Below are 55,871 nucleotides of genomic sequence, written 5' to 3' on the forward strand. Positions count from 1 at the left end.
GAGCCTCCGGCCCCTCCAGGAAGCTCACCATGAAGCGCGCACTGCTTGCAGGTTTGTCTGCAATGACAGGGCTGGTAGCAAATGCCATCGCAGCGACCGCAACCTGCCCACCGATCCAGAGCATCCATCAAACCGCGATGGCCGGTGGCGGTTATAGCTATGCAGCCTCACCGCCGGGCGGGCTTACCTGGACCGGCAAAAACCCGTCAGCGACCGCCTCCTACCTCAGTGACTCGACGTTCCACGATGCCCGATACGATGCACAACACAAAGCCGTCACCTGCACCTACAAGGGGCCAATGGGTAACGACGCACAGCTTTCGGTCACGCTCAAATCCGTCACTGAATGGAACCTCACGCCTACAGGTGAATGGAAAGGCACCTATTGCGAAGACGCTGACGCCACCAAATGCTCATTCACCCATCGGTGACCCACAGGTGATCATCATCGCCCAGGCGACTTGCTCCTGGCGATGGATGGCGCTTATAGTTCGGCGGTCGTCCACATGGCGACACGGGTTTGGCGACTCGGGTGAATGGTGCAAAAGCTTCTGCTTTTTTGCAGGTTCTTTTGCGTCCGCAATAGCTGCTTTCATGGTGGCTGTGCGCGGGAGACCTTCGGGTCTGCCGGTTCCATTCCCGGTTCGCCAACCTGCGTACAGCTGCCACCCATTCGTTTGGCGACGAATAAGTGTGTAGCCCACCTCTACTTGAATGGGTTTTAAAACATGAACCGATACATGCCGCTCACCGGCCACGACAGCACCACCCCTTCCCTGCTTATCGACACCCAAGTCCCGCTCGACGTACTCCACGACGCCGCCGTCTACCGCATCCGCGCGGTGACTCAAGTCATGGAAAACCTCGCGTTTCGTGAGGGCCTGAACACCGACAACCTTGTCCTCCAGGACTTCGCCTTGCTTTGCGCCATTCCATTGCGCGATGGCTGTGATCTGCTGGATGTGATCAGCCGGCGCTTGCAGGCTTAAATACCCGATGCAAAGAAGGGCAGCGCCCAGTTGCCCTTTCCTACACGCGAAACAACCTTAACTCGGAACCCAACCATCGCTGCAGCTCACCCAAGGCTACCCCTATCGGGCATCCCTACTCAGGAGCTGTAACCACCATGATCGGATTGATCTCCATCTTCAGCGTATTCAGCACGCCGCAACCCCCTGCGCCGGCCGCCGACATTGGCCAATGCCCCGCCACTGCCGATATCAACTCCACACCCTACACAGACCCCGACCTCCCTGCGCCGTATGGCGAAGGTTATCAATACACCGCGTCTGCCAACGGCAACACATGGACCGGCCAAACCGCCGGTACCAGCGACGACTACCTGGCCCCGGAGTACGAACTCAAACCCGAGGAAATCAACGAGCGCGACGGTAAAACTCACTGCGACTATGGCGGCAAGCGGGTGATAAAAAACGGCGAAGTGGCGGATCCGTACCTGCGACTTACCAAGCTTGAATGACTCACACTTGTCAGCGTCTGCCGGGACTTGCGTAGTCCCTTTCTGAAACGTCAAAAACGCCCCTGCACGCGTCTTACCTCACCTGTAGCAGCTTCTTATAGTCGTGCGCCTCAGTCACTTGGAGGTGCACGCTATGCAGGGACCTTACGCATTTATTAATGAACGGCCGCAGCCTTATCCGCTACTTAAACTCGACCTTTCGCTCAACCCTCACATTCAAACCAAGTTCGACACCCTCAACCAACACATCCGCAACGTCGTGGTATTGCCAGGGCAGTTGGTGATCATTCCCGATGCGCGTACCGCGTCTTGCACGACGGAAGAAGCCCAACTGATGCGCTCGGCGCAGAACATTAAACAGGCATTGTTCGCCCACTCCGCGACGGATCAATTCCTGATCAAAAACTACGATCAGTTGCAGGCCATCATGGCCCATGCGTCCCTGGGCATTGGCAGTGCCAGTAGCGCCTGGAGCAAGCACTTGGCGCAAATCGAGACAACCCTCAAGGAAATCGACGATTTGCATAAGCAGTACTTAACCAAGGGCACCCCAGCTGCGAGAGATGAGTTTCTGATCAAACGTCGGGCGCTGTTTGCGAAGCTCGATGGGCAACTATCCGGGATGGCCCGGTTTGGAACAGGTTTGAAAAACGAAGGTTCGATTAAAAAGATGTTGGGCATTTCCAGCAAAAGTTACTGGCAGCATGGGGAGATTCGTGGGTATGAAGAAAGAGTCAAGCGTATAGCTAAAGCCTCGCAGATCTTGAAGAAGGGCGCCTATATTGGTATTGCGCTAGATGGAGGGGCGGCAGCGCTGGAAATTGCGGAGGCATGCTCGACAGGACGTGAGCAAGAATGCACCCAAGCAAAATATGTCGAAGGAGGGAAGTTAGTGCTTGGCGTTGGCGGCGCATCAGCAGGCGGGATAATTGGGGCCCAGGTCGGTACTGGCGCTTGTATGCTCGTTTTTGGCATACCTACAGCGGGCGCCGCAATTGGGCTCGCAGGCGGCAAGCTAGGAAGCGCAATGGGCGAAGGCGCGGGTAAACTCCTCTATAGGACGGTAAAGGATTAAATGGCCTTGGAATATATCGGCATGTGCGCGGGCGCCATTATGTTACTCAGCTTTCCGCTCATCACCTATGTCATGTTTGAAAAATTGGATGCCGCAGAACGCTATATGCAATGCAGCACTTACATCACCGGAAACAGGAATACTTTTCGCAATACCCCGTTCGATGGGAGGCCGCAGCGCGTATTGGCCATGGCGACGGTCATTGTTATCCCAGGAATATTTCAATGGCGGCGCTTGGCACTCGTCGAAGACGTTGAGAAAATCCCACGCGCACTCAAATATTGGATGGTCATACCATCACTCATCCTTTTAACTTCCGCTACAACCATGATGATCAGCTCGTATTTTTTGTATTTTTACTGACCACCTAATACAAGGGCGCACAGAGGCGCCCTCATACTGACGCTCAACCTTACGCCGCGCTAAACATCTTATGCGGATCAATCACAAACTTCTTCGGCACACCCGCATCGAACTCGCCGTACCCACGCGGCGCGTCATCCAGGCTGATGACCTGCACGCCAACGATTTCGGCAATGTTGATACGGTCCCACATGATCGCCTGCATCAACTGGCGGTTGTACTTCATCACCGGGGTTTGGCCGGTGTGGAAGCTGTGGGATTTAGCCCAGCCCAACCCGAAGCGAATGCTCAGGCTGCCCATCTTCGCGGCGGCGTCGACAGCGCCTGGGTCTTCGGTGACGTACAGGCCAGGAATGCCGATTTTGCCCGCCACGCGGACCACGCCCATCAGCGAGTTGAGCACGGTGGCCGGTGCTTCTGCCTTGGCGCCTTCATGGCCGTGGCCACGGGCTTCGAAGCCTACGGCATCGACGGCGCAGTCAACTTCCGGCTCGCCCAGCAGTGCGGCGATCTGTTCGTGCAGAGGCGTGTCTTTGGACAGGTCGGCAATTTCAAAGCCCTGCGCTTTGGCGTGTGCCAGGCGGATCGGGTTGACGTCGCCGATGATCACCACAGCGGCGCCCAGCAACCGTGCCGAAGCGGCTGCGGCCAGGCCAACCGGGCCGGCGCCGGCGATATACACCGTGCTGCCCGGGCCGACGCCGGCGGTGACGGCGCCGTGGTAGCCGGTGGGCAGGATGTCGGAGAGGCAGGTCAGGTCGCGGATTTTCTCCATGGCCTTGTCGCGGTCCGGCAGTTTCAGCAGGTTGAAGTCGGCGTACGGCACCAGCACGTATTCGGCCTGGCCGCCGGTCCAGTCGCCCATATCGACGTAGCCATAGGCGCCACCGGCGCGGGCCGGGTTGACGGTCAGGCACACGCCGGTGTGTTGTTCCTTGCAGGAGCGGCAGCGGCCGCACGCGACGTTGAACGGCACCGAGACCAGGTCGCCGATTTTCAGGTTTTCGACGTCGCTGCCCTTTTCGATCACTTCGCCGGTGATTTCATGCCCCAGGACCAGGCCAGTCTGGGCGGTGGTACGGCCGCGCACCATGTGTTGGTCGGAGCCGCAGATGTTGGTGGAGACCACGCGCAGGATGACGCCGTGCTCAATCTTCCTGCCACGGGGGTCCTGCATTTTGGGATAGTCGATTTTCTGTACTTCGACCTTGCCGTTGCCGAGATACACGACACCACGATTACCAGACATGCTTTCACCTCGCTGTTGTTTTTATGGAACCGCGTTGCCCAGGCAGGCAGCGCGTTTAAGTGCTCGGGTTACAGATGCTGTTTCTTGTGTTGTTTGTGAGGGCCTCATCGGGGGCAAGCCCCCTCCCACAGTTGACTGCATTCACACATCAAAGGTGGGAGGGGGCTTGCCCCCGATGGCTTCAGTCAGAGCACCACCGTTCTATTGGCATTCAAGAACACCCGGCGCTCAATGTGATACCCCACCGCCCGGGCCAATGTCAGCCCTTCGATATCCCGCCCCTTGGCAATCAAATCCTCGGGATAGTGACTGTGGTCCACCACCTCCACGCCTTGGGCAATGATCGGGCCCTCGTCCAGGTCATTGTTGATGTAATGCGCGGTAGCGCCGACCAGCTTCACGCCCTTGTTGTAGGCCTGGTGATACGGCTTGGCGCCCTTGAACCCCGGCAGCAACGAGTGATGAATGTTGATGGCCTTGCCATCCAGCTTGCGGCACAGCTCCGGCGACAGCACTTGCATGTAGCGCGCAAGAATCACCAGTTCGGCGCCGGTCTCTTCAATCACTTGCCACACCTGACGCTCCTGGGACGGTTTGTCGTTGGGGTCGAGGGGGAAATGGTAGTAGGGAATCTGGTGCCAGTCGGCCAATGGCTTGAGATCAGGGTGGTTGGACACCACCGCGACCACGTCCATCGACAATTGGCCGATGCGCTGGCGGTACAGCAGGTCGTTGAGGCAGTGATCGGCCTTGGAGACCATGATCACCACTTTTGGCCGGTAGTTAGGCGCCGTCAGCTCGAAGATCATGCCAAAGGCTTCACCGCGCGTGGCCAGGCCGTCGCGGAAAGCTTGCTCGTCAAAACCGTCGGGCTGGCGGAATTCCACACGAATAAAAAACCGGCCCGAGAGGCGGTCATCGAACGAATGGTGCTCGGTGACGTAGCAGCCCTGTTCGAACAGGTAGCGGGTGACCGCGTCCACCGTGCCGAGCACGCTGGGGCAGTCGGCGGTCAAAATCCATGTATCAGGTGCGCGGCTCATCGTGTGTAACTCCTCAGGCTTGAACACTCAGGCCGAATTCGGCGGACGCATCCTGCAGCCACAGCCACCAGTAGTCCGAGAAGCTGCGACGAATCACCAGTTCCCAGGTGTCTTCGGCCGTGTGGCGGATCACCAGTTGCGACTTGGCGAACACTGTGCCCACCGCCTTGCCCACCGGGAAGTTGTTGGGGTGCACGTCGTAACTGGTGGACTTCATCAGCACGTCGCGCACATTCGGGCCGCTGAGTTCGAGGATTTGCTGGCCGCCGCTGACGTTGACGACCTGGATGTGCAGGTCGCCCAAGGCGGCGCGCAGGTTTTGCTCGGCGGCGAATTCTTCACCGCTTGGCACCACCAGCAGCCACTCATCCGGGCCGAGCCATTGCAGGCTGGTTTCGCCGTTGATGATGACTTGCAGGGCGCCAGGCAGTTCGATGCCGAGGGCTTTGTGCACGCCGGCGGCGAAGGCCGCATCGTGGCCATCGCCACGAAGGGTCAGGTGGCCGAGCAGTTTCTTTTCACGCACGGTCACGCCGGCATTCTTGCGGCCCTTGCCGACCAGGCTGGCGAGGTCGGCATGGTGCAGCGACGACTCGGCCTTGGCACCGGTGGTGGGGCGTTGTTGGTAAACATTGGCTGCTGTCATAAAGCACCTATCTGAATTCTGTTGTGCGGCTAATGGCCTCATCGGGGGCAAGCCCCCTCCCACAGGGAATGCATTTCAACATGTGGGAGCTGGCTTGCCTGCGATGCAGGCGCCTCGGTCTATCAGATGTTCTGCCGCTCACCTTTCGGGTCAAAGAACACCGAGGACACAATCTCCGCCTCGATCACGCTGCCATCGGCCTGCGGTGAGAACACCCGCTCGCCGATGCGCTTCAAACCGCCCTTCACCACCGCCATCGCAAACGAGTAACCCAGCGAGTTATGCGCATAGCTTGAGGTGACGTGACCGACCATCTTCATCGGGATCGTCTGCTTCGGATCGAACACCAGCTGCGCGCCTTCCGGCAGCCACACGGTCGGATCAATCGGCTTCAAGCCCACCAGTTGCTTGCGCTCTTCACGCACGCAGTCTTCACGGTTCATCCCGCGCCAGCCGATCCACGAGAACGGTTTGGTACGGCCTACGCACCAGCCCATGTTCAGGTCGTCCGGGGTCATCGAGCCGTCGGTGTCCTGGCCGACGATGATGAAGCCCTTCTCGGCCCGCAGCACGTGCATGGTCTCGGTGCCGTACGGCGTCAGGTTGTACTTCTTGCCGGCCTCGACGATCTGTTCGAGCACGCCCATGGCGTAGTCGGCCTGCACGTTGACCTCAAACGACAGCTCACCGGTAAACGAGATACGGAACACCCGCGCCGGCACGCCGCCCACCAAGCCTTCTTTCCAGGTCATGAACGGGAAGCCGTCCTTGTCCAGGTCGATATCGGTCACTTCGGCCAGCAGCTTGCGGCTGTTGGGGCCGGACAGGGTCATGGTCGCCCAATGGTCGGTGACCGAGGTGAAGTACACCTTGAGGTCCGGCCACTCGGTCTGTTGGTAGATTTCCAGCCACTGCAATACGCGAGCGGCGCCGCCGGTGGTGGTGGTCATCAGGAAGTGGTTGTCGGCGAGGCAGGCGGTGACGCCGTCGTCGAAGACCATGCCGTCTTCCTTGCACATCAGGCCGTAGCGGGCCTTGCCCACGTCGAGCTTGGTCCAGGCGTTGCTGTAGATACGGTTGAGGAATTCGCGGGCATCCGGGCCTTGAATGTCGATCTTGCCGAGGGTGGACGCATCCAGCAGGCCGACGCTGTCGCGTACGGCCAGGCATTCGCGTTTGACCGCGGCGTGCAAGTCCTCACCGTTGCGCGGGAAGTACCACGGGCGTTTCCACTGGCCGACGTCTTCAAACTCGGCACCGTTTTTCACGTGCCAGGCGTGCAGCGCGGTGTAGCGCACCGGCTCGAAGATATGCCCACAGTGGCGGCCCGCTACCGCGCCGAAGGTCACCGGCGTGTAGTTGGGGCGGAACATGGTGGTGCCCATCTGCGGGATGGTCACGTTCAGCGAGCGGGCCGCAATGGCCAGGCCGTTAACGTTGCCGAGCTTGCCCTGATCGGTGCCGAAGCCCAGCGCGGTGTAGCGTTTGACGTGCTCCACCGACTCGAAACCTTCGCGGGTGGCGAGTTCGATGGCGGCGGCGGTGACGTCGTTTTGCAGGTCGACAAATTGCTTCGGCGCCCGTGCAGTGGCTTTTTCGTGGGGTACCTGGAACAGCGCCAGGGTCGGCTCTTCCAGACGGCTCAAAGCTTTGGGCAGTGTGCCTTCCACCGGTGCAAAACCGGCTTCGCTGGCCGCGCGCACGCCACCTTCAAAACCGTCTGCCAGGGAGTCGCCCAGGCCGTAGACGCCGTTGATACCACCGACGCACACGCGTTTCTGCGGTGCTTCGCCCGGTACGAAACCGAGGATGTCTTCACGCCAGGTCGGCTTGCCGCCCAGGTGCGAGGCCAGGTGAACCACCGGGCTGTAGCCACCGGAGCTGGCCACCAGGTCGCACTCCAGCCATTCTCCGGGGCTGGTGACTTTGTGGGCCTTGACGTCGATGGCGGCCACGCGGGCGCCGGTGACGTGCTTGCTGCCACGAGCTTCGATCACGGCACTGCCGGTGAGGATGCGAATGCCTTTGGCACGGGCTTCTTCAACCAGCGCGCCCCGTGGGTTGTGGCGAGCATCGGCTACGGCGACAACGGTGAGGCCGGCGTCGAACCAGTCCAGCGCAACGCGGTAGGCATGATCGTTGTTGGTCGACAGCACCAGCTTCTTGCCCGGTGCCACACCGTAGCGACGCACGTAAGTCGAGACCGCACCGGCCAGCATGTTGCCCGGCACGTCGTTGTTGCCGTACACCAGCGGACGCTCGCACGCACCAGTGGCCAACACGACACGCTTGGCGCGCACACGGTGGATACGCTGACGCACCTGGCCGATCGGCGCACGGTCACCGAGGTGATCGGTAAGGCGCTCGTGAATGGTCAGGAAGTTATGGTCGTGGTAGCCGTTGACGGTGGCGCGAGGCAGCAGCACTACATCGTGCAGGGCTTTGAGTTCCGCGATCGAGCTGGCAACCCATTCGGCGGCCGGCTTGCCATCGAGGCTTTCACGGGAATCCAGCAAGGAGCCGCCGAATTCTTCCTGCTCGTCCGCGATGATCACCCGCGCGCCGCTGCGAGCAGCGGCCAGGGCCGCCGACAGACCGGCAGGGCCAGCGCCCACAATCAGCACATCGCAGTGACGGTTCATGTAGTCGTAGGTGTCCGGGTCGTTCTCGGTCGGCGAGCGGCCTAAACCTGCAGCCTTACGGATGTACTTCTCGTACGTCATCCAGAACGATTGCGGGTACATGAAGGTTTTGTAGTAGAAACCCGGCGGCATCAGCTTGCCGCCGACCTTGCCGAGAATGCCCATCATGTCGTTGTTCACGCTCGGCCAGCCGTTGGTGCTGGTGGCGACCAAACCCTGGTACAGCGCCTGTTGCGTGGCGCGCACGTTAGGAATTTGCGTGGCTTCAGTGGCGCCAATCTGCAGCACCGCGTTCGGCTCTTCGGCACCGGCGGCGAAGATGCCGCGCGGGCGGGAATACTTGAAGCTGCGGCCGATGATGTCGACGCCGTTGGCCAGCAGTGCAGCGGCCAGGGTGTCGCCTTCAAAGCCTTTGTAGCTCTGGCCGTTGAAGCTGAAGCTGAGGACTTTGTTGCGGTCGATCCGGCCACCGTTGGACAGGCGATTGATCTGGCTCATACCTTCTCTCCAGAGGCCTTGGCGGTGAATTGTGGCTTCTCACCGATCTTGTAAGTTTCAAGAATTTCGTAGGTCACGGTGTCGCGGGTCGCGTTGAAATACTGGCGGCAACCGGCGGCGTGAATCCACAGCTCGTGGTGCAGGCCGCGCGGGTTATCGCGGAAGAACATGTAGTCGCCCCACTGCTCATCGGTGCAGGCGTTCGGGTCCAGCGGGCGCGGGATGTGCGCTTGGCCGGACGCGTGGAATTCCTCTTCGGAGCGCAGTTCGCCACAGTGAGGACAGAAGATATGCAACATAGGAAATTTCTCCTGTTAGTGGGCGACGGCCGCAGCGCCGTGTTCGTCGATCAGCGCACCGTTGTGGAAACGGTCGATGGAGAAAGGAGCGGCCAACGGGTGCATTTCACCCTTGGCGAGGCTGGCGGCAAATACGTTGCCTGAGCCTGGAGTCGCTTTAAAACCACCGGTGCCCCAACCGCAGTTGAAGAACATGTTCGGGACCGGGGTCTTGGAGATGATCGGGCAGGCATCCGGCGTGGTGTCGACGATGCCGCCCCACTGGCGGTTCATGCGCACGCGGGACAGCACCGGGAACATCTCGACGATGGCCTGGATGGTGTGTTCAATCACCGGGTAGGAGCCGCGCTGGCCGTAGCCGTTGTAGCCGTCAATGCCGGCGCCGATCACCAGGTCGCCCTTGTCGGATTGGCTGATGTAGCCGTGCACGGCGTTGGACATGATCACGCTGTCGATGATCGGCTTGATCGGCTCCGACACCAGCGCTTGCAGCGGGTGGGATTCGATCGGCAGGCGAAAGCCCGCCAGCGACGCCATGTGCCCGGAGTTACCCGCCGTGACCACACCGACGCGCTTGGCGCCGATAAAGCCCTTGTTGGTTTCGACGCCGATGCACACGCCGTTTTCCTTGCGGAAACCGATGACTTCGGTCTGCTGGATCAGGTCCACGCCCAGTGCGTCGGCGGCACGGGCAAAGCCCCAGGCCACGGCGTCGTGACGGGCCACGCCGCCGCGACGTTGCACGGTGGCGCCCATGACCGGGTAGCGGGTGTTCTTCGAGCAGTCGAGGTACGGGATCTCGTCGGCCACTTGCTTGGCATTGAGCAGTTCGCCGTCCACACCGTTGAGGCGGTTGGCGCTGACGCGACGCTCGGAATCACGGATGTCTTGCAGGGTGTGGCACAGGTTGTAGACGCCACGCTGGGAGAACATCACGTTGTAGTTCAGGTCCTGGGACAAGCCTTCCCACAGTTTCATCGCGTGTTCGTACAGGTGCGCCGACTCGTCCCACAGGTAGTTGGAACGCACGATGGTGGTGTTGCGCGCGGTGTTACCGCCGCCCAGCCAGCCTTTCTCGACCACAGCCACGTTGGTGATGCCGTGTTCTTTGGCCAGGTAGTAGGCGGTCGCCAGACCATGCCCGCCGCCGCCGACGATGACCACGTCGTAGACCTTTTTCGGCGTGGGCGTGCGCCACATCTTCTGCCAGTTTTCGTGGTGGCTGAGTGAGTGCTTGAAGAGGCCGAAGCCCGAGTAGCGTTGCATAGTCATTACTCCAAAACCGCGCTCAGCGATAAACCGGGAAATCAGCGCACAGGGCAGACACGTGCTTGGCCACGTTGGCCTCGACGTCGGCGTCGCCGAGGTTGTCGAGGATGTCGCAGATCCAGCCGGCAAGCTCAATGCATTGCGGCACTTTGAAACCGCGCGTGGTCACCGCCGGGGTGCCGATGCGCAGGCCCGAGGTCACGAACGGCGACTGCGGGTCATTCGGCACGGCGTTCTTGTTGACCGTGATGTGGGCGCGGCCAAGGGCGGCGTCCGCCTCTTTGCCGGTGAGGCCCTGACGGATCAGGCTGACCAGGAACAGGTGGTTGTCGGTGCCGCCGGACACCACGTCGTAGCCGCGCTTGATAAACACACTGGCCATGGCCTGGGCGTTTTCGATCACTTGTTGCTGGTAGACCTTGAAGCCAGGCTCCGCCGCTTCCTTGAAGCACACCGCCTTGCCGGCGATCACATGCATCAGCGGGCCGCCCTGGGCGCCGGGGAAGACGGCGGCGTTGAGTTTTTTCTCAATCTCTTCATTGGCCTTAGCCAGGATCAAACCGCCACGCGGACCGCGCAGGGTCTTGTGGGTAGTGGTGGTGACCACGTCGGCATACGGCAGCGGGTTCGGGTACAAACCGGCAGCCACCAAGCCGGCGACGTGGGCCATGTCGACAAACAGCAGCGCGCCAACCTTGTCGGCAATCGCGCGGAAACGTGGGAAATCCAAAGTCTTGGAATAGGCAGAGAAACCCGCCACGACCATTTTCGGCTTGTGCTCCACCGCCAGGCGCTCGACTTCGTCGTAGTCGATCAGGCCGGTGTCAGTGTTGATGCCGTATTGCACCGCGTTGTACAGCTTGCCCGAGGACGACACTTTGGCGCCGTGGGTCAAGTGACCGCCATGGGCCAGGCTCATGCCGAGGATGGTGTCGCCGGCGTTCAGCAGCGCCAGGTAAACCGCGCTGTTGGCGGACGAGCCGGAGTGCGGCTGCACGTTGGCGTAATCGGCGCCGAACAGCTGCTTGGCGCGCTCGATGGCCAGGGCTTCAACCTTGTCCACGTGCTCGCAGCCACCGTAGTAGCGCTTGCCGGGGTAGCCTTCGGCGTATTTGTTGGTGAGGCCGCTGCCCTGAGCTTCCATCACGCGTTTGCTGGTGTAGTTCTCTGACGCGATCAGCTCGATATGATCTTCCTGACGCTGCTCCTCGGCATTCATCGCCGCCAGCAAGGCGTCGTCATATCCCTGGATCTGGTCTTTTTTGCTGAACATCGCGTCTCTCCCAGCCTTTCGTATTGTTGAGGCCCGTGCAGGGCCCTTTGATGCGATGGTAGGGCTGGCGCAGACAGGTCAAATGCCTACGGACGCCACGCAAAGGTGCGTTTACGACATAGCGGCAACAACGCAGAACAAATGTGGGAGGGGGCTTGCCCCCGATAGCGGTGGATCAGCTTGCACATGTGTCGGCAGACACACTGCCATCGGGGGCAAGCCCCCTCCCACACGGGTTAGGCGATGATCTTGCGCACGAGTAGCAACATCAGGAAATGCAGTGGATACAGGGCATACGCCCAACGGCGCATGGCCGGAGGCGAGACGTTTTTGGCCTGTCGCAACAAGACCAAACCGGCCAATGGCGCGATCAGGCAAGCGGCCAATCCCAAAAGCGCCACGGGCGTGCCGCTGTTGAGCAAAATCTGCCATTGATTGGCGGCCACACAGACCAACCCTGGCAACACGCTGAAATACCAAGGTCGACGAAACACCATCAGCATCGCCAGCGGCAGCAAGACACCGAAAAAACCGAACATCAACTGCGTGGTAAACACCGCGCCCAAAGCGAGGGCGATCAGTGCCAATCCTCGATCAACGAGCGCCTTCTGCTGCCATCCTCGGGCAACCAGCAGGCCCAGCGCCAGGGTCGGCAGCACGTTCAAGGTATCGGCATCGTCGATAAACAGTCGGTACGGCACTTCGCTGATCACACTGAACAGCAGCAGCCAGCCCAGGTAACGCCATTGGCCCGTTACCGGCGCATCCTTGACCCGGTGCAGGTTTGCCGCAATCGCCAGGCAAAACCACGGGAATGCCAGGCGCCCCGGAACGTACAGGCCATCCAGGCTCCAACCCACATAGCGCAGGTGATCCAGGACCATGCTCAGCAGCGCCAACCACTTGAGCAGGTCCAAGGCGCCATCGCGCGCCTGCTTGGCAGGAATCGTTTCAGTACCGTGCATAATTCCCCAGTGACTTTGCATTTACAGTGCGTGCGCCCGCCCAACATTCTTGGTTACAGTGCGCACCAACATCGACCACAGGAATGGGCCATGACCGACAAGAGCCAACAATTCGCCAGCGACAACTATTCCGGCATCTGCCCGGAAGCCTGGGCCGCCATGGAACTCGCCAACCAGGGCCATCAGCGCGCCTATGGCGATGATGAATGGACCCACCGCGCCGCCGACGGTTTCCGCAATCTGTTCGAAACCGACTGCGAAGTCTTCTTCGCCTTCAACGGCACCGCCGCCAACTCGCTGGCGCTGTCCTCGCTGTGCCAGAGCTACCATAGCGTGATTTGCTCGGAAACCGCCCACGTCGAAACCGACGAATGCGGCGCGCCGGAGTTTTTCTCCAACGGCTCCAAACTGCTCACCGCCCGCACTGAAAACGGCAAGCTGACCCCGGAATCGATCCGCGAGATCGCGCTCAAGCGCCAGGACATTCATTACCCCAAACCACGCGTGGTCACCCTGACCCAAGCCACCGAAGTCGGCAGCGTGTACACCCCGCAAGAAATCCGCGCGATCAGTGCCACCTGCAAAGAACTGGGCCTGAACCTGCACATGGACGGCGCACGCTTCTCCAACGCCTGCGCGTTCCTCGGCTGTTCCCCGGCCGACTTGACCTGGAAAGCCGGCGTGGACGTATTGTGCTTCGGCGGCACGAAAAACGGCATGGCGGTGGGTGAAGCCATCCTGTTCTTCAACCACAAGCTGGCTGAAGACTTCGACTACCGCTGCAAACAGGCCGGTCAGTTGGCGTCGAAAATGCGCTTCCTCTCGGCGCCGTGGGTGGGCCTGCTGGAAAACGACGCCTGGCTCAAACACGCACGCCACGCCAACCACTGCGCGCAATTGCTGAGCAGCCTGGTGGCAGACATTCCTGGTGTGGAATTGATGTTCCCGGTGCAAGCCAACGGCGTGTTCCTGCAACTCTCGGAAGCGGCCATCGAGGCCTTGACGGCCAAGGGCTGGCGCTTTTACACCTTCATCGGCAAAGGCGGCGCGCGGTTCATGTGTGCGTGGGATACCGAAGAAGAGCGCGTGCGCGAATTGGCGGCAGATATCCGCGAAGTGATGGGCGCCTGAATTCACCATTGAACAAAATGTGAGAGGGGGCTTGCCCCCTCCCACATTTGACCCTGCCCGCTTGAGGGTTTGGCCTATCAGAACTCGATACGCACATCACCCTTCGGCACGCTGCAGCACGACAGGATGTAGCCTTCGGCCTCGTCTTCTTCGGTAATCCCGCCGTTGTGGTCCATCTCGACCTCCCCGCCCAGCTTCATCACCTTGCAGGTGCCGCAGATGCCCATCCCGCAGGCTTTGGGAATCAGCAGGCCAAGCTTGGCCGCAGCGGCGTGGACAGTTTCGCCCGGTGCCACGCGAATGCTCTTGCCCGACGCAATGAATTCCACCTGATGCAGGTCGGCCAAGTCGATTTCCGGTGCGTCGGCGGCCTGTTCGGCTTGCTCCACCGCGTCGGCACGCGCTTCCGGCGGTGTCGCGCCAAAGGACTCTTCGTGGTAGCGCGTCATGTCAAAGCCCGCCACTTCCAGCAGGCGCTTCACCGCGTTCATGTACGGCGTAGGGCCACAGCAGAACACTTCGCGCTCGAGGAAGTCCGGCACCATCAGTTCGAGCATCTTGTGGTTCAGGTAGCCGCGATAACCGGCCCAGGGCTCGCCCAGGCCGTGTTTTTCACAGATCAGGTGCAGGCTGAAGTTGTCGATCCGCGACGCCATGTGTTCCAGCTCGCGGTGGTAAATGATGTCTTTGGGTGAGCGCGCGCTGTGGATAAAGGTCATGTCGACATTGGCGTTGGTGTCGTAATACCACCGCGCCATGGACATCACCGGCGTGATGCCAACGCCGCCGCTCAGATACAGCACTTTCGGGTTGCTGAAATCGATGGCATTGAACAGCCCCACCGGCCCGTGCACCGCCAGCTCCTGGCCTTCGTGCAGCGTGTCGTGCAGCCAGTTGGAAACCTTGCCGCCCGGCACGCGTTTGATCGTCACCGAAAAGCTGTACGGCACCGACGGTGAACTGGAGATGGTGTAGGAGCGCATGATCGGCTGGCCGTCGATTTCCAGCTCCAGGGTGACGAACTGCCCCGGCTTGAAAAAGAACAGGATCGGCTGGTCGGCCATGAAGCAGAAGGTGCGCACGTCCCAGGTTTCCTGGATGACTTTGACGCAACGGACAATGTGCCGACCATTGGCCCAGGTCTGGGTGGTGACCGGATTCAGGAAGCTGTTGGACATGCTGTTCTCCGCAGCCGTATATCGGCCTGATGGTGGCGATTCTGCGTAACGCGAGAAACGTCCATTTACCTATCTGCGACATTCACATACTTATCGCGACCAGCCCCCATACCACGGGGGTTGCGCGTCGGGATCAGAGTGGGCCATGTCGCTAATGGACAAGGTTCTGGCCTTTGCCGGGCCCACACTCGCTCCCAACAACGACGCTTTCTTTACGCCTTGCTGCAAAACCTGATCAGCCACTATTCGCCGGCCACACAGAATGGCCCTGAGGACACACACGATGGACGTCACCGCAACCTTAAGCTTGGGCGATCCGCTGGAACCCGCACGCAAGGCCACCGCGCAAATGCTGCAAGAGCGCGAGCGCACTTTTTCGCTGCCGCAGCCGTTTTACTCTGACGAGCGGCTGTTTGATATCGACATGCAGGAGATCTTCCAGAAAGAGTGGTTGATCGCCGGCATGACCTGCGAGATTCCCACCAAGGGCAACTACCTGACCCTGCAAGTGGGCAAGAACCCGATCATCGTGATCCGTGGCGCCGAGGGCGTGGTGCACGCCTTTCACAACGTGTGCCGTCACCGTGGCTCGCGCCTGTGCACCAGCGACAAGGGCAAGGTCGCCAAACTCGTCTGCCACTACCACCAGTGGACCTACGAGCTCGACGGCCGCCTGCTGTTCGCCGGCACCGAGATGGGCGCCGACTTCGACATGAAGCAGTACGGCTTGAAACCCGTGAACGTGAAGACCGCCGGCGGCTACATCTTCATCAGCCTGGCCGAGAACCCGCCGGCCATCGACGACTTCCTGTCGACGCTGAACCACTACATGGAACCCTACGACATGGAAAACACCAAGGTGGCGATCCAGACCACCTTGTTCGAAAAAGCCAACTGGAAGCTGGTGCTGGAAAACAACCGCGAGTGCTACCACTGCAACGCCTCGCACCCGGAATTGTTGAAAACCCTGCTGGAATGGGACGACGTCACTGACCCGCGCGCCGACCAGGCCTTCAAGGACCACGTCGCCGCTTCCGCCGCCGCCTGGGATGCCGAGAAGATCCCTTACGCCCACGCCAGCTTCGGCCTGCGTAACCGCATCGTGCGCATGCCGCTGCTCAAGGGCACCGTGTCGATGACCCTGGACGGCAAGCAAGGCTGCAACAAGCTGATGGGCCGCATCAAGAACCCGGACCTGGGCTCGATGCGCATCCTGCACCTGCCGCACTCGTGGAACCACTGCATGGGCGATCACATCATCGTGTTCACCGTGTGGCCGATCAGCGCCCAGGAAACCATGGTCACCACCAAGTGGATCGTGCACAAGGACGCCGTCGAAGGCGTGGACTACGACGTGGAGCGCATGCGCAAAGTGTGGGACGCCACCAACGACCAGGACCGTCGCCTGGCCGAAGAAAACCAGCGCGGGATCAACTCCACCGCCTATCAGCCAGGGCCTTACTCCAAGACGTATGAGTTTGGTGTGGTGAATTTTGTGGATTGGTACAGCGAGCGCTTGCTGAGCAACCTGGGCGCTGCGCCGGCGCCATACCTCAAGGGCGTGGCCGCACACGAGTAACTGACACGCGACCGATCAAAATGTGGGAGCGGGCTTGCCCGCGAATGCAGTGGATCAGCCAGCCCATCGGGTGACTGACACACCGCCTTCGCGAGCAAGCCCGCTCCCACATCAGGTTTCCACACTGCTCAAGAATTGATCAACTCCCTTGCAACCCTTTCCCGCCTTGCCCTCCAGCCTTCGCCCAACAACTTATCCACAAAGCCACCCACAGCAATTGTGGGCAAGTGCGCGATCTTCTGAAAATAAATGAAGAAAATCCGTGACTTATTCCAGCCGTGCGCTTTCGCAATCGTTTGATCACTTATTGATCAACTCTCTGAAAGCCCCTAAATACGTGGCCTGTGGCAGTACGCGAACACCTTATCCACAGAAGCACCAACAGACTTTGGGGGCAACTTTACCGATGCTGTGGAAAACCGCGTCAACCCTTCATAAATCGCGGGTTTCAAGGTTTTAATTGAGCAAACAGCGCGAATTGATCAAATTTTGATCGCATCAATGAAAGCCTTTATCTACGTGGCCTGCAGCCAGTAGCGAACATCTTATCCACAGAAGCGCCAACAGACTTTGGGGGCAAGTCGGTACCGGCGAAAGAAGTTATTCATAGAAAAACCCCAGGAAAAACCGCTGGTTAGCCTGGTTGTTTTTCGTACAGGGGGCTACAGGGCTTGATTTACCGGGGCTGTGGACAGCCGCGAACAGGTTATCCACAGACGGGTCAACAGGGATTGTGGGTAAGCCCACAGATCAAATGTGGGAGCCGGGCTTGCCCGCGATGCAGGCAACTCGGTTTATCAGCTAGACCGAAGTGAGGCTATAGCAGGCAAGCCAGCTCCCACAGGGCATCAGCGCACCACGCCTTCTTCAATCAGCAGCTTGAGAATGGCCTCAGCGCCCGCCTCGGGACTAAGTCCCTTGAGCACCTGCCCCCCGCCGCCGCTGGCCTTGGCCGTAGCAGCCTTCATGCGGTCGGCGCCGCTCTTGGCCTTGATCACTTTGAGGCGCTTGGGCCGCGGCTTGGCCGGCTGCAGCACCGCACCTGTGAATAACTCGTCTTGCTCAATCTCGACTTCATGGGCGGCCAATTCTCCGCGCTGCCCAGGGCCGTAGGCACTTTGCCGTGGCTTGGGCGCGGCGTTATCCACCGTGGCCAGAAACGGCAGGCGCACCTTCAAGCGCCGCCGCTGCCCGCGCGGCAAGGCTTGCAGCACGTGGGCGATGCCGCCGTCGATGGACTCCACCTGCGCCAGGCCGACAATCAGCGGCCAGCCCAGTTGCTCGGCCAGCAGAAACGGCAACATGCCCGAGCCCTCGCCGGTTTCCGCCTGGCTGCCGGTGAGCACCACCTGGGCACCGGCGCCGCGCAGGTAATCGCTGAGGGCAGGCAAGGCGTCAGCGCCGTCCGGCTGCTCAAGCACATGCAATTGCGGCAAACCCATGCCCAGGTAACTGCGCAACGTCGGCTCGTGAATGTTGCCGGCGTGCAGCACCTGCAACTTTTCCCCAGCCATTTGCAGGCCCAACTCGACGGCGCGGGCATCCTGCTCCGCGCGGCGTGGCCGGCCGGAAGTGGGGTGGGCGCCGATGGATACCAAGCTGATTACAGGTGTTGTCATGGTCATGTCCTTAAGCCGCATCGCGCTTGGCGCCATTGCGGTAGGCCTCGACCGCAGCGATCAAGGCTTGCAGAATCGCGGCGCTCTCGCCGATCACCGACAGGTCGGCACGCTTGATCATGTCGCAGCCAGGATCGAGGTTGATCGCCACCACCTTGTCGCAGGCGCCAATGCCTTGCAGGTGCTGGATCGCCCCGGAAATGCCCACGGCCACGTAAACCCGCGCCGTGACCCAGGTGCCACTGGCGCCGACCTGGCGATCACGCGCCATAAAGCCATCGTCCACCGCCACCCGCGAGGCGCCTTCGGTGGCGCCCAGGGCTGCGGCGGTTCGGTGGAACAGTGCCCAGTCCTTCACGCCATTGCCGCCGGAGAAAATAAACTCCGCTTCGGCCATGGGAATCGCGCCGGGGTCCACCGCCACCGCACCGAGGTCTTCGATACGCGGCAAGCTGCGCGCCAAGGGTGTGGATAACTCCACGGGCAATGCCTCGTGACGTGTTTCGCTGACCGGTTCGGCGCACTCCACGGCCGCCAGGATCAGGCGCGGCAATGGCCGGGCCAAGTCTTCCTGGCCCGCACCCGCGCGGCCGATGCATTCTTCGCCCTTGATCTGCCAGACCCGCGTGGCCGGGCGCTCCTTGAGGCTGGCGGCAAAACGCCGACCCAATTCACCACCACCGCTGCGGCTGTCCGGCAGCAGCCAGTGGCGCGGGTTGAACTGGTTATCCACAGCCCGCAGGCCCTGGACGCGTTGCTCCGGTGAATAACCGTCGAATTCGTGACCTTCCAACACCAGCAAGCGATCAACGCCGGCCGTGGCAAAGGCACTTTCCTTGTGGTCGCCAAACACCACCGCCAGCACAGCGCCATCGCTGCCGGCGAGTTGCTGCGCCAGGCCGAGCACGTCGCGGTCGTGGCTGCTCAGGCGGCCGCCGACCATGTCCGGCACCACGCTGATATAAAACGCCGGCGCCGGTACCTGATGCAGCGGCAACTGCACTTGCACCGCCGCCGTGCGCTTGGCCGCGCCGCCCTGCTGGGCACCGCTGCGGTCAATGCGTTTGATGCCGTTGGGGCCGATAAAACCGACCCCATGCATGTTCTTGCGGATGACGCCGTTGGGTCCCATCCAGCTGTGTTGCAGCGGCTGCATCGCCGCATGCAGCGGGTGCAGGCGGTTGCGGGCGATCCATTCGGCCCGTGGGTCGCGGCGGATAATGTCGCTCATCAGTGCACCTCCGCAGGTTCACGCTTAATCGGGGCTTTTGTCGAGGCGGCGTCTTCGAGCAAAGCGTCAGCCACCAGTTCGGCGATGTCTTTGATCAACGGGCGCGGTTCAACCACACCTTCGAGCATCGCCGTGCACTGCGGGCAACCCACAGCCACCAGCTCGGCGCCGGTTTCGCGGATGTCTTCCATGCGCATATCGGGAATGCGTTGCTTGCCGGGAATGTCGGTGATCGGCGCACCGCCACCGCCACCGCAGCAGCGTGAACGGAAGCCCGAGCGTTGCATCTCCTTGACCTCGATGCCCAGCGCGCGCAGCACTTGGCGCGGCGCCTCGTATTCGCCGTTGTAGCGGCCCAGGTAACAAGGGTCGTGATAGGTCACGCTGTCGCCTTTGTGCTGGCCCAGGTTCAACGCGCCGTCGCCGATCAGTTCGGCCATGAAGGTGCTGTGGTGCTGCACCCGGTAGTTACCGTTGAAGGCGCCGTACTCGTTTTTGAGTACGTGGAAGCTGTGCGGGTCGCAGGTGACGATGCGCTTGAAGCAGTATTTTTCCAGGGTCTGGATATTGCGCGTGGCCAGCAGCTGGAAGGTGGCTTCATCGCCCAGACGCCTCGCGACGTCGCCGCTGTCGCGCTCTTCCAGGCCGAGCACCGCGAAGTCGACCTTGGCCGCTTTCAGCACTTTGACGAAGGCGCGCAGGGTGCGTTGGTTGCGCATGTCGAAAGCGCCGTCACCGACCCAGAACAACACGTCGGCGCTGCCTTTTTCACTGAACAGCGGCAGGTTCAAATCCGCCGCCCAGTTCAGGCGGCCGCCCGGTGCAAAACCGCCGGGGTTGTCGGTGGCGATCAGGTTTTCCAGGACTTCGGCGCCCTTGTTCGGCGTGGCGCCTTTTTCCAGGGTGAGGTGGCGGCGCATGTCGACGATGGCGTCCACGTGCTCGATCATCATCGGGCACTCTTCCACGCAGGCGCGGCAGGTGGTGCACGACCACAGGGTTTCGGCATCCACCAGGCCGTTGACGATCGGCTGGTGCGGGTTACCGGCATGTTCGCCCACCGGTTTGCCGGGATACGGGCTGCCGGCGAACTTGGCATCGGTGCCACCGGCCAGGCCGACCACCATGTCCTGAATCAACTTCTTCGGGTTCAGCGGCTGGCCGGCGGCGAACGCCGGGCATGCGGCTTCGCACTTGCCGCATTGCACGCAGGCATCGAAGCCGAGCAGTTGGTTCCAGGTGAAATCCTTGGGTTTTTCCACGCCCAGCGGCGCGGTTTTATCGCTCAAGTCCAGCGGCTTCAAACCGGTGGAACGGCCGCCACCAAAACGTTCGGCGCGGCGGTGCCAGGCCAGGTGCAGCGCACCGGCGAAGGCGTGTTTCATCGGGCCGCCCCAGGTCATGCCGAAGAACATTTCCGACACGCCCCACAGCACGCCCAGGCTCAGCAATGCCGCCAGCAGCCAGCCGCCGAAGTCGGCCGGCAGAATCCCGGCCACCGGCAACGTCACCAGGAAGAAGCTCACCGAGAACGCCATCAGGCTTTTCGGCAGGCGCATCCACGGGCCTTTGGACAGGCGCGACGGCGGGTTGCGACGGCGCAGGTAGACGAACGTGGCGCCGACAAACATCAGCACCGACGCCAGCAGCAAGGCGTAGCCGAGGATGCGGTTATGCAGGCCGAAACCGTGCACCAGAATCGCCAGCAACGCCGACAGCACAAAGCCCAGGGCGGTGGCGACGTGGGTGTTGGCGATGTATTTGTCGCGGGCGACCACATGGTGCAGGTCGACCATGTAGCGCTTGGGCATGGCCAGCAGACCGCCGAGCAGGTCGACCTTGGAGGCGCGGCCGCGGCGCCACATGTTCACCCGGCGCAGGGCGCCCAGCAAAGCCAGGCCCAGCGCCGCGAACAAAAGAACAGGCAGCAAGGTGTTCAACATGGTGAAGCTCCCACAAACCGCACATATCTACTGTGAAACTGGCCTGAATGTGGGAGGGGGCTCGCCCCCGAAAGCGGTGGGTCAGCTACAGCTGTATCACCTGACCCGCCGCCATCGGGGGCAAGCCCCCTCCCACCTTTTTGACCGAGTTCACCTCGTCAGAAATCCTTGCACAGGCGCAGGGCGTCATAGATCGCGGCGTGGGTATTACGCTGCGCCACACAGTCACCGATGCGGAACAGCAAGTACCCCTCGCCCGGCTCGCTCAGGCACGGCTGCGGCTGGATCGCGAACAGCGCTTCGATGTCCATCTGGCCTTTGTTGCGCGAACCCTGCTTGAGCGCGTAGTAGATCTCTTCATCCGGACGCACGCCGTTCTCGACCACCACTTGATCGACCACGCGTTCTTCCTTGGCGCCGGTGTATTCGTTCTCCAGCACCGCCACCAGCTTGTCGCCTTCGCGGTAGACCTTTTCCAGCATCATGTCGCCGGTCATGATCACTTCTTTCGGGTACATGCTGCGGTAGTAGGTCGGGAACGACGTACCGCCCACGGCCACACCCGGCTTGATGTCGTCGGTGACGATCTCGACCTGGCTGCCTTTGTCGGCCAGGAAGTCCGCCACCGACATGCCGGTGAATTCGCAAATGGTGTCGTACACCAGCACGTTCTTGCCCGGCGCGACCTTGCCATCGAGCACGTCCCAGCTGCTGACCACCAGGCCTTCTGCTGCGCCCCAATGTTCGTTCTGCTCCAGGAACGGGTGCCCACCGACGGCCAGCACCACCACGTCCGGGCGCAGGTCGAGGATCGCATCGGCGTTTGCCGCCACGCCCAGGCGCAGGTCGACGTTCAAGCGCGCCAGCTCCAGCTGGAACCAACGCGTAATACCGGCAATCTGGTCGCGCTGCGGTGCTTTGGAAGCGGTGGTGATTTGCCCGCCGATAAAGTCTTTCTTCTCGAACAACGTCACGTCATGGCCACGCTCGGCGGCGACGCGCGCCGCTTCCATCCCGGCAGGGCCGGCACCGACCACCACGACTTTGCGTTTGGGCCCGGTGGACTTCTCGATGATGTGCGGCACGCCCATGTATTCACGCGAGGTCGCGGCGTTCTGGATGCACAGCACATCCAGCCCTTGGTACTGGCGGTCGATGCAGTAGTTGGCGCCGACGCACTGTTTGATCTGGTCGATCTGGCCCATCTTGATCTTGGCGATCAGGTGCGGGTCAGCGATGTGGGCGCGGGTCATGCCGACCATGTCCACGTAGCCGCCTTCCAGAATGCGCGTTGCCTGGTTCGGGTCCTTGATGTTCTGCGCGTGCAGCACCGGGGCCTTGACCACTTCCTTGATCCCGGCCGCCAAGTGCAAAAAGGGCTCCGGTGGATAACTCATGTTCGGGATCACGTTGGCCAGGGTGTTGTGGGTGTCACAGCCCGAGCCGACCACGCCGATAAAGTCCAACATGCCGGTGTCGTCGTAGTACTTGGCGATCTGTTTCATGTCCTCGTGGGACAGGCCGTCTGGGTGAAATTCATCGCCGCACAGGCGAATGCCCACGCAGAAATCCGGGCCGACCTCAGCCCGCACAGCCTTCAATACCTCAAGGCCAAAACGCATGCGGTTTTCGAAGCTGCCGCCCCATTCGTCTGTGCGTTTGTTGACCCGTGGGCTCCAGAACTGGTCGATCATGTGCTGGTGCACCGCCGACAGCTCCACGCCATCCAGGCCTCCGGCCTTAGCGCGCGCCGCAGCGCTGGCGTAGTTGCCGATCACCCGCCAGATTTCTTCCGGCTCGATGGTTTTGCAGGTGGCGCGGTGCACCGGCTCGCGGATGCCCGACGGCGACAGCAATGTGGGCCAATGCTCGCCATCCCAGCGCGAGCGACGGCCCATGTGGGTAATCTGGATCATGATTTTGGCGCCATGCTTGTGCATGGCATCGGCCAGGTTCTGGAAGTGCGGGATGATCCGGTCATCGGCCAGGTTCACCGATTTCCACCAGCCTTGCGGGCTGTCGATGGCCACACTGGAAGAACCGCCGCAGATCGCCAGGCCGATCCCGCCCTTGGCTTTCTCTTCGTAATACTTCACATAGCGGTCGGTGGTCATGCCGCCGTCGGTGGCATACACCTCGGCGTGGGCGGTACTGAGCACGCGGTTGCGGATGGTCAGTTTGCCGATCTGGATCGGCGCGAACATTGCTTCGAAAGCCATGGCACGGTTCCTCGACTTACAACGGCTTGACGGTGAACAGGCCGTCGTCGTGGCCCTCTTCGGAGCCTCCGTACACTTGCTCGGCCACGGTGCGGATCTGACTGCCACGCGCCTGCAGAATCTGGTCCATGGCGCCGGCAAACCAGCCGGTGAACATGTAGTCGACTTTGCGCCCGACCTTGCCGTACACGTAGACAAATGCCGAGTGCTCGAGCTTGACGCTGGCGGTGCCTTTGTCGAGGTCGATGTCCTGGATCTTGAACAGGCCCCAGCCGCGTTGCGACAGGCGCTTCATGTAGTGCTCGAACACCGCGACGCCTTCCAGGCCGTGGCATTCAGCTTCTTTTTCACACCAGTGCCAGGCGGATTTGTAGCCGGCCTTGTAGAGGATTTCGGCGTAGGCATCTGCGCCCAGCACTTCCTCGATACCCATGTGGTTATTGACGAAGAAATGGCGCGGCACGTACAGCATCGGCAGGGCGTCGGAGGTCCAGACACCGGTTTCGCTGTCGACTTCGATTGGCAATTGCGGGGCGATCTTGGCCATGGAAACTTAACTCCAGAAAATTCGTTTTGATGCCCCCGGCACAGATGGCCGGAGGAAAAGAGAGGTTGGCTTATTCGCCCCAGACGTCCTTGAGGACGTTGACCCAGTTTTCGCCCATGATCTTGCGTACCACACGCTCGCTGTGGCCGCGCTTGAGCAGGGTCTCGGTGAGGTTGGGGAACTCGCCCACGGTGCGGATGCCCAGCGGGTTGATGATCTTGCCGAAGCTGGTCAGGCGGCGGGCGTAGCCCTTGTCGTGGGTCAGCATTTCGAAGAAATCCTGGCCATGGCCCTGGGTGAAGTCGGTACCGATGCCGATGGCGTCTTCGCCGACGATGTTCATGGTGTATTCGATGGCTTCGGCGTAGTCATCGATGGTCGAATCGATGCCCTTGGCCAGGAATGGCGCGAACATGGTCACACCGACAAAACCGCCGTGGTCGGCGATGAACTTCAGCTCTTCATCGGACTTGTTGCGCGGGTGCTCTTTCAGGCCGGACGGCAGGCAGTGGGAGTAGCACACCGGCTTTTTCGATTCGAGGATGACTTCTTCGCTGGTCTTGGAGCCGACGTGGGACAGGTCGCACATGATGCCGACGCGGTTCATCTCGCCGACGACTTCACGGCCAAAACCCGACAGACCGCCATCGCGCTCGTAGCAGCCGGTGCCGACCAGGTTTTGGGTGTTGTAGCACATCTGCACCACGCCCACCCCGAGCTGCTTGAAGATCTCGACGTAGCCCAGCTGGTCTTCAAACGCATGGGCGTTCTGGAAGCCGAAGATGATGCCGGTTTTGCCCTGTTCCTTGGCTTTGCGGATGTCGGCGGTGGTTTTCACCGGGATCACCAGGTCGCTGTTCTCACGGATCAGGGTCTGGCTGGCCACGATGTTATTGATCGTGGCCTGGAAGCCTTCCCACACCGACACGGTGCAGTTGGCGGCGGTCAGCCCACCTTTGCGCATGTCCTCGAACAGGTCGCGGTTCCACTTGGCAATGATCAGCCCGTCGATAACGATGCTGTCGGCGTGCAATTGCGCTGGGCTCATCAGGCGTCCCCTTATTGGCGATTCATGCGCCGAATCGTCTGCCGGCGCTTTGGGGCCAGCATATGCCCAGGGGCTGAACGAACCGGGTGCAAAAACGACAGGGGAATTGCCGAAAGCGTCAATCCGCGACAAAGGCCTACATGACACGTCTGACTGACGACTGTTCTTTGTCTTACGCTTGAGCCAGAATTCCGCATCACCTGATATGAGACGGCGCAATGAAATCGATTTTCCTGGCTTTGGCACTCATCGCAACCGGCGTCCACGCAGCCGAAGACACCGACAACACGCCCTGCGATGGCATCGAAAACGACAAACAAACCCTGGAATGCGCCACTTACAACAAAACCACCGCTGAACAATTGCTCAAAGACAACTATCAAGGCCTGCTGGAACGCATGGGTTCGACCTATGGCAGCAACAAGTCGCAACTGGCCGACATTACCGCTCGTCTGAAGGATGCTCAGCAAAAGTGGGAAAAACTGCGTGACGCCGATTGCGCGGTGGACACCTTCCCGGCGGTGAACGGCAGCAAGGAATACGCGATTCAACTCAATGACTGCCTGGCGCGGATGAGTGATGAGCGGTCGGAGTTTTTGGAGTCGATCGGGCAGGAATAAGCGACAATCTCTGCCACTTTCCTCTGTATCAAGGCCATTCATGACTATTTGCGGCATCGAAATCAAAGGCAGCGAAGCCATCATCGCTGTCGCCTCCCTGGACAACCAGGCGCTGACCCACATCGCCCTGGCCACCAAGAAAATCGCCCTGGAAGACGACGATGAGGCAGCCAACGTCAAAGCATTCGCCGCGCAGGTGAAGGCGTTTATGCAGGCAAACGCCATCACCCGCATCGCGATCAAGAAGCGCAGCAAGAAAGGCGAATTCGCCGGTGGCCCGACCACGTTCAAGATTGAAGGCGTGTTTCAGCTGCTGGAGGGGGTTGAGGTGACGTTGCTGTCGCCGCAGACCATCAATGCGCAGAACAAGAAGCACGGCTTTGAGTTGCCGGCTTCGCTGAACAAGTATCAGCACGAGGCCTTCAAGGCGGCGTGTTCGGCGCTGGTAAAGAAATAAACCACGACGCCTATCAAATGTGGGAGGGGCTTGCCCCCGATGTCGGTGTTTCAGTCACTTATAGGCTGCTGACCCACCGCTATCGGGGGCAAGCCCCCTCCCACATGGGTTTTGTGGTGCGCTTCAGCGCTTGTGCAGCAGCCAATCCCCGAAGGATTTGTCTTCCAGGGCATAGCCGCCCCGGCTCGACTTCCACACCAGCTCCTTGTCGCGCAAAGCATCGATGCACGCCTGTATGGTCTGGGTGCCCGGCACCACATCGCTGCCCATGTCCTCCAGGGCTTTGCTCACCGCCGTGAGGGTGCTGTCGGTGAACGGCGCAAAGGGTTCGTTGTTCTGCGAACGCTCCACCATCACTTCCAACACGGCGCGCTGGGGGATGGTGAGGTTGTTCCAGGCGCTTTCGAACTCCGTCCACACGCCCGCGCGCAGGAATTCAGCACGACTGTGCAGCAACTGGCCCAAGTTGCTCGCTTCGCCCAGCTCCAGCGCCACTTCGCCAATAATGGTGCGCAGCATCTCGGGGCGACGGCCTACCAGCTCGAAGGCTTCGTCGATATCCGCCGCGTCGAATTGATTGGTGCTGGCCAAATGCGCGTTGAGGTGCGCAGTGTAGGCTTGGGTGAACGCTTTGCCGAGCAAGGGAAACGGCGTGATGCTGGAGCCGAAGAACGGCTGGCTTTTGCCCAACACCAAATGCGCCAGCTTGTCGCGGTTGGACCCGGTGAACACCAGGCGCAAGCCGCTGCCCTCTTCGTCACGGCCTTGGTTGAGCTGATCCCGGGCAGCTTTCAACGCGAACATCGCGTTAATACCGGACTCGGTGGTTAAAGCATGCTGCGCTTCGTCAATCACCAGCACCACGGGTTTTTCCGCGGCGCTGTGGAGCAGCTCCAAGGCTTGGGTCAGTGTTGCACCGACGGGCAATTGTGGCTTGGTGAAGTCCCAGGACAGGGTGCGCAGAAAGCTTAGTTTCTCGATGCCAATGTTCTTGGCGAGTTTGCGAATGCCCTTTTCATAAGGCACCAGCGCAGCGGCAATGGCGCTGGCGATCAACTCCGCCGGATCTTTCTCTTTGTCGGCCCAGAGATCGACATACACCGTCAGCCAACCCCGCAGTTGGCACTCGGGGATCAGGTCTTCACGCAAAAAAGTGCTTTTGCCGGTGCGGCGCGGCGCCGCGAGAAACAGGCCAGAGGTAAAATCCTGAATACCGGCCCCCACCAAACCGTCGGCAATGCTGCCTGCCAGGGCGGGGCGGCGGAATACGAAGCCGCTGTTCTTCGACATGCTTTTATACTCAATTATGGAAAGGACTATAAATTATAGTAGCGAGTATAATTAACTATAATTACCCGTCAAACCACCTCCCGTCGCCGATCCTCCCTTGGGCACTTGGCAAACCGCGCCCGATAGCTGCGCGTGAAATACGACGGCGACTCAAACCCGCACGCAATACTCACCTCCAACACACTCATGTCGCTCTGACGCAATAGCTGCCGGGCTTTTTCCAGGCGCAGGCCGAGGTAGAAATTGCTTGGCGTGTCGTTCAGATGCAGACGAAACAACCGCTCCAACTGGCGCCGGGTGACTTTGATCGCCTCGGCCAATGCCAGGGTGGTCAGCGGCGGCTCGGTGTGTTGTTCCATTTCACCGATCACTTGCACCAGCTTCTTGTTGTTGATGCCGTAGCGCGTGGCGATCTGCATGCGCTGGTGGTCTTTGCGTGGGCGGATGCGGCCGAGCACGAATTGTTCGGAAACCTGAATCGCCAGGTCCGGGCCGTGGGCCTGGGCGATCAGGTCGAGCATCAGGTCGATGGACGCCGTGCCGCCCGCGCAGGTGATGCGACGGCGGTCGATCTCGAACAGCTCCTGGGTCACGGTGAGCTGTGGATAAGACTCCTTGAACGCATCGATGGCTTCCCAGTGCAGCGTGAGGCGGTGGCCATCGAGCAAGCCGGCCTCAGCGAGCACACAGGCGCCCGTGTCGATGGCGCCAAGGGTGACGCCGTCGTGGTCGAGGCGGCGCAGCCAGTGCTCCAGCGCGGGCGTGGTGAACTTCAAGGGTTCGAAGCCGGCGACCACCATCAGCGTCGCGCCTTTTTTCAGCGGCTCCAATGCGGCGTCGGCGTTGACCGACATGCCATTGCTCGCCAACACCGCGCCGCCGTCGGCGCTCAGCACGTGCCAGCGGTACAGCTCGCCGCGAAAGCGGTTGGCCACGCGCAGCGGTTCCAGTGCAGAGATAAAGCCGATGGCCGAGAAACCCGGCATCAGCAGAAAGTAGAAATCCTGGGACATGGTGGCGCTCTCGTAGGACGGGCAGCGTGGTCACTGTGATACGCCAGTTCAACCGGCCATTCAAGAGCACAGGTCGCTGCAGTGCAAGAGCTGGTCGCCGCCGTGCGCTTTGCCGCCCCTCAAGCTGCGTAACTTGATCCCACGGCGCACAAAGACGCCGGAACCCACAATAACGACCTGCCGAGGGATCCACCATGAACCGACTGATCAACCGCTACGTGCTTGCACTCAGCGCCAGCGCCATTTTGAGCACCCACGTGATGGCAGCCGATGCGGCGTCTTGCCAAAACGTGCGCATGGGCGTGGTGAACTGGACCGACGTGATCGCCACCAGCGCCATGACCCAAGTGTTGCTCGACGGCCTCGGCTACAAGACCAAACAGACCAGCGCGTCCCAGCAAATCATCTTCGCCGGCATTCGCGACCAACGCCTGGACCTGTTCCTGGGTTACTGGAACCCGCTGATGACCCAGACCATCACGCCATTCGTCGACGCCAAGCAAGTCAAAGTCCTCGAGAAACCCAGCCTGGAAGACGCGCGCGCCACCCTCGCCGTGCCGACTTACCTGGCGGACAAGGGCCTGAAAACCTTCGCCGACATCGCCAGGTTCGAGAAAGAACTGGGCGGCAAGATCTACGGCATCGAGCCAGGTTCAGGCGCCAACACCCAGATCAAGGCGATGATTGCCAAGAACCAGTTCGGCCTGGGCAAATTCCAGCTGGTGGAATCCAGCGAAGCCGGCATGCTCGCCGCCGTCGACCGCGCGGTACGCCGCAAGGAAGCCGTGGTGTTCTTTGGCTGGGCGCCACACCCGATGAACGTCAACGTCGCGATGACTTACCTCACCGGCAGCGACGACGCCCTGGGCCCGAACGAAGGCATGGCCACGGTGTGGAGCGTCACGTCGCCGACCTACGCCGAACAGTGCCCGAACGTGCACAAGCTGCTGACCAACCTGACCTTCACCGCCGCCGACGAGAGTCGGATGATGCAGCCGTTGCTGGATCACAAGGACGCCATTGAGTCCGCCAAGCAGTGGCTCAAGGACCACCCGCAAGACCAGCAGCGCTGGCTTGAAGGCGTGACCACCTTCGACGGCAAGCCCGCCGCGGCCAACCTGCAACTGACCAGCCAATAACCCTATTCGAATCACCGTGTCGCAGCCGCTGTGGGCTGCGAACGGCATCACTACGCCCGCCTGTAAGGAACCGACTCATGAACCACGACGTCATCATCACCTGCGCACTCACCGGTGCTGGCGACACGACCGGCAGAAGCCCACACGTGCCGGTCACTCCCAAACAAATCGCCGCCGCCGCCGTGGAAGCCGCCAAGGCGGGCGCCACCGTGGTGCACTGCCACGTGCGTGACCCGCAAACCGGCAAGTTCAGCCGCGACGTCGCGCTGTACCGCGAAGTGATGGAGCGCATCCGCGAGGCCGACATCGACATCATCGTCAACCTCACCGCCGGCATGGGCGGCGACCTGGAAATCGGCGGTGGCGAGAACCCGATGGAGTTCGGCCCCAACACCGACCTGGTCGGCCCGCTGACGCGCCTGGCGCACGTTGAAGAGCTGCTGCCGGAAATCTGCACCCTGGACTGCGGCACGCTGAACTTTGGCGATGGCGACACCATTTACGTGTCCACCCCGGCCCAGCTGCGTGCTGGCGCCAAGCGCATCCAGGAACTGGGCGTTAAGGCTGAGCTGGAAATCTTCGACACCGGCCACCTGTGGTTCGCCAAGCAGATGATCAAGGAAGGCCTGCTCGAGAACCCGCTGTTCCAACTCTGCCTGGGCATCCCCTGGGGCGCGCCGGCCGACACCACCACCATGAAAGCCATGGTCGACAACCTACCCGCCGACGCGGTGTGGGCCGGCTTCGGTATCGGCCGCATGCAAATGCCGATGGCGGCCCAAGCGGTGCTGCTGGGCGGCAACGTGCGGGTCGGCCTGGAAGACAACCTGTGGCTGGACAAGGGCGTGCTCGCCACCAACGGCCAACTGGTGGAACGCGCCAGTGAAATCCTCAGCCGCCTGGGCGCACGGGTCATGACCCCGGCGCAAGGCCGAATCAAGATGGGCCTGACCAAGCGCGGCTAATTTTTCCAAACACTACTGCACCCTGTGGGAGTCGGGCTTGCCCGCGATAGCGGTACACCAGCACCGAATACTCCAACTGACACACCGCAATCGCAGGCAAGCCAGCTCCCACATTGATCACCGAATTATTCAGGGAACGTCGACATGCGCTTTATCACTGAAATCAAAACCTTCGCCGCCCTCGGCAGCGGCGTTATCGGCAGCGGCTGGGTATCCCGCGCCCTCGCCCACGGCCTGGATGTAATCGCCTGGGACCCGGCGCCCGGTGCCGAAGCGGCCCTGCGCAAACGCGTCGCCAATGCCTGGGGCGCCTTGGAAAAACAAGGCCTGGCACCGGGTGCATCCCAAGACCGCCTGCGCTTTGTCGACACTATTGAAGCGTGCGTGAAAGACGCCGACTTCATCCAGGAAAGCGCCCCGGAACGCCTGGAACTGAAACTGGAACTGCACAGCAAAATCAGCGCAGCGGCCAAGCCGAATGCACTGATTGGTTCGAGTACTTCGGGTCTGTTGCCGAGTGAGTTCTACGAAGGTTCCACCCACCCGGAACGCTGCGTGGTCGGCCACCCGTTCAACCCGGTTTACCTGCTGCCGCTGGTGGAAGTGGTGGGCGGCCAAAACACCGCGCCCGAAGCGATTCAGGCGGCGATCACGGTGTATGAATCCCTTGGCATGCGCCCGCTGCATGTGCGTAAGGAAGTGCCGGGGTTTATCGCTGACCGCTTGCTCGAAGCGCTGTGGCGTGAGGCGCTGCACCTGGTGAATGACGGCGTGGCGACCACCGGCGAAATCGACGATGCGATCCGCTTTGGCGCCGGCTTGCGCTGGTCGTTCATGGGCACCTTCCTCACCTACACGCTGGCGGGCGGCGATGCCGGGATGCGCCACTTCATGGCGCAGTTCGGCCCGGCGCTGCAATTGCCGTGGACGTATTTGCCGGCACCGGAGTTGACCGACAAGTTGATCGACGATGTGGTCGATGGCACCAGCGATCAGTTGGGCACACACAGCATTTCGGCGCTGGAGCGCTATCGTGATGATTGCCTGTTGGCGGTGCTGGAGGCGGTGAAGACCACCAAAGCCAAGCACGGTATGAGCTTCGCCGAGTAACTGCTGTTGATTTCCTGTGGGGGCTGGCTTGCCTGCGACAGCGGTGTACGACTCACCGCCGCCATCGCAGGCAAGCCAGCTCCCACATTTAACCGAGTACATAGCCGGAATTTATGTGATGCCAGCACTCACCACCTACACCACAAAGATCCAGCCCGACTGGGTGGATTACAACGGCCACCTGCGCGATGCGTTCTACCTGTTGATTTTCAGCTACGCCACCGACGCGCTGATGGACACCCTGGGTCTGGACAGTGAAAACCGTGAGGCCAGCGGCCATTCACTGTTCACGTTGGAACTGCACCTGAATTACCTGCATGAGGTGAAACTTGATGCCGAGGTCGAGGTGCGCACTCAGCTGATCGCCCATGATGCCAAGCGCCTGCACCTCTATCACAGCCTGCACCTGGTCGCAGAGGAGAAGGAACTGGCCGGCAACGAACAGATGCTGCTGCACGTCGACCTCGCCGGTCCGCATTCGGCGCCGTTCACCGAGGCCACCCTGGAAAAACTCAGCGCGATCAGCGCGCAGCAGGCCGAGTTGCCACGCCCCGCCCTCCTCGGCCGCGTGATTGGATTGCCGCCCAAAAAACAATAAGGAGCCCCCATGCAAACCGCCGCCGCTGTTGCCGATTTTCGTACTTACCCAACCATCAGCGACCTCGCCGAGGTGCAGGTGCTGACCGATCAGCTACGCGTGCGATGGGCCGATGGCCGGGTGAGCCCGTTTCATCATCAGTGGCTGCGCGACAACTGCCCGTGCACGCAATGCGTGTACAGCGTGACCCGCGAGCAGGTGTTCGAGATTGTCGATGTGGACGAACACCTGACTGCCGTCAGCGCGCAGATCGATCAGGGATGCCTGAGTGTGCAATGGAGCGGCGGCCATCGCAGCCACTACGATCCGGGCTGGTTGCGGGCCCATGCCTATGACGACGAATCACGCGCCGAACGCCGTGCAGCCAAACCAGCATCGCAGCGATGGGACAGCACCTTCGCGTTGCCCGTTTTCGACTATGTGGGCGTGATGGAGGACCCGAACATCTTGCTGCAATGGTTGCTGGCCTTGCGTGACTCGGGCCTCACGCAAATCCGTGGCGTGCCCACCGAACCTGGCTCGCTGGCGCTGATCGCCAAGCGCATTTCGTTTATCCGCGAGAGCAACTTCGGCGTGCTCTTCAACGTGCGGTCCAAGGCCGATGCCGACAGCAATGCCTACACCGCTTTCAACCTGCCGTTGCACAGCGATTTGCCAACGCGCGAGCTGCAACCGGGGCTGCAATTTCTGCATTGCCTGGTGAACGAGGCCACCGGCGGCGAGAGCATTTTTGTCGACGGGTTCGCCATCGCCCATGCACTGCGCAGCGAGGACCCTGAAGCGTTTCGTGCGTTGTGTGAAATCCCCGTGGAGTTTCGCAATAAAGACCGTCACAGCGACTATCGCCGCCTGGCGCCGATCATTGCGCTGGATGCCTTGGGTGACGTGGCGGAAATCCGCATGGCCAACTTTTTGCGCGGGCCGTTCGAGGCGCCGGTGGAGCAGATGCCGTTGTTGTATCGCGCGTATCGGCGCTTTATTGCGATGACCCGCGAGGACCGTTTCAGGCTGGTCAAACGGCTGAATCCGGGGGAGTTGTGGTGCTTTGATAACCGCCGCACGTTGCATGCGCGCAATGCGTTTGACCCGGCCTCCGGGGCGCGGCATTTCCAGGGGTGTTACATCGACCGGGATGAGTTGCTCTCGCGGATTCTGGTGTTGCAGCGGTAGACGGCGGCGCGGCCATCGCGGGCAAGCCCGCTCCCACATTTTGATCTGTGAATACAGTCAAAGGTGGGAGCTGGCTTGCCTGCGATGAGGCCAGTGCAGTCACCACAAAACCCAAGCAAAAAAAGCCCCGATCAAGCCGTGACAAGACCGGGGCAGAGTGCTTGGTGTGAGCGTGACATCCCGAGGGTGACCAAACCTTCAAGCTGCGTGCCTGGCATTCAGTGTGCCTATTACTTCTGTCGGTAAATGACCCGAAAACGACCTGCTCATAGCCATATGAGCCATTCGTCAATTCTGCCCTTGCCGACCGGCCGGGGGCCTACCAGAATCCCAGTCAGTCCCCGCTCCCTACACCAGGATGAACGTCATGATGCACGCGGATTTGATTGACCAGGATGACCTGCTGGGCCAACTGCGCTCGCTGGGTTTTGAAGTCTCCAGCGGTGCCACCGCCGAGCAGGCTTGCGAGTGCGCGGTACGTGGTTTGAGCGCTGCGCGGGCCAAGGCGCTCAAGGGCATGGTGGAACAGATGTACACCGGCAGTGCGACGATCTTGCCGGCTGTACGCCAGGCGATCGACAAGCAGTTGTTGCCTGCTTTGGTGCAGTTCAAGCAGAACTCCGGCGCCTGACAATCCCCTGTGGCGAGCGGGCTTGTCCCGCGTTGGGCTGCGCAGCAGCCCCATTCCAGGCAATGCGGTGTATCAGACGAACCTCAACACGCGGTTTTGGGGCCGCTGCGCAGCCCAACGCGGGGCAAGCCCGCTCGCCACCAGGTTGGGTTAGAGCCTGACACTCGCAAACGTAGACTCGTTCCTGGCCTGGCTCAACGCCGACATCGGCCCGGACAACGGTGACAACACCAGCGCCTGTGGAATCGGCATCATCGCCACTTGTTGGGTAGTGTTGGACCCTACGCGCTCATCGCGCGGCGGAATGCCGAAGTATTCGCGGTAGCACTTGGAGAAGTGCGGCGTGGACACAAACCCGCACACCGAGGCCACTTCGATGATCGACATCGGCGTTTGCTTGAGCAGCTGCCGCGCACGAATCAGGCGCAGCTTAAGGTAGTAGCGCGACGGCGAGCAGTGCAGGTATTTCTGGAACAACCGCTCCAGCTGACGACGCGACACGGCGACGTACACCGCCAGCTCGTCCAGGTCGATCGGCTCTTCGAGGTTGGCTTCCATCAGCGCGACGATTTCCTGCAGCTTCGGCTGGTTGGTGCCGAGCATGTGCTTGAGCGGCACGCGCTGGTGATCCTGTTCGTTGCGGATGCGTTCGTACACAAACATTTCGGAGATGGCGGCGGACAATTCACGGCCGTGGTCGCGGCTGATCAGGTGCAGCATCATGTCCAACGGCGCGGTGCCGCCAGAGCTGGTGAAGCGGTTGCGGTCGAGGGTGAACAGGCGCGTGCTCATGGCCACGCGCGGGAAGGCTTCCTGCATCGACGCCAGGCATTCCCAGTGCACGCTGCAATCAAAACCGTCGAGCAAACCGGCGCAGGCCAGGGCCCAACTGCCGGTGCACACCGCGCCAAGACGACGCGACTGACGCGCCTGGCTTTGCAGCCACGAGACGTGCTCACGGGTAACGGTACGCTGGATTCCCACGCCGCCGCACACGATCACAGTGTCCAGGGCCGGGGCTTTGTGCATGGAGGCATCGGGGGTGATTTGCAGACCGTCGCTGGCCCACACCTGGTTGCCGTCGACACTCAGGGTTGTCCAGCGATACAGCTCGCGGCCGGACAGCTGGTTGGCCATGCGCAGCGGTTCCACTGCCGAGGCCAGGGAAATCAGCGTGAAATTGTCCAGCAGCAAAAAGCCGATGGATTGAGGCGCACGGTTCTGGGGTTGAGCCCCGGAGTTGAACGACGTCATCGCGGTATCTCCTCACACAAAGCGGGTGATGGCCTCAGGCGAGGCTCTTGTTATTGCGCTCACCCTGGAAAGGAGAGGCTTTGAATTGATAGAGCAAATGCCATGCCTAAAATTGAATGGCCATTCAATAACTCCTGAAAACGACCTGATGACGCGTCTATATAAGCCCGCGTAAGGAGTGCGGGATAGGCCCCGAAAAGGCCGCTGGAGTGAGCCTGCTCACGGGGTGTGAGCAGATCGGTAGCACTTGTGGGAAGGCGCTTTGAGCGCGTGGGAAAAGTCTGTCACCGCACGCACAGGTGACGGGTGGTCGGGCGAGGAATCGTCTGAGGGCTACTTGTCTGTTTGCGACGCGCTAAAAGGTGGCGCTTTTGGGTCCGGGTGTTCACTTTATGAGCAGTGTTGGACGGACTACCGCTATCGGGGGCAAGCCCCCTCCCACCTTTTGAATTGTGAATACCTTCAAGTGTGGGAGGGGGCTTGCCCCCGATTAGCCGCAACTCGGTCTCAGCACTCGACAGCACTCACCGCCAACCCGCCCCGCGAGGTTTCCTTGTACTTGTCGTGCATGTCCGCGCCGGTATCGCGCATGGTGCGGATCACCCGGTCCAGGGAGATAAAGTGCTGACCATCGCCACGCAGCGCCATCTGCGCCGCGTTGATGGCTTTTACTGCGGCAATCGCGTTGCGCTCGATGCACGGCACTTGCACCAGCCCGCCCACCGGGTCGCAGGTCAGGCCGAGGTTGTGTTCCAGGCCGATTTCGGCGGCGTTGCACAATTGTTCCGGCGTGGCGCCAAGGATTTCCGCCAGCCCCGCCGCGGCCATGGCGCACGCCGAACCCACCTCACCCTGGCAGCCGACTTCGGCGCCGGAGATGGAGGCGTTCTTTTTGCACAAAATTCCCACGGCCGCCGCGCTGAGCAAATAGTCGACCACGTTGGCTTCGGTCACCTCGTCGCTGAATTTCATGAAGTAGTGCAGCACCGCCGGGATGATCCCCGCCGCGCCATTGGTCGGTGCAGTAACCATGCGCCCACCCGCTGCGTTTTCCTCATTCACCGCCAGGGCGAACAGGTTGACCCACTCCATCGCGCTCAAGGTCGAGCCAATCACATTGGGCTTGTTCAACTCCTGCAAGCTGCGGTGCAACTTGGCGGCGCGGCGCCGCACGTTCAAACCACCGGGCAGGATGCCTTCGTGCTTGAGGCCCTGCTCCACGCAATCCTGCATGGCGCGCCAGAGTTTCATCAGGCCGCTGCGGATTTCTTCTTCGCCGCGCCAGGTCTTTTCGTTGGCCAGCATCAACTCGGCCACGCGCAGGTTATGGGTTTTGCACAGCTGCAACAGCTCTACAGCACTGGAAAAATCATACGGCAGCTCGGTGCGGTCCATATCCGCCACGCCGCTTTGCGCCTGGGCCTGGTCCACCACAAAACCGCCGCCGACCGAATAGTAGGTATCGCGGTGCAGCTCGCCGTCATCGCCGAACACCACAAGGGTCATGGCGTTAGGGTGAAACGGCAGGTTTTCGTCGAGCAGGCGCATGTCGCGCGCCCAGACGAAGGGCACCGGCAGGCGGCCGTCGAGCAAGAGCGTGTCGGTCTCGCGCAGGGTATGAATACGCAGGCCGATGTGCGCCGGGTCGATTGCGTCCGGCCACTCGCCCATCAGGCCCATGATGGTGGCGGTGTCGCTGCCGTGGCCGATGCCGGTGGCCGACAAGGAGCCGTACAGCTGAACTTCAACGCGCCTGACCTGTTCCAACAGTTCACGTTCACGTAATGCCTGGACGAACAACGCCGCGGCGCGCATGGGGCCGACGGTGTGAGAACTAGAAGGCCCGATGCCGATCTTGAACAGGTCGAAAACACTGATAGCCATTGCGGTAGAACTCCTCGATAAGCACGGCCAGGCTTGAACGAGGTGCTACGCTCAGATCGCCCAGATGGCGGCATCATCAAGCTTTTGCTTGCCCTCACGGCGTCTCACACCGACGTAACCATGCTCACCAACGCCGCCCTCGTGCGATCGGGCGTTTTGGCCGTTTTTAGCGGTGCAGATCGGTAAAAACTGCGGTTTTGCCATTGGAAAAACCTGTAAGCGACGTCACCGACACTGGATACGACCATCCCTGTACTGGATACGACGCCCCCTGTAGGCGTCAGATTTTCACTGGTACATGATCAGTCTCGACTCGTTTGCAAGGCACCGTGCCGTCGCCTCGATGCACGCCCCAACCGCAACACATATAAAGCGCGGCGAATGCCGCCAGAAAAGACACAGGAGTCTACCCCGATGAAAGGTTCACCCTCGTTGTTGTTGGCCGCCATGCTGAGTCTGCCAGTTGTGGCACACGCTGCAGAACCGGAACAGTGCAAGACCGTCAACTTCTCCGATGTCGGCTGGACCGACATCACCGTCACGACCGCGACCACCAGCGAAGTCCTCAAGGGCCTGGGCTACAAGCCGCGCACCACGATGATTTCGGTACCGGTGACTTACAAGTCACTGGCCGACGGCAAGAACATGGACATCTTCCTCGGCAACTGGATGCCGACCATGGAAAACGACATCAAGCAGTACCGTGATGCCGGCACCGTGGAAACCGTGCGCGCCAACCTGGAAAACGCCAAGTACACCCTGGCGGTTCCGGAGGCGCTGTACAACAAGGGCCTGAAAGACTTCGCCGACATCGTCAAATTCAAGGATGAACTGGGCGGCAAGATCTACGGGATCGAGCCGGGTAACGACGGCAACCGCACCATCCAGACCCTCATCGATAAAGACGCCTTCGGCTTGAAAACCGCCGGCTTCAAAGTGGTCGAGTCCAGCGAAGCCGGGATGCTCTCGCAAGTGGAACGCGCCTCCAAGCGTGACCAGGCCATCGTGTTCCTGGGCTGGGAACCGCACCCGATGAACACCCGCTTCAAGATGAAGTACCTGACCGGCGGTGACGACTCGTTCGGCCCCAACTACGGCCAGGCCACCATCTACACCAACGTTCGCAAGGGCTACACCCAGGAATGCAGCAACGTTGGTCAATTGCTGAAAAACCTGTCGTTCACCTTGAACATGGAAAGCACCCTGATGGGTAACGTCCTTGACGACAAGATGAAGCCTGACGCCGCGGCCAAAGCCTGGCTGAAGAAGAACCCGCAAGTGCTCGACACCTGGCTGGCCGGTGTGACCACCGTGGATGGCAAACCCGGTTTGGAGGCCGTCAAAGCTTACCTCGACAAGTAATCGCTGACCCCGGGCCGGTGCGCTGGCCCGGGATGTTTTCCCCTTCGCATGTGGACATTCACTACCATGCTGACTGAACATAAAATCCCACTAGGCCAGTACATCGCTGCCTTCGTCGAATGGTTGACCCAACACGGTGCCAACTACTTCGACGCAATCGCATCGACCCTGGAAACGATGATCCACGGCGTGACGTTTGCGCTGACCTGGTTCAATCCGCTGGCATTGATCGGTCTGATTGCGCTACTCGCTCACTTCATCCAACGCAAATGGGGCCTGACGGTGTTTGTCATCGCCTCCTTCCTGCTGATCCTGAACCTGGGGTACTGGCAGGAAACCATGGAAACCCTCGCGCAGGTGCTGTTCGCCACCCTGGTCTGCGTGGTCATCGGCGTGCCGCTGGGCATTGTTGCCGCGCACAAACCGATGTTCTACACCCTGATGCGGCCGGTGCTCGATCTGATGCAGACCGTGCCGACCTTCGTCTACCTCATCCCTACCCTGACCCTCTTCGGGCTGGGTGTGGTGCCCGGGCTGATTTCCACGGTGGTGTTCGCGATTGCCGCGCCGATCCGCCTGACCTACCTGGGCATCCGTGATGTGCCGCAAGAATTGATGGACGCCGGCAAGGCCTTTGGCTGCTCGCGCCGTCAGTTGCTCTCACGCATTGAACTGCCCCACGCCATGCCGAGCATTGCCGCCGGCATTACCCAATGCATCATGCTGTCGTTGTCGATGGTGGTAATTGCGGCCCTGGTGGGCGCTGACGGCCTCGGCAAGCCGGTGGTCAACGCACTCAACACCGCCGACATCGCCCTGGGCTTTGAAGCCGGCCTGGCAATCGTGTTGCTGGCCATCATGCTCGACCGCATCTGCAAACAACCCGACGCCAAAGTAGGGGGTGATGCATGAGCATTATCCGATTCGACAATGTCGATGTGATCTTCTCCAAAGACCCGCGCGAAGCCCTCAAGCTGCTCGACCAGGGCATGCACCGCAACGAAATCCTGAAAAAGACCGGGCAGATTGTCGGCGTTGAAAAAGCCAGCCTGGACATCGAGAAAGGCGAGATCTGCGTGCTGATGGGCCTGTCCGGTTCCGGCAAGTCGAGCTTGCTGCGCTGCATCAACGGCCTCAACACCGTCAGCCGTGGCCAACTGTTTGTGGAGCATGAAGGTCGCCAGATCGACATCGCTTCATGCACGCCGGCCGAGCTGAAAATGATGCGCACCAAGCGCATCGCCATGGTGTTCCAGAAATTCGCATTGATGCCGTGGCTGACGGTGCGTGAAAACATCAGCTTCGGCCTTGAGATGCAGGGCCGTCCGGAGAAAGAACGCCGCGCGCTGGTGGATGAAAAGCTCGAATTGGTGGGCCTGGCCCAATGGCGCAACAAGAAGCCCGACGAGTTGTCCGGCGGCATGCAACAGCGCGTCGGCCTGGCCCGCGCGTTGGCGATGGACGCCGATATCCTGCTGATGGACGAACCCTTCTCCGCCCTCGACCCGCTGATTCGCCAGGGCCTGCAGGATGAACTGCTGGAGCTGCAACGCAAGCTGAGCAAGACCATTGTGTTTGTGAGCCACGACCTGGATGAGGCGCTCAAATTGGGTAGCCGCATCGCGATCATGAAAGACGGCAAGATCATCCAGTACAGCGTGCCGGAAGAGATCGTGCTGAACCCGGCGGACGACTATGTGCGTACCTTCGTCGCCCACACCAACCCGCTGAACGTGCTGTGCGGCCGTAGCCTGATGCGCACGCTGGACAATTGCACGCGGGTCAACGGCTCGGTGTGCCTCGACCCGGGCGGCGATTCCTGGCTGGACCTGGCCGAAGGCAACACGATCCAGGGCGCCCGCCAGAATGGCGCGGTGATGAACCTGCAGAACTGGGCACCGGGGCAAGCCGTGGAAGGGTTGGGCCGGGTACCGACGCTGGTGGATTCCAATATCGGCATGCGCGATGCATTGCAGATTCGTTATCACACCGGCAATAAGCTGGTGCTGCATAACAACAACCAGGTGGTGGGGATTTTGGGGGACAGCGAGCTTTACCATGCCCTGCTAGGCAAGAATCTGGGCTGACAAACACTGCACATCTCAATGTAGAAACTGGGTCAATGTGGGAGGGGGGCTTGCCCCCGATTGCGGTGTATCAGTAACAGAAGTACTGACTGACACATTGCTATCGGGGGCAAGCCCCCTCCCACATTTAGTTCTGTTTACATATTTGGACTCAGTGGTGTCGGTGAGGACACCACCCGTCTTCAACTATCAGCTATAGACACGGCCAAGGAGCTGCCGATGGCTTTCAAACTGATCGAGCACGTCCCGGGTGATCTGTTCCTGGGTGAAGCCCATCAGGTCGTACTCTTGAGGTCCGTTGTGCAGGTAGACCTCGGCCCGGTAGTAACGCGTGCGCTCTTCTTCCGGCAAGTCGCTCGGTGCCGACGAGTAAGCATCCAGGCTCACCTCATAGACAAACGGGTTGCCCTCTTCCATCTCGATGCGCACACCGATGCAACGCTTGGATTTGCCCAACAAGGTCTGCACCTCCAGCCCTTGCTCACGCAACGCGGTCGCCGCCTCTTCCAACGCCGGCGTGACATGCTTGTCCATAAAGCGCTGCACGGTGGCCTGGCTCGGTTGCAGGTCCAGCGCGGTCAGACGCTCGCTGAAACCACGGCGGCCGCGCTCAGCCAATTGCGCCTGCTCCTGTTCGATGGCCACGTCCTGGCGCATGGCCTTGTGCAAACCGAACATGAACAGAATCAGCACCACCGAGAACGGCAGCCCCGCCAGCACCACCATGGTTTGCATGGCTTCGAAGTTACCCGCAAACAGCAGGCCGATGGTCACCAGGGTGATCACGACCGACCAGAAGATCCGCAGCCAGTGCGGCGCATCTTCGTCCACATTGCCGCCTTTGCACGACAGGTTGGCCATCATCACCGCGCCGGAATCCGCCGGGGTCAGGAACAACACAAAGCCCACGAAGATCGACACGCCGATCACAATTTTCGACGCCGGGTAATGCTCCAGCAATTGGTAGATGGCCATCGACGGTTGTTCCAGCGCCGTCTTGCCCAACTCCACCGCACCGTGGTTGAGCACCAGGTCCAGGGCCGAGTTACCGAAGATCGACAACCACGCCAAGGTGAAGCCCAGCGGGATCAGCAGCACGCCGGCCACCAGTTCACGCACGGTGCGGCCACGGGAAATACGCGCGATGAACATGCCCACGAATGGCGCCCAGGAAATCCACCAGGCCCAGTAGAACAGCGTCCACAGGCCCATCCAGCGCTCGGTCTTGTCGGCGTCGCCTTCGTACACATACAGGTCGAAAGTTTTCAGCACGATACCGTTGAGGTAGTCACCGGTGTTCTGCACCAAGCCATTGAGCAGGTGCAGGGTCGGGCCGAACAGCAGCACAAAGATCAGCAAGCCGCTGAACAGCACGATGTTGAGGTTGGACAGGCGGCGAATGCCGTTCTCCACACCCGACACGGCGGCGATGGTCGCCACGGTGCTCATCACGATGATCACGATCAACAGGTTGGTGTTGCTGTGCGCCATGCCGAACAGGTTTTCAAGCCCCGACGACACCTGCATCGCGCCAATCCCCAGGTTGGTCACCAGGCCCAGCAGGGTCACGAACATGCCGAAGCCGTCCACCGCGTGGCCGGCCGCGCCCTTCACCCAACGCTCGCCCACCAGCGGGTACAACGCCGAACGCAAGGCCAGCGGCTGGTTATGGCGATACGCGAAGTACGCCACGGCCAGGCCGACCAAGGCATAGATCGCCCAGCCGTGCAGGCCCCAGTGCAGGAACGTCAGTTGCAGCGCCTGGCGTGCCGCGCTATTGCTGGCAGCCGCGCCTTCGGGCGGGTTGAAGTAGTGGTCCAACGGCTCCGAGGCACCGAAGTACAACAGCGAGATGCCGATGCCCGACGAGAACAGCATGCCGGCCCAGGCGCCGTAGCTGAAGTCCGGGGTGTCGTCCTTGCTGCCCAGTTTCAACTTGCCGTAGGACGAAAACGCCAGGCCGACCACAAACACCAGGTAGGCAGCGATGACCACCATGTAGTACCAGCCGAAGCTTTTCGACAGCCACGCCTGTGCTACGCCGAGCATGCGCCCGGCCTCCTGCGGGGCGATGATCAGAATGGCGGTCAACAATAGAATGAGCGCGGTGGAGGTGTAGAACACCCAACCGTTGACCCGGACCTTTTCCGGCGGGGTCTTTATAAGAGAGGCAGAACTCATGGCGCAGATGCTCCGGGCAGTGCGAGAGAGAAACACAAGGCAACGGTTATCCCGGGACATCGATTTTTCGGCAGTCGACGGACGGGTGTTATAAAGACACCCCGAAAATTCTTGAGCCGCGCCGAAGCAGCGGCCAGGCCCTGATACGGCCTGTTTCAAGGGTTTTTGCAGGTGTCAGAGGCAGTGGCTCACAGGTAGGAAATATCTGCAGGTCGCGACCATTTGTCGCAGATCTTATTCTTTGTTGATTGAACGTTCAATCAAAACAAAATAGACTGGCCTTCAAGCCGACGGACGTTTATCGCCCAACGGCAGGCCTAAGGAGAGGTGCTACATGCCCAAGGTCGGTATGCAACCCATACGCCGCCAGCAGTTGATCGAAGCCACCTTGACGGCCATCGATCAGGTCGGAATGGGAGATGCCAGCATTGCGCTGATCGCCCGTTTGGCCGGCGTCTCGAACGGCATCATCAGTCACTACTTTCAGGACAAGAACGGCCTGATCGCCGCGACGATGCGGTACTTGATGAATGTGCTGATCGAGAACGTCCACGAACGCAGGCAAGCGCTGAAGGACGACAGCCCACGGGCGCACCTTCGGGTGATCATCGAGGGCAACTTCGACGCCAGCCAGGTCAACGGACCGGCAATGAAAACCTGGCTGGCCTTCTGGGCCACCAGCATGCATCACCCGTCATTGCACAGGTTGCAGCGGATCAACGATCAACGTCTGTATTCCAACCTGTGCTGCCAGTTCCGCCGAGTGCTGCCGCTGCCGCACGCACGCAAAGCAGCCAGAGGACTGGCGGCCCTGATCGACGGTTTGTGGTTGCGCGGCGCCCTGTCGGGAGACGCTTTCGACACGGAGCAGGCGCAACGGATCGCTTACGAATACATGGATTTCCAATTGGCCAAGCAGGTGAGTTAGAGCACACATAACCGCTCAACCCCTGAACGTCTGCCGCTCAGTGTTGCCAGAAACCCCATGGCTCACCGGCGGCGGGTAACGCCAACCACTTATGCACTTGCGAGGACTTTATGGCCCGTTTCGAACTGCAAAAACTCTACATTGACGGCGGCTACAGCGACGCTGGCAGCGATGCCACCTTCGAAGCCATCAACCCGGCTAACGGTGAAGTTCTCGCCCAAGTGCAACGTGCTACCAAGGAAGACGTTGAACGTGCCGTGGTCAGCGCCGAAAAAGGCCAGAAAATCTGGGCCGCGATGACCGCCATGGAGCGTTCGCGCATCCTGCGCCGTGCCGTCGACATCCTGCGCGAGCGCAACGATGAGCTGGCCGCGCTGGAAACCCTGGACACCGGTAAAGCCTTCTCCGAAACCCAATACGTCGACATCGTCACCGGCGCCGACGTGCTGGAATACTACGCAGGCCTGGTGCCGGCCATCGAAGGCGAGCAGATCCCGCTGCGCGACACGTCGTTCGTCTACACCCGCCGCGAGCCGCTGGGCGTGGTGGCCGGTATCGGCGCGTGGAACTACCCGATCCAGATCGCCCTGTGGAAATCCGCACCGGCCCTGGCTGCCGGTAACGCGATGATCTTCAAACCAAGCGAAGTCACCTCGCTGACCACCCTGAAACTGGCCGAGATCTACACCGAAGCTGGCGTGCCGGCTGGCGTGTTCAACGTCCTGACGGGCAGCGGCCGTGAAGTCGGCACCTGGCTGACCGAGCACCCGCGCATCGAGAAAGTCTCGTTCACCGGCGGCACCGACACCGGCAAGAAAGTCATGGCCAGCGCTTCGAGCTCCTCGCTCAAAGAAGTCACCATGGAACTGGGCGGCAAGTCGCCGCTGATCGTGTTCGAAGACGCCGACCTGGATCGCGCGGCCGACATCGCGATGATGGCCAACTTCTACAGCTCCGGCCAGGTCTGCACCAACGGCACTCGCGTGTTCGTGCCTAAGCACCTGCAGGCGGCCTTCGAAGCCAAGATTGTTGAGCGTGTTGCGCGCATCCGCATTGGCGACCCGCAAGACGAGAACACCAACTTCGGCCCGCTGGTCAGCTTCGCCCACATGGAAAGCGTGCTCGGCTACATCGCCAAAGGTAAGGAAGAAGGCGCTCGCGTCCTGTGCGGCGGCGACCGTCTGACCGATGGCAACTTCGCCAAAGGCGCCTACGTGGCCCCGACCGTGTTCACCGACTGCACCGACGAGATGACCATCGTCCGTGAAGAAATCTTCGGCCCAGTGATGAGCATCCTCACTTACGAGACCGAAGAAGAAGTGATCCGCCGCGCCAACGACACCGACTTCGGCCTGGCTGCTGGCCTTGTGACCAAAGACCTGAACCGCGCTCACCGCGTGATTCATCAGCTGGAAGCGGGTATCTGCTGGATCAACGCCTGGGGCGAATCCGACGCCAAGATGCCGGTCGGTGGTTACAAGCAATCCGGTGTGGGCCGTGAGAACGGCATCAGCTCGCTGAACAACTTCACCCGCATCAAATCGGTACAGGTTGAGCTGGGCGACTACGCCTCGGTGTTCTAAATCCCGAGCTTTGTGTTGCCTTTGAGGCCGCCATCGGGGGCAAGCCCCCTCCCACATTTGAAGGTATTCACAATTCAAATTGTGGGAGGGAGCTGCCCCCGATGAGGCCCGACCTGACCACACTTCAAAGAGGGTGCATCCAATGTCCCAAGAATACGATTACATCATTGTGGGTGCCGGCTCCGCCGGTAACACCCTGGCGACCCGTCTGACCGAAGACGAAGGCGTCACCGTCCTGCTGCTGGAAGCCGGCGGCCCGGATTACCGTTTTGACTTCCGTACCCAAATGCCGGCCGCGCTGGCGTTCCCGCTGCAAGGCCGTCGCTACAACTGGGCCTACGAAACCGATCCAGAGCCGCACATGGACGGTCGCCGGATGGAATGCGGTCGCGGCAAGGGCCTGGGCGGCTCCTCGCTGATCAACGGCATGTGCTACATCCGTGGCAACGCGATGGACTACGACAACTGGTCGAAGCTGCCAGGTCTGGAAAACTGGACTTACCTCGACTGCCTGCCGTATTTCCGTAAAGCCGAAACCCGCGACATCGGCCCGAACGACTACCACGGTGGCGAAGGCCCGGTCAGCGTGACCACGCCCAAAGCCGGCAACAACCCGCTGTTCCACGCCATGGTTGAAGCCGGCGTGCAGGCCGGTTACCCGCGCACCGAAGACTTGAACGGCTACCAGCAAGAAGGCTTCGGCCCGATGGACCGTACTGTCACGAAAAATGGCCGTCGCGCCAGCACCGCACGCGGTTACCTGGACACGGCTAAAAAGCGTTCGACCCTGACCATCGTCACCCACGCCCTCACCGACAAAGTGTTGTTTGAAGGCAAGCGTGCCGTTGGCGTGCGTTACCTGATCGGCGCTGCCGAAGAGCGCGTTGAAGCCCGTGCGCGCAAAGAAGTATTGGTGTGCAGCGGCGCAATCGCTTCGCCGCAACTGCTGCAACGCTCCGGTGTGGGCCCGGCCAAACTGCTCGAAAGCCTCGACATCCCGGTGGTTCACGACCTGCCAGGCGTTGGCGAAAACCTGCAGGACCACCTTGAGCTGTACCTGCAATACGCCTGCACCCAACCGGTGTCGCTGTATCCCTCGCTGCTCTGGTACAACCAGCCTGCGATTGGTGCCGAGTGGCTGTTCAACGGCACTGGCATCGGCGCCAGCAACCAGTTCGAAGCCGGCGGTTTTATCCGTTCGCGTCCGGAATTCGAATGGCCGAACATCCAGTACCACTTCCTGCCGGTGGCGATTAACTACAACGGCAGCAACGGTGTGAAAGAGCACGGTTTCCAGGCACACATGGGTTCCATGCGCTCGCCGAGCCGTGGCCGCGTGCAATTGAAGTCGAAGAACCCACGGGACTACCCGAGCATCCTCTTCAACTACATGGCCACCGAGCAGGACTGGCAGGAATTCCGTGACGGCATCCGCCTGACCCGTGAAATCATGCAGCAGCCGGCGCTGGACCCCTACCGTGGCCGCGAAATCAGCCCGGGTATTGAAGTGCAAACCGATGAGCAACTCGACAAGTTCATCCGCGAGCACGCCGAGACCGCGTTCCACCCGTCCTGCTCGTGCAAGATGGGCACCGACGAGATGGCTGTAGTGGATGGCGAAGGCCGTGTGCATGGCATGCAGGGTCTGCGCGTTGTGGATGCGTCGATCATGCCGATCATCACCACCGGCAACCTGAACGCGCCGACGATCATGATCGCCGAGAAAATCGCCGACAAGATCCGTGGCCGCCAACCGCTGCCGCGCAGCACCGCCGACTACTACGTAGCAGGCGATGCGCCGGTGCGTGGCAAGCCGATGCGTGAAGTCGGCCCGACCGCGCAGTAACTGATACACCGCGGCGCTCCTATCGGGGGCAAGCCCCCTCCCACACTTGATCGGGTGCACAGGGTCAAAATGTGGGAGGGGGCTTGCCCCCGATAGGGCCCGACCAGACGCTGCAAAACCTCTTTCCTTGATCAGCTCCCAGCCCAGGCCTACTCTGTTGCCTGCCCGCGATGAGCCGCCCACAAGGAAGGCCCCATGTTCGATTACCACGCCACTCTCAAAAAGCACTTCAGTGCCCTGCGCACCCGCGCCGAATTTTTCTCGCTGCGTTACGTCCGCGAATCCGGCCAAAACCTGTCGGTCCGCAAGAACGTTGCCGAGCCGCCACACCTGAACCACGACGAGGGCGCCATGCTCACCGTGCGTCTCAACGGCGTGGAAGCCTACGCCGCCACCAACGACATCTCGCTTGCCGGCCTGCAAGCCGCCCTTGAGCGCGCCGAACAGCAAGCCCGGCGGATCTTGCCCCACGCCCTGCTCGACCTGCACACGCAGCCGGTCTCCAGTGACGTCGCCGACTACCTGTCACCGGACCTCGACCAGCCCTTCCCGTCCTTGAGCGACTGCTACCAACTGTTGGGCGATGAGTCTGCCAGCGTGCCCAAGGACGAGCGCCTGGTCAGCTGGGAAGTCAGCCTGGGCACCACCCGCGTGGAGCAGATCTACCTCAACAGCGCCGGTGCCGAACTGCGCCAGGCTCAGCGTTTCGTCTACCCGGGCCTGAGCGTCACCGCGTTTGACGGCAACGACAGCCAGACCCGCACCCTGGGCGGCACTAACTTCGGCCAGCAAGGCAGTGCGAACGTGATTCGCCGCTTCGGCCTGGCCGGCGGCGCCCGCCAGGTGGCCGACGAAGCCCTGCAACTGCTGCTCGCGCCCAACACACCCAACGGCCCGCGCGACCTGCTGCTGATGCCCGACCAGATGATCCTGCAGATCCACGAGTCCATCGGCCACCCGCTGGAGCTGGACCGCATCCTGGGTGATGAGCGCAATTACGCCGGCACCAGCTTTGTGAAGGCCAGCGATTTTGGCCACCTGCAATACGGCTCGCCCTTGCTCAACGTGACCTTCGACCCGGACATCCCCGAGCAGCTCGCCAGCTACAGCCATGACGACGACGGCACCCGCGCCACCAAGCAGTTCCTGATCCGCGACGGTCTGCTGCTCAAGCCACTGGGCGGCGCGTTGTCGCAATTTCGCTCGGGGCTCGGCGGCGTCGCTAACAGCCGCGCGTGCAGCTGGAACCGCGCGCCGATCGACCGCATGGCCAACTTGAACATCGAGGCCGGCGACAAAACCCAGGCCGAGCTGATCAGCGGCATCGAGCACGGCATTCTGATGAGCACCAACCGCTCATGGTCCATTGATGATGCGCGCAACAAGTTCCAGTTCGGCTGCGAGTGGGGCCAACTGATCGAAAACGGCGAGCTTAAAGGCGTGGTGAAGAACCCCAACTACCGTGCAATTTCCGCGCAGTTCTGGCGCAAGCTCAGCGCCGTCGGCGACGCCAGCACGTTCAAGGTGTTGGGCACGCCGAACTGCGGCAAAGGCGAGCCCAACCAGGTGATTCGCGTGGGTCATGCGTCACCGGCGTGTGTGTTCAGTGATGTCGACGTATTTGGGGGAGATGCCTGATGAACAACTTCAAGGCACTGGTGGACTGGCTCAAGCAGGCCATCACCGACCAGGAACAATTTCACCTCGGCTACGCAGACGAATCATCCGAGTTCGTACGCTTCAACCACGCCCAGGTGCGCCAGGCCGGCCAGGTGCAACAGGCAAGCCTGAACCTCAAGCTGATCAACGACGGCCGCCACGCCGACCTCGGCATTACCTTGGCCGGTGAGCCGGAACTGGACCGTCAGCGCCTCGCCGATGGCCTGCAACAGTTGCGCGAAACCTTGCCTTTGCTGCCACAGGACCCGTACCTGCTGCTGAACCACAATGCCTGGCAAAGCCATAACGAGCAGCTACGACCGCTGCCGGAACTGGCCCAAGTGCTGGAAGACATCAGCCAGGCCGCAGAAGGCGTAGACCTGGTCGGCTTCTACGCTGCTGGCCCGATCACCCGAGGGTTCGCCAGTTCGGACGGCGCGTTCGGCTGGCATCAGGCCAACAGCTTCAACTTCGATTTCAGCCTGTTCCACGCCAACGGCGAAGCGGTCAAAGCCAGCTACGCCGGGCACACCTGGGACAGCGCCGAATTCAGCGCACGCTTGCAGCAGGCGCGCGAGCAACTAGAGTTTCTTGGCCGCCCACTGCACAAGCTCGCCCCCGGGCAGTACCGCGCCTACCTCGCCCCCGCGGCGCTGGAAGAAATCATCAGCATCATCACCTGGGGCGGGTTTTCCGCTCAGGCCATCGCCAGCAAAGCCAGCTCGTTGCAAAAGCTGTATGCCGGTGAGCAGTCGTTGAGCCCATTGGTCAAAGTCGATGAGCAGATCAGCGGCTCGCTGAGCCAGGCGTTCTCCACCGAAGGCTACCCGCGCGGGGATGTGACGCTGATCAACGCGGGCAAGGCCGAGGGCCAGTTGATCAACTCGCGCAGCGCCGCCGAATACGGCCTGAGCACCAACGGCGCCAGCAGCGACGAGTCGCCCAGCGCCTTGCAGATGGCGGCGGGCAGCCTCGCCCAGGCCGATATCCTCAAGCAGTTGGGCACCGGGCTGTACATCAGCAACCTGTGGTACCTGAACTATTCGGATTTGCCGGCCGCCCGCCTGACCGGCATGACGCGCTTTGCCACGTTCTGGGTGGAAGACGGCGAGATCAAGGCGCCGGTCAGCACCATGCGCTTTGATGACAGCGTCTATCACTTGCTCGGTTCCCAGCTGGAAGCGCTGACGGCTGAGCGGGAGTTGCTGTTGTCGGCCAGTACGTATAGCCAGCGCAATACCGCGTCCAACTTGTTGCCAGGCGCGTTGGTCAAACGCCTGACTCTCACCTTATAAGCACTGCGACTCCCCTGTGGGAGCTGGCTTGCCTGCGATGGCATCACTGCGGTGTCACTGATACACCGAGGTGACTGCATCGCAGGCAAGCCAGCTCCCACACTGTTCTGTGCTCGTTCCTTACACCCTCGTTTAGCTCCTTCCTACCGAAAAATCCCATCTCATACTTCTCCCCGTGCGGCATGTTGTCGCCCGTAAAAAACCTCGTTATAACGGTTAGTGGCACCCCGCCACCAACCCCACGTGTGCGCACGTGATGCATGACCTTGCCTGGATTGGGCAAGCTGGAGCGTTGACATGGACCATGGAAGTTTTGTCATAGAAGGGCTGTTCAAACACTACAACGTTCACGTTGAGCAGCTCGGTAACGATTCGGAAAAGAAAACCGTCCTGATGGTCAATGGGGCACTGTCCACCACCCGCTCCTTCGCCCGCACCAGCAAGTGCCTGGCGGAACACTTCAATGTGCTGCTGTTCGATCTGCCGTTCTCCGGCCTTTCGCGCGAGCACAACAGCAACCTTGACCTGGTCACCAAGGACGACGAAGTCCAAATCCTGCGTGCCCTGGTAGAACGCTTCCAGGTCAGCCACCTGGTGTCGGCCTCCTGGGGCGGCATCTCCACGCTGCTGACCCTGGCGCATAACCCGCCCTCTATCGAAAGCTCGGTGGTGATGGCCCTGGCGCCCAACCTCAACCAGGCCATGCTCGATTACGTGGAGCGCGTGCGCGTGCTGATCGAAGCGGATGACAAATCCGCCGTTGGCCACCTGCTCAACGAGACCGTTGGCAAGTACCTGTCACCGCGCCTCAAGCGCAATAACCACCGGCACCTGTCGAACATGGCCACCACCGAGTACCGCCAGGCGCGCTTTCATATCCACCAGGTGCTGGGCCTGGGCGATGGCAATTACCTGCCGGCGCTCACGCAGATCGAAACGCCGGTGCATTTCATCAACGGCGCGCTGGATGAGTACACCCCGGCCGCGGAGGCCCAACTGTTCAAAAAATACGTGGGCCGCAGCACCTTCGCCGTCGCCGAACACACCGGCCACTTGCTCGACCTTGAATCCCGCGAGGCTGCGCTGGCGGTGCACCGGGCGCTGCTGGATTTCCTCGTCGGAGCGCACGCGACATTGTCAGATTTAGACGAACCGCCAGTGGGAAAAGGAGCGACGGATGGCACATAATCGCCGACACATAGCCTGCTAACAAAAAGGTAGCTCATGCCCAATCGCGCCCCTCTCGACGCCAAGACCGCCCGCTGGCTCCCCTGGGTGGTGGCGATTGCCTTCTTCATGCAGTCGCTGGATGGGACGATTCTCAACACGGCACTGCCGGCCATGGCCCGGGACCTCGCGGAAAACCCGCTGCGCATGCAAGGCGTGGTGATTGCTTACATGCTCACCGTCGCCTTGCTGATCCCGGCCTCGGGCTGGGTCGCCGACCGCTTCGGCACCAAGAAAATCTTCTTTGGCGCGATCATGCTGTTCAGCATTGGCTCGCTGCTGTGCGCCCTGTCCAGCAGCTTGACCATGCTGGTAGGCGCGCGGGTCATCCAGGGCTTGGGCGGCGCGCTGATGCTGCCGGTGGGGCGGCTGGTGGTCTTACGCGCTTATCCGCGCTCCGAACTGGTGCGGATCATGGGCTTCATTACCATTCCCGGCCTGCTCGGCCCGTTGCTCGGCCCGACCATGGGCGGCTGGATGGTGCAATACCTGACCTGGCACTGGATCTTCCTGATCAACCTGCCGGTGGGCATGATCGGTTGCTACGCCGTGTGGAAACTCATCCCCGACCTGCGCGGCAGCGAGCGCACGCGTTTCGACAGCGTGGGGTTCGTGCTGTTTGGCGCGGCGATGGTGCTGATCACCATCGCCATGGAAGGCCTGGGCGAATTGCACTTGCCGCATTTGCGCGTGATGTTGCTGCTGTTTGGCGGGCTGGCGTGCCTGGCGGCGTACTGGCTGCGCGCCGGGCATATCGACAACCCGCTGTTCTCGCCGGTGCTGTTCAAGACGCGCACCTTTGCCGTGGGCATTCTCGGCAACCTGTTTGCGCGACTCGGCAGCGGCGCGCTGCCGTTCCTGGTACCGCTGCTGTTGCAGGTGGCGCTCGGTTACTCGCCGTCCGAAGCCGGGATGAGCATGTTGCCGCTGGCGGCAGCGGCGATGTTTGCCAAGTCCATCGCCCGGCCGTTGATCGAGCGCCTGGGGTACCGCATTGTGCTGACCGGCAACACCCTGGCGCTGGGCATCATGCTGGCGAGCATGGGCCTGGTCAGCGAGCACACGCCCTATCCGCTTCTACTGGGAATGCTGGCCGTGCTGGGTGCGATCAACTCCTTGCAGTTCACCGCGATGAACACCGTCACCCTGATCGACCTCGATGACGCCCAGGCCAGCAGCGGCAACAGTTTGCTCTCGGTGGTGGCGCAACTGTCCCTGAGCCTTGGGGTAGCGTGCGCCGGTGCGCTGCTCGGCGGTTTTACTGCCGAAGCGGGCAACGACGGGGTGGAAAGCGTGCTCGGCGCGTTCCAGCTGACCTTTCTCACCGTGGGCATCATGGCGATGCTGGCGGCGGCGATCTTCCTGCAACTGTCGCCAAAAGACGGCAAACGCGTGGTCAGCCCAGAGCACGACATCGAGCATTAACAGGCTTCTCGTCTAGAACTTGCGGGGAAATTCCCACGAGACTGGTACACTGCGCGACATTTTGTTTTGCAGAGCCAGTCCCGTGACTACCATCGCCACCGCTTTTAATACTTTGCCGCTCTCCGCCGCCATGCTGGCTAACCTCGACTCGCTGGGTTATGTCGAGATGACGCAGATCCAGGCGCAAAGCTTGCCGGTGATCCTCAAGGGGCTGGACCTGATTGCCCAGGCCAAGACCGGCAGCGGCAAAACTGCCGCCTTCGGTATCGGCCTGTTGAACCCGATCAACCCGCGCTACTTCGGCTGCCAGGCGCTGGTGATGTGCCCGACGCGTGAGCTGGCCGACCAGGTGGCCAAGGAAATCCGTCGCCTGGCGCGTGCCGAAGACAACATCAAGGTGCTGACCCTGTGCGGCGGCGTGTCCCTCGGCCCGCAGATTGCCTCGCTCGAACACGGCGCCCACGTCATCGTCGGTACCCCGGGCCGTATCCAGCAGCACCTGCGCAAGGGTTCGCTGGTGCTGGACGGTTTGAACACGCTGATCCTCGACGAAGCTGACCGCATGCTCGACATGGGCTTCTACGACGCCATCGAAGACATCATCAGCAAGACCCCGCCACGCCGCCAGACCCTGCTGTTCTCGGCCACCTACCCGGTGAGCATCAAGCAACTGGCCTCCAAGTTCATGCGCGCGCCGCAGCAAGTGAAGGCTGAAGCGTTCCACTCCGACGACCAGATCGAGCAGCGTTTCTACGAGATCTCGCCGGAAGAGCGCATGGACGCCGTGACCAAGGTGCTCGCGCATTTCCGCCCGGCCTCGTGCGTGGCGTTCTGCTTTACCAAGCAGCAAGTGCAGGAAACCGTGGATCACCTGACGGCCAAGGGCATTTCCGCCGTCGGCCTGCATGGCGACCTGGAACAGCGCGACCGTGACCAGGTACTGGCGATGTTCGCCAACCGCAGCACCTCGGTGCTGGTCGCCACCGACGTGGCCGCGCGTGGCCTGGACATTGACTCGCTGGACATGGTGATCAACGTCGAACTGGCTCGCGACTCGGAAATCCACATTCACCGTGTAGGCCGTACCGGCCGCGCTGGCGAAACCGGCATCGCCATCAGCCTGGTGGCGCCGTCCGAAGCGCACCGCGCCCAGGCCATCGAGCAACTGCAGAAGTCGCCGCTGAACTGGGACCAGCTGGACAACCTCAAGCCACAAAGCGGCGGCCCGTTGCTGCCGCAGATGAGCACCCTGTGCATCGCCGCCGGCCGTAAAGACAAGGTTCGCCCGGGCGACATCCTCGGCGCGTTGACCGGTGACGCCGGCATCCCCGGTGCCCAGGTCGGCAAGATCGCGATCTTCGACTTCCAGGCCTTTGTGGCCGTGGAACGCGGGATCGCCAAGCAGGCGCTGCAGCGTTTGAATGACGGCAAGATCAAAGGCCGTTCGTTGCGCGTGCGCATCCTGTAACAGCACCGCGTAGCCACTGTGGGAACCGAATCAATGTGGGAGCTGGCTTGCCTGCGATAGCATCACTTCGGTGTAACTGATATACCGAGGTGCCTGCATCGCGGGCAAGCCCGGCTCCCACAGAAGCCAGCTCCCACATTTGATTGCATTTCAGATCAATTTTTTTGTGAGGACATTGCTGTGCGCTCGACCGAAGTTGTGATCATTGGCGCCGGCGCCGCAGGCTTGATGTGCGCGCTGACGGCCGCCGGGCGTGGGCGCAAGGTGATGTTGATCGACCACGCGAACAAGGCCGGCAAAAAGATCCTGATGTCCGGCGGTGGCCGCTGCAATTTCACCAACATGTACACCGAGCCGGCCAACTTCCTCTCGCACAACGCGCACTTCTGCAAGTCTGCGCTGGCCCGCTACACCCAGTGGGACTTCATCGGTCTGGTGGCCAAGCATGGCGTGCCGTACCACGAGAAAAAGCTCGGCCAGTTGTTCTGCGATAACAAGTCCAGCGACATCCTCGGCATGCTGCTCGATGAATGCATTCAAGCCGGCGTGAGCATGCACCTGGACACGTCGGTTCAGGAGATTGCCAAGCTGCAAGCCGGTTATCAGTTGCAAACCACCCTGGGTGAGCTGCGCTGCGAATCCCTGGTGATCGCCACGGGCGGCCTGTCGATTCCGACCCTGGGCGCTACCGGGTTCGGATATCAGGTAGCCAAGCAGTTCGGCCACGAACTGCTGCCGACCCGCGCAGGGTTAGTGCCGTTTACCATCACCGACCAGCTCAAGGACTTGTGCGGCGAGCTGTCCGGCACCTCGGTGGACTGCCTGGTCAGCTGCAACGACCAGAGTTTTCGCGAGAACATCCTGTTTACTCACCGCGGCCTGAGCGGGCCGGCGATCCTGCAGATTTCCTCGTACTGGGAAACCGGCGACACCGTGGAAATCAACCTGCTGCCCGACCACGACGCCCACGCCTGGCTGCAACAGCAACAGGTCGAGCGCCCCAACAGCGAGTTGAAAACCCTGCTGGGTGAGATCTTCACCAAGAAGATGGCCAACCTGCTGGCCGACACCTGGTTTGCATCCAAACCGATGAAGCAGTACACCCACGCCGAAATCGCTGACATCGCGCAAAAGCTGTCGAGCTGGCAACTGGTGCCGGCGGGCACTGAAGGCTATCGCACGGCCGAGGTAACGCTGGGTGGCGTTGACACGCGCGAAGTGTCGTCCAAGACCATGGAATCGCTGAAAAGCCCGGGGCTGTACTTCATCGGCGAAGTGCTGGATGTGACCGGTCACCTGGGCGGGTTCAACTTCCAGTGGGCCTGGGCGTCGGGCTACGCCGCCGCGCAATACGCCTGACGCCGCTTAAACCTTGAAATGCA

Annotated in this window: 48 protein-coding genes; 27 read left to right on the forward strand and 21 right to left on the reverse strand. The window is 61.2% G+C overall.

The features are described from left to right. Positions 1-29: 29 nt before the first annotated feature. The 5 genes from NTD89_RS20655 to NTD89_RS20675 all read left to right on the forward strand — a co-directional run bounded on the left by NTD89_RS20655 (position 30) and on the right by NTD89_RS20675 (position 2,918). Complete coding sequence (locus NTD89_RS20655; RefSeq protein ID WP_262209394.1) at positions 30-431, forward strand: DUF3757 domain-containing protein; 402 nt, start codon at positions 30-32, stop codon at positions 429-431. Positions 432-728: 297 nt separating this feature from the next. Beyond that, positions 729-989 (forward strand): hypothetical protein, encoded by a 261-nt coding sequence (locus NTD89_RS20660; RefSeq protein WP_237235701.1) that lies wholly within the window; start codon positions 729-731, stop codon positions 987-989. A 137-nt stretch (positions 990-1,126) separates the two neighbouring features. Further along, complete coding sequence (locus tag NTD89_RS20665; RefSeq protein WP_242200670.1) at positions 1,127-1,480, forward strand: hypothetical protein; 354 nt, start codon at positions 1,127-1,129, stop codon at positions 1,478-1,480. A 133-nt stretch (positions 1,481-1,613) separates the two neighbouring features. Further along, on the forward strand, positions 1,614-2,555 hold the full coding sequence (locus NTD89_RS20670; protein ID WP_262209397.1) for a hypothetical protein: 942 nt from the start codon (positions 1,614-1,616) through the stop codon (positions 2,553-2,555). Then, complete coding sequence (locus NTD89_RS20675) at positions 2,556-2,918, forward strand: hypothetical protein (RefSeq protein WP_242200667.1); 363 nt, start codon at positions 2,556-2,558, stop codon at positions 2,916-2,918. A 49-nt stretch (positions 2,919-2,967) separates the two neighbouring features. Here the strand turns inward: NTD89_RS20675 and fdhA are convergent, their stop codons facing one another. The 8 genes from fdhA to NTD89_RS20715 form a co-directional block, all read right to left on the reverse strand. After that, positions 2,968-4,167 (reverse strand): formaldehyde dehydrogenase, glutathione-independent, encoded by a 1,200-nt coding sequence (gene fdhA / locus NTD89_RS20680; RefSeq protein WP_242200664.1) that lies wholly within the window; start codon positions 4,165-4,167, stop codon positions 2,968-2,970. A 185-nt stretch (positions 4,168-4,352) separates the two neighbouring features. Then, positions 4,353-5,210, reverse strand: coding sequence for a formyltetrahydrofolate deformylase (gene purU / locus NTD89_RS20685; RefSeq protein ID WP_032883972.1), 858 nt, complete (start codon positions 5,208-5,210; stop codon positions 4,353-4,355). Between the two features lie 13 nt (positions 5,211-5,223). Next, complete coding sequence (locus NTD89_RS20690; protein WP_262209400.1) at positions 5,224-5,856, reverse strand: sarcosine oxidase subunit gamma; 633 nt, start codon at positions 5,854-5,856, stop codon at positions 5,224-5,226. 122 nt (positions 5,857-5,978) lie between these two features. After that, positions 5,979-8,996 (reverse strand): sarcosine oxidase subunit alpha, encoded by a 3,018-nt coding sequence (locus tag NTD89_RS20695; RefSeq protein WP_262209401.1) that lies wholly within the window; start codon positions 8,994-8,996, stop codon positions 5,979-5,981. Beyond that, entirely contained in the window at positions 8,993-9,295 is a 303-nt protein-coding gene (locus tag NTD89_RS20700) for a sarcosine oxidase subunit delta (RefSeq protein WP_003194855.1), read from the reverse strand. The genes NTD89_RS20695 and NTD89_RS20700 overlap by 4 nt, the downstream gene beginning before the upstream one ends. Before the next feature lie 15 nt (positions 9,296-9,310). Next, the gene (locus tag NTD89_RS20705) at positions 9,311-10,561 is read right to left on the reverse strand and encodes a sarcosine oxidase subunit beta (RefSeq protein WP_003209185.1); all 1,251 of its coding nucleotides are present in this window, start codon (positions 10,559-10,561) and stop codon (positions 9,311-9,313) included. A 22-nt stretch (positions 10,562-10,583) separates the two neighbouring features. Further along, positions 10,584-11,837: a serine hydroxymethyltransferase gene (gene glyA / locus NTD89_RS20710; protein WP_106575582.1), complete on the reverse strand. Its 1,254-nt coding sequence runs from the start codon at positions 11,835-11,837 to the stop codon at positions 10,584-10,586. A gap of 236 nt (positions 11,838-12,073) precedes the next feature. Further along, on the reverse strand, positions 12,074-12,802 hold the full coding sequence (locus tag NTD89_RS20715; RefSeq protein ID WP_262209403.1) for a conjugal transfer protein TraX: 729 nt from the start codon (positions 12,800-12,802) through the stop codon (positions 12,074-12,076). 90 nt (positions 12,803-12,892) lie between these two features. Here NTD89_RS20715 and NTD89_RS20720 point away from each other — a divergent pair, with 90 nt between their 5' ends. Beyond that, positions 12,893-13,933, forward strand: a complete 1,041-nt coding sequence (locus tag NTD89_RS20720; protein ID WP_106575584.1) for a threonine aldolase family protein — start codon at positions 12,893-12,895, stop codon at positions 13,931-13,933. 77 nt (positions 13,934-14,010) lie between these two features. Here the strand turns inward: NTD89_RS20720 and gbcB are convergent, their stop codons facing one another. Further along, positions 14,011-15,111, reverse strand: coding sequence for a glycine-betaine demethylase subunit GbcB (gbcB, locus tag NTD89_RS20725; RefSeq protein WP_106575585.1), 1,101 nt, complete (start codon positions 15,109-15,111; stop codon positions 14,011-14,013). Between the two features lie 283 nt (positions 15,112-15,394). Here gbcB and gbcA point away from each other — a divergent pair, with 283 nt between their 5' ends. Then, positions 15,395-16,690: a glycine-betaine demethylase subunit GbcA gene (gbcA, locus tag NTD89_RS20730; protein ID WP_145157545.1), complete on the forward strand. Its 1,296-nt coding sequence runs from the start codon at positions 15,395-15,397 to the stop codon at positions 16,688-16,690. Positions 16,691-17,538: 848 nt separating this feature from the next. Here gbcA and NTD89_RS20735 read toward each other — a convergent pair. The 6 genes from NTD89_RS20735 to NTD89_RS20760 form a co-directional block, all read right to left on the reverse strand. Next, positions 17,539-18,309 (reverse strand): electron transfer flavoprotein subunit beta, encoded by a 771-nt coding sequence (locus NTD89_RS20735; RefSeq protein WP_262209406.1) that lies wholly within the window; start codon positions 18,307-18,309, stop codon positions 17,539-17,541. A gap of 10 nt (positions 18,310-18,319) precedes the next feature. Further along, the gene (locus NTD89_RS20740; protein ID WP_262209408.1) at positions 18,320-19,540 is read right to left on the reverse strand and encodes an electron transfer flavoprotein subunit alpha/FixB family protein; all 1,221 of its coding nucleotides are present in this window, start codon (positions 19,538-19,540) and stop codon (positions 18,320-18,322) included. Further along, entirely contained in the window at positions 19,540-21,483 is a 1,944-nt protein-coding gene (dgcB, locus tag NTD89_RS20745; RefSeq protein WP_262209410.1) for a dimethylglycine demethylation protein DgcB, read from the reverse strand. Before dgcB ends, NTD89_RS20740 begins: the two co-directional genes overlap by 1 nt. A gap of 158 nt (positions 21,484-21,641) precedes the next feature. Beyond that, on the reverse strand, positions 21,642-23,702 hold the full coding sequence (gene dgcA, locus NTD89_RS20750) for a dimethylglycine demethylation protein DgcA (RefSeq protein WP_145157554.1): 2,061 nt from the start codon (positions 23,700-23,702) through the stop codon (positions 21,642-21,644). A gap of 16 nt (positions 23,703-23,718) precedes the next feature. Beyond that, on the reverse strand, positions 23,719-24,249 hold the full coding sequence (locus tag NTD89_RS20755; RefSeq protein WP_034116150.1) for a DUF5943 domain-containing protein: 531 nt from the start codon (positions 24,247-24,249) through the stop codon (positions 23,719-23,721). 70 nt (positions 24,250-24,319) lie between these two features. Continuing rightward, the gene (locus NTD89_RS20760; RefSeq protein ID WP_119737560.1) at positions 24,320-25,297 is read right to left on the reverse strand and encodes a dipeptidase; all 978 of its coding nucleotides are present in this window, start codon (positions 25,295-25,297) and stop codon (positions 24,320-24,322) included. A gap of 218 nt (positions 25,298-25,515) precedes the next feature. Between NTD89_RS20760 and NTD89_RS20765 the strand changes: the two genes are divergently transcribed. Further along, complete coding sequence (locus NTD89_RS20765) at positions 25,516-25,917, forward strand: lysozyme inhibitor LprI family protein (protein WP_119737558.1); 402 nt, start codon at positions 25,516-25,518, stop codon at positions 25,915-25,917. Between the two features lie 40 nt (positions 25,918-25,957). After that, complete coding sequence (locus NTD89_RS20770; RefSeq protein WP_262209413.1) at positions 25,958-26,374, forward strand: DUF3010 family protein; 417 nt, start codon at positions 25,958-25,960, stop codon at positions 26,372-26,374. A gap of 123 nt (positions 26,375-26,497) precedes the next feature. Here the strand turns inward: NTD89_RS20770 and NTD89_RS20775 are convergent, their stop codons facing one another. Both NTD89_RS20775 and NTD89_RS20780 read right to left on the reverse strand, forming a co-directional pair. After that, entirely contained in the window at positions 26,498-27,664 is a 1,167-nt protein-coding gene (locus NTD89_RS20775; RefSeq protein WP_242200644.1) for an AAA family ATPase, read from the reverse strand. 68 nt (positions 27,665-27,732) lie between these two features. Then, positions 27,733-28,677, reverse strand: coding sequence for a GlxA family transcriptional regulator (locus tag NTD89_RS20780; protein ID WP_106575597.1), 945 nt, complete (start codon positions 28,675-28,677; stop codon positions 27,733-27,735). A 194-nt stretch (positions 28,678-28,871) separates the two neighbouring features. Here NTD89_RS20780 and NTD89_RS20785 point away from each other — a divergent pair, with 194 nt between their 5' ends. From NTD89_RS20785 to NTD89_RS20810, 6 genes are all read left to right on the forward strand, one after another. Continuing rightward, on the forward strand, positions 28,872-29,816 hold the full coding sequence (locus NTD89_RS20785; protein ID WP_262209414.1) for a choline ABC transporter substrate-binding protein: 945 nt from the start codon (positions 28,872-28,874) through the stop codon (positions 29,814-29,816). Between the two features lie 77 nt (positions 29,817-29,893). Continuing rightward, positions 29,894-30,781: a 3-keto-5-aminohexanoate cleavage protein gene (locus NTD89_RS20790; RefSeq protein WP_262209415.1), complete on the forward strand. Its 888-nt coding sequence runs from the start codon at positions 29,894-29,896 to the stop codon at positions 30,779-30,781. A 144-nt stretch (positions 30,782-30,925) separates the two neighbouring features. After that, entirely contained in the window at positions 30,926-31,891 is a 966-nt protein-coding gene (locus tag NTD89_RS20795) for an L-carnitine dehydrogenase (protein ID WP_262209417.1), read from the forward strand. A gap of 118 nt (positions 31,892-32,009) precedes the next feature. Continuing rightward, positions 32,010-32,489 carry a thioesterase family protein gene (locus NTD89_RS20800; RefSeq protein WP_262209419.1) on the forward strand — a complete coding sequence of 160 codons (480 nt, stop codon included), beginning with the start codon at positions 32,010-32,012 and terminating at the stop codon, positions 32,487-32,489. A gap of 9 nt (positions 32,490-32,498) precedes the next feature. Next, complete coding sequence (locus NTD89_RS20805) at positions 32,499-33,659, forward strand: gamma-butyrobetaine dioxygenase (RefSeq protein ID WP_262209421.1); 1,161 nt, start codon at positions 32,499-32,501, stop codon at positions 33,657-33,659. A 367-nt stretch (positions 33,660-34,026) separates the two neighbouring features. Then, entirely contained in the window at positions 34,027-34,290 is a 264-nt protein-coding gene (locus tag NTD89_RS20810) for a hypothetical protein (RefSeq protein WP_106575603.1), read from the forward strand. 150 nt (positions 34,291-34,440) lie between these two features. Here the strand turns inward: NTD89_RS20810 and NTD89_RS20815 are convergent, their stop codons facing one another. The 3 genes from NTD89_RS20815 to NTD89_RS20825 all read right to left on the reverse strand — a co-directional run bounded on the left by NTD89_RS20815 (position 34,441) and on the right by NTD89_RS20825 (position 37,632). After that, positions 34,441-35,544: a GlxA family transcriptional regulator gene (locus tag NTD89_RS20815; RefSeq protein ID WP_005792167.1), complete on the reverse strand. Its 1,104-nt coding sequence runs from the start codon at positions 35,542-35,544 to the stop codon at positions 34,441-34,443. A 507-nt stretch (positions 35,545-36,051) separates the two neighbouring features. Then, positions 36,052-37,428 carry an L-serine ammonia-lyase gene (locus tag NTD89_RS20820; RefSeq protein WP_262209424.1) on the reverse strand — a complete coding sequence of 459 codons (1,377 nt, stop codon included), beginning with the start codon at positions 37,426-37,428 and terminating at the stop codon, positions 36,052-36,054. Positions 37,429-37,479: 51 nt separating this feature from the next. Then, positions 37,480-37,632: a hypothetical protein gene (locus tag NTD89_RS20825; protein ID WP_178119641.1), complete on the reverse strand. Its 153-nt coding sequence runs from the start codon at positions 37,630-37,632 to the stop codon at positions 37,480-37,482. A 210-nt stretch (positions 37,633-37,842) separates the two neighbouring features. On the opposite strand from NTD89_RS20825, the gene NTD89_RS20830 reads away from it, so the two are divergent. From NTD89_RS20830 to choV, 3 genes are all read left to right on the forward strand, one after another. Continuing rightward, positions 37,843-38,790: a choline ABC transporter substrate-binding protein gene (locus NTD89_RS20830; protein WP_145157577.1), complete on the forward strand. Its 948-nt coding sequence runs from the start codon at positions 37,843-37,845 to the stop codon at positions 38,788-38,790. Between the two features lie 66 nt (positions 38,791-38,856). Beyond that, positions 38,857-39,702 carry a choline ABC transporter permease subunit gene (choW, locus tag NTD89_RS20835; protein ID WP_076017809.1) on the forward strand — a complete coding sequence of 282 codons (846 nt, stop codon included), beginning with the start codon at positions 38,857-38,859 and terminating at the stop codon, positions 39,700-39,702. Then, positions 39,699-40,877 carry a choline ABC transporter ATP-binding protein gene (gene choV, locus NTD89_RS20840; RefSeq protein WP_106575606.1) on the forward strand — a complete coding sequence of 393 codons (1,179 nt, stop codon included), beginning with the start codon at positions 39,699-39,701 and terminating at the stop codon, positions 40,875-40,877. Before choW ends, choV begins: the two co-directional genes overlap by 4 nt. A 189-nt stretch (positions 40,878-41,066) precedes the next feature. On the opposite strand, the gene betT is transcribed toward choV, so the two are convergent. Further along, a complete protein-coding gene (betT, locus tag NTD89_RS20845; RefSeq protein WP_145157579.1) occupies positions 41,067-43,058 on the reverse strand; it encodes a choline BCCT transporter BetT in 1,992 nt (663 codons plus the stop codon). Between the two features lie 334 nt (positions 43,059-43,392). Here betT and betI point away from each other — a divergent pair, with 334 nt between their 5' ends. From betI to NTD89_RS20890, 9 genes are all read left to right on the forward strand, one after another. Continuing rightward, the gene (gene betI / locus NTD89_RS20850; protein WP_145157581.1) at positions 43,393-43,986 is read left to right on the forward strand and encodes a transcriptional regulator BetI; all 594 of its coding nucleotides are present in this window, start codon (positions 43,393-43,395) and stop codon (positions 43,984-43,986) included. Between the two features lie 110 nt (positions 43,987-44,096). Further along, positions 44,097-45,569 carry a betaine-aldehyde dehydrogenase gene (gene betB, locus NTD89_RS20855; RefSeq protein WP_106575609.1) on the forward strand — a complete coding sequence of 491 codons (1,473 nt, stop codon included), beginning with the start codon at positions 44,097-44,099 and terminating at the stop codon, positions 45,567-45,569. A gap of 142 nt (positions 45,570-45,711) precedes the next feature. After that, the gene (betA, locus tag NTD89_RS20860; RefSeq protein WP_262209429.1) at positions 45,712-47,415 is read left to right on the forward strand and encodes a choline dehydrogenase; all 1,704 of its coding nucleotides are present in this window, start codon (positions 45,712-45,714) and stop codon (positions 47,413-47,415) included. 195 nt (positions 47,416-47,610) lie between these two features. Further along, positions 47,611-49,053 carry a TldD/PmbA family protein gene (locus tag NTD89_RS20865; protein ID WP_262209431.1) on the forward strand — a complete coding sequence of 481 codons (1,443 nt, stop codon included), beginning with the start codon at positions 47,611-47,613 and terminating at the stop codon, positions 49,051-49,053. Further along, complete coding sequence (locus tag NTD89_RS20870; RefSeq protein ID WP_262209433.1) at positions 49,053-50,369, forward strand: TldD/PmbA family protein; 1,317 nt, start codon at positions 49,053-49,055, stop codon at positions 50,367-50,369. Before NTD89_RS20865 ends, NTD89_RS20870 begins: the two co-directional genes overlap by 1 nt. 297 nt (positions 50,370-50,666) lie before the next feature. After that, positions 50,667-51,557, forward strand: a complete 891-nt coding sequence (locus NTD89_RS20875) for an alpha/beta fold hydrolase (RefSeq protein ID WP_262209435.1) — start codon at positions 50,667-50,669, stop codon at positions 51,555-51,557. Positions 51,558-51,593: 36 nt separating this feature from the next. Further along, positions 51,594-53,021 (forward strand): multidrug transporter subunit MdtD, encoded by a 1,428-nt coding sequence (gene mdtD / locus NTD89_RS20880; RefSeq protein WP_242200613.1) that lies wholly within the window; start codon positions 51,594-51,596, stop codon positions 53,019-53,021. Between the two features lie 130 nt (positions 53,022-53,151). After that, positions 53,152-54,489, forward strand: a complete 1,338-nt coding sequence (gene dbpA, locus NTD89_RS20885; protein ID WP_232626477.1) for an ATP-dependent RNA helicase DbpA — start codon at positions 53,152-53,154, stop codon at positions 54,487-54,489. 180 nt (positions 54,490-54,669) lie between these two features. Further along, the gene (locus tag NTD89_RS20890) at positions 54,670-55,848 is read left to right on the forward strand and encodes an NAD(P)/FAD-dependent oxidoreductase (RefSeq protein ID WP_145157600.1); all 1,179 of its coding nucleotides are present in this window, start codon (positions 54,670-54,672) and stop codon (positions 55,846-55,848) included. Positions 55,849-55,871: the final 23 nt, after the last annotated feature.

Source organism: Pseudomonas sp. 14P_5.3_Bac1, from assembly GCF_025466135.1.
Classification (GTDB): domain Bacteria; phylum Pseudomonadota; class Gammaproteobacteria; order Pseudomonadales; family Pseudomonadaceae; genus Aquipseudomonas.

Coding starts and splice junctions, on each gene's coding strand:
- NTD89_RS20870 (WP_262209433.1), top strand. CDS start 49,053: ATGAACAACTTCAAGGCACTGGTGGACTGGCTCAAGCAGGCCATCACC.
- NTD89_RS20770 (WP_262209413.1), top strand. CDS start 25,958: ATGACTATTTGCGGCATCGAAATCAAAGGCAGCGAAGCCATCATCGCT.
- fdhA (WP_242200664.1), bottom strand. CDS start 4,167: ATGTCTGGTAATCGTGGTGTCGTGTATCTCGGCAACGGCAAGGTCGAA.
- betT (WP_145157579.1), bottom strand. CDS start 43,058: ATGAGTTCTGCCTCTCTTATAAAGACCCCGCCGGAAAAGGTCCGGGTC.
- NTD89_RS20765 (WP_119737558.1), top strand. CDS start 25,516: ATGAAATCGATTTTCCTGGCTTTGGCACTCATCGCAACCGGCGTCCAC.
- NTD89_RS20805 (WP_262209421.1), top strand. CDS start 32,499: ATGCAAACCGCCGCCGCTGTTGCCGATTTTCGTACTTACCCAACCATC.
- NTD89_RS20700 (WP_003194855.1), bottom strand. CDS start 9,295: ATGTTGCATATCTTCTGTCCTCACTGTGGCGAACTGCGCTCCGAAGAG.
- choV (WP_106575606.1), top strand. CDS start 39,699: ATGAGCATTATCCGATTCGACAATGTCGATGTGATCTTCTCCAAAGAC.
- NTD89_RS20760 (WP_119737560.1), bottom strand. CDS start 25,297: ATGAGCCCAGCGCAATTGCACGCCGACAGCATCGTTATCGACGGGCTG.
- NTD89_RS20655 (WP_262209394.1), top strand. CDS start 30: ATGAAGCGCGCACTGCTTGCAGGTTTGTCTGCAATGACAGGGCTGGTA.
- NTD89_RS20875 (WP_262209435.1), top strand. CDS start 50,667: ATGGACCATGGAAGTTTTGTCATAGAAGGGCTGTTCAAACACTACAAC.
- NTD89_RS20705 (WP_003209185.1), bottom strand. CDS start 10,561: ATGCAACGCTACTCGGGCTTCGGCCTCTTCAAGCACTCACTCAGCCAC.
- NTD89_RS20775 (WP_242200644.1), bottom strand. CDS start 27,664: ATGTCGAAGAACAGCGGCTTCGTATTCCGCCGCCCCGCCCTGGCAGGC.
- NTD89_RS20670 (WP_262209397.1), top strand. CDS start 1,614: ATGCAGGGACCTTACGCATTTATTAATGAACGGCCGCAGCCTTATCCG.
- NTD89_RS20800 (WP_262209419.1), top strand. CDS start 32,010: ATGCCAGCACTCACCACCTACACCACAAAGATCCAGCCCGACTGGGTG.
- NTD89_RS20790 (WP_262209415.1), top strand. CDS start 29,894: ATGAACCACGACGTCATCATCACCTGCGCACTCACCGGTGCTGGCGAC.
- NTD89_RS20660 (WP_237235701.1), top strand. CDS start 729: ATGAACCGATACATGCCGCTCACCGGCCACGACAGCACCACCCCTTCC.
- mdtD (WP_242200613.1), top strand. CDS start 51,594: ATGCCCAATCGCGCCCCTCTCGACGCCAAGACCGCCCGCTGGCTCCCC.
- NTD89_RS20715 (WP_262209403.1), bottom strand. CDS start 12,802: ATGCACGGTACTGAAACGATTCCTGCCAAGCAGGCGCGCGATGGCGCC.
- choW (WP_076017809.1), top strand. CDS start 38,857: ATGCTGACTGAACATAAAATCCCACTAGGCCAGTACATCGCTGCCTTC.
- gbcA (WP_145157545.1), top strand. CDS start 15,395: ATGGACGTCACCGCAACCTTAAGCTTGGGCGATCCGCTGGAACCCGCA.
- NTD89_RS20795 (WP_262209417.1), top strand. CDS start 30,926: ATGCGCTTTATCACTGAAATCAAAACCTTCGCCGCCCTCGGCAGCGGC.
- dgcB (WP_262209410.1), bottom strand. CDS start 21,483: ATGTTGAACACCTTGCTGCCTGTTCTTTTGTTCGCGGCGCTGGGCCTG.
- NTD89_RS20755 (WP_034116150.1), bottom strand. CDS start 24,249: ATGGCCAAGATCGCCCCGCAATTGCCAATCGAAGTCGACAGCGAAACC.
- dgcA (WP_145157554.1), bottom strand. CDS start 23,702: ATGGCTTTCGAAGCAATGTTCGCGCCGATCCAGATCGGCAAACTGACC.
- NTD89_RS20820 (WP_262209424.1), bottom strand. CDS start 37,428: ATGGCTATCAGTGTTTTCGACCTGTTCAAGATCGGCATCGGGCCTTCT.
- NTD89_RS20825 (WP_178119641.1), bottom strand. CDS start 37,632: ATGGCAAAACCGCAGTTTTTACCGATCTGCACCGCTAAAAACGGCCAA.
- NTD89_RS20780 (WP_106575597.1), bottom strand. CDS start 28,677: ATGTCCCAGGATTTCTACTTTCTGCTGATGCCGGGTTTCTCGGCCATC.
- NTD89_RS20815 (WP_005792167.1), bottom strand. CDS start 35,544: ATGACGTCGTTCAACTCCGGGGCTCAACCCCAGAACCGTGCGCCTCAA.
- NTD89_RS20690 (WP_262209400.1), bottom strand. CDS start 5,856: ATGACAGCAGCCAATGTTTACCAACAACGCCCCACCACCGGTGCCAAG.
- NTD89_RS20675 (WP_242200667.1), top strand. CDS start 2,556: ATGGCCTTGGAATATATCGGCATGTGCGCGGGCGCCATTATGTTACTC.
- NTD89_RS20735 (WP_262209406.1), bottom strand. CDS start 18,309: ATGACAACACCTGTAATCAGCTTGGTATCCATCGGCGCCCACCCCACT.
- NTD89_RS20810 (WP_106575603.1), top strand. CDS start 34,027: ATGATGCACGCGGATTTGATTGACCAGGATGACCTGCTGGGCCAACTG.
- NTD89_RS20785 (WP_262209414.1), top strand. CDS start 28,872: ATGAACCGACTGATCAACCGCTACGTGCTTGCACTCAGCGCCAGCGCC.
- betI (WP_145157581.1), top strand. CDS start 43,393: ATGCCCAAGGTCGGTATGCAACCCATACGCCGCCAGCAGTTGATCGAA.
- dbpA (WP_232626477.1), top strand. CDS start 53,152: ATGCTGGCTAACCTCGACTCGCTGGGTTATGTCGAGATGACGCAGATC.
- NTD89_RS20830 (WP_145157577.1), top strand. CDS start 37,843: ATGAAAGGTTCACCCTCGTTGTTGTTGGCCGCCATGCTGAGTCTGCCA.
- NTD89_RS20695 (WP_262209401.1), bottom strand. CDS start 8,996: ATGAGCCAGATCAATCGCCTGTCCAACGGTGGCCGGATCGACCGCAAC.
- glyA (WP_106575582.1), bottom strand. CDS start 11,837: ATGTTCAGCAAAAAAGACCAGATCCAGGGATATGACGACGCCTTGCTG.
- NTD89_RS20665 (WP_242200670.1), top strand. CDS start 1,127: ATGATCGGATTGATCTCCATCTTCAGCGTATTCAGCACGCCGCAACCC.
- purU (WP_032883972.1), bottom strand. CDS start 5,210: ATGAGCCGCGCACCTGATACATGGATTTTGACCGCCGACTGCCCCAGC.
- NTD89_RS20865 (WP_262209431.1), top strand. CDS start 47,611: ATGTTCGATTACCACGCCACTCTCAAAAAGCACTTCAGTGCCCTGCGC.
- NTD89_RS20720 (WP_106575584.1), top strand. CDS start 12,893: ATGACCGACAAGAGCCAACAATTCGCCAGCGACAACTATTCCGGCATC.
- betB (WP_106575609.1), top strand. CDS start 44,097: ATGGCCCGTTTCGAACTGCAAAAACTCTACATTGACGGCGGCTACAGC.
- betA (WP_262209429.1), top strand. CDS start 45,712: ATGTCCCAAGAATACGATTACATCATTGTGGGTGCCGGCTCCGCCGGT.
- NTD89_RS20740 (WP_262209408.1), bottom strand. CDS start 19,540: ATGAGCGACATTATCCGCCGCGACCCACGGGCCGAATGGATCGCCCGC.
- gbcB (WP_106575585.1), bottom strand. CDS start 15,111: ATGTCCAACAGCTTCCTGAATCCGGTCACCACCCAGACCTGGGCCAAT.